The following is a 57,671-nucleotide window of genomic DNA, read 5'->3' on the forward strand; positions in this document are numbered from 1 at the left end:
GGGTCGGCGGTGACGGTGCGGGCGGGGGTGGCCCCGGCGTGGGAGGCGGCCCGGGCGTGGGGGGTGGACCCGGGGTCGGAGGCGGTCCCGGGGTCGGGGACGGCCCGGGCGTGGGAGGTGGGCCCGGGGTCGGAGGCGGCTCGGGGGCCGGCGGTGGCTCCGGGGGCGGGACCGGGTGTGGCTTCGGGGGCTGCGGCTCCGGGCCCGGGGTCGGGTCCGGGTGGACGGGGTCCGGGAACGGGTTCGTCATGGCGTCCTCCAGCCAATCGGTACGCGTCGGCTCTGGACTACTCCCCCGCGTACCCGACGGCCGCGCCACCAGTCACTCACCCGCGTCACTGCGGGCGCCCAGGTGGGCCTACCGCGGGTGCAGAGCCTGAGCTCCCGCCGCCAGGCCCGGGCGGGGGCTGGACAGTACGGGCACCGGTGTCGTGGTCAGCTGCTGGGCCCGTGCGATGGAGACCTGGGCGAGGACGATCACGTCGGCATCCGTGACCTCGTCCGCCGCGGACGCCACCAGACGTGCGCACCCGTCGAGGTCCCCCGCGTCGAAGTGCTCCCACGCGCCCTCGACGAGGTGGGTCCGCACGTCGACGGGGCGCCCCGCACGGTGGCCCTCCTCCTCGATCAAGGACACCGTCGGACCGAACGTGCTCTCCACCGTGGCCAGGACGACGACACGGGGCCCCTCGGCCACCGCGGCCGCCGCCATCGGACGGTCCACGCGCAGCACCGGCACCCCGGCCTCGGCGGCGGCCGCCTCCGCGATACCGCCGATGGTCGAGCAGGTGCACAGCACGGCCCGCGCACCGTCGGCGACGGCCTTGCGCAGCGCGTCCCGGACGTCGCCCACGACGGCTTCGGGGCCCTCGCGGCGGGCCCGGGCCAGCAGTTCCTCGTCGACGAAGTGCCGTAGTTCAAGGCCCTGATGGTCCTCGTCGCGCAGCGCGTCGAAGACGGGGATGTGCAAGGGCGAGGTGTGCAGGAGGGCGAGCATCAGAACCTCCCCGGGTGCGCCCGCAGCCAGTCCTTCGCCGCCTCCAGCAGCTCGGGGTCGGCCGCCGGGGCCTCGTCGGGGTGGCGCTCGGCCCACTTCACGACGTACGGGCACAGCGGCGCGACGACGACTTGCTCGCGCGCCGCCATGACGTACAGCTCGCGTGCCAGGGAGCCCGCGATGCCCTTCCCCTCGTGGGCAGGTTCCACGATGGTGTGGACGGGGACGAGGGCGCGCGCCGGGGACTCGAGGACGAAGTACTCGATGCGGCCCGTGACTTCGTCACCCTGAAGGGCCTCCAAGCGACCCGCCGCCCGGTCGTCGCGGATCTCTGTGCCGCTCATGCCACGCACGCTCCTGGTCCCGTCGTCAGGCTGCAGATGAGTGAGGTCAGGCCACCGGCACGGCCTGCGGGCTGCGCTCCTGGTCGGAGCCCGGCACCGGCTCGGACGGGTCGGCGCCCAGGGCCACGATCCGGTTGGCGCCGTCCACGTGCACGACCCGCGGCTCGAACTCCCTCGCCTCGGCGTCGGCCAGCTGAGCGTAACTGATGATGATCACCAGGTCGCCGGGGTGGACGAGATGAGCGGCGGCACCGTTGATCCCGACGACCCCCGAGCCGCGCTCGCCCTCGATGACGTAGGTCTCCAGACGGGCGCCGTTGGTGATGTCCACGATGTGGACGAGCTCGCCGGGGAGCAGGTCGGCGGCATCGAGGAGGTCCGCGTCGATGGTCACCGATCCCACGTAGTGCAGGTCGGCCTGGGTGACGGTGGCGCGGTGGATCTTGGACTTGAACATGGTGCGCAACATCGGTGTACTCCTGCAAGTAGGCTCCCTGCCTGCGTTTATGCAGGTCAAGGGCTGTTTCCACACCTTACAGCCAGTCGCATGTCCGGGCAGCTTTCCCTGGGTTTTTGAGGACTCATGCTGACCGAATGCCGACTTTCCTGACGGTGCATCAGGCCACGGCCGTGGGCGCTCAGACGCATTCCCAGCAGCTGTGCTGCCCCACCGCGAATGACCTACGCCAGCCTACGCAACGGGGGTCGAAGCGGGTCGTGACCATCGCCACAACGTGCCGCTCCGCTTGTCTCGGCAACGAGCCCCTTCGGGCGGTCGGGGGTGCTCTGGAAGAGCGGCACTGGTGCCGGCGTGGTGGCGGCGGGCTCCCGCCGCACGCGCAAGCCGTCGTTCGGGAGCCGGTACGCGTCGTCCGGCGAGAGGCAGGCCGTGGTGTCGCCGTTGCGGAGGGGGACGGTCCAACTTCCTTTGACGAACCTTCCGCCCTCGTTCAGCCCCGAGTGACCAGCGCCCACCGGGCGGACTCGGGCAGCGCCGCCACCTCGATCACCAGGTAGTGTCCTGCGGCGCCGACCGGCGGGGGGTGCAGTCCTTGGTGATCCACGACAGGAAGACCATGACGGGCTTCTGCCCTTGGGCGAAGGCCTTCCCACCGTCGCTGTTGCGGCGGCTCGCCCTCCGGCACGGGTTCCGGCCGCAGGGCGCCGCCGCCCGGCGTCTGGGGGGGTGCCACGGGCCGGCTCCCCTGTAGGCGCGGGCGGCGAGGATGCGAACGCCCTGGCGTTCACAGATCCGGATGATCCGGTGGGTGCGGGCTGCAGGGAGATCGTGCGCGCGGCCGGGCAGCGTCGGCGAGATCCGCAGCAGCCGCCCGACCGGGTCGGTGGCGGGCCAGTGCTCCACCCGCCGTATCGGCACCATCGTCGAGGCTGTCCACACCCTCCTGACCTGCGCGTCTTCAGGATGGAAGAGATTCAGTGCTCGCAGAGGGAGAATTCTCGTTCGTAGAGCTGCTCGTTGTGTTCGTTGACGAAGAACTTGCGTTCCTGCATGAGTTGTTCGCGGTAGTTCATGGCCTGCTCAAGCGTCATGGTCGAGGTGTCGGACCATGGTTGTTGCGGTGGCACATCGGATGTCGAGACGATCCTTTCCGACGGGTCGACCAGGAAGAACGCGAGAATTTTGCGATATCCCGGGCGGGTGTGGTCCTCGAGGCGGAATGAGCCGACGCGATGTTGGAGGATGTTCGGGAACGCCAGGCAGCGGCCCGCCGGGGTAGACGCCGATCCCAGCATCTGGTTCAGCGCGTCTTCGTCCTCCAGGCCATAAACCTCACGCAGACCGTTGTCGTCGTTCTGCTCGTAGTGCGGGTCGTCGAGTGCCGCCCGGAAACTCAGCCGGCTTTCGGTGATGTTCTCGCTGTCCCAGTAATAGATGGCGGTCGAGACGATCCGCTCGTTCAACATCCCCTCGACATGCCAGGAACCGCCAGAGTACTCGGGCTTGTCCGGGGTGAGATGAATGGTGGCGAGCTTGACGATGACCTGGAGACGGCGACCGCGCAGGTCGACTCGGGCGGATTCATCGGGCAACTCGGGCGGGGTGAAGGCCGGGGCGTCCGGGATGACCGGGCGACGGTTTTCCCACCAGTCGTCCTGGGCCACTTCCCATGCACGGACGGCTTCCGCGTAGGCCTCATCATCACCGTAGGATGATTTGTCCGGATACTCCGGCTCCGAGTCGTACCACCCGTAAGGATCGGTCTCGATCCGCAGGGGCCGCGGATGGCGCAGATCGGTGAGTACGTTCTCCAGCAGCGGGCGCACGCGCGCGAACAAGTCCGGCAGGACGGCGGCTAGTTCGCGATGAGTATCGGGGTGGACGTTGTTAATGTACGAACGGAAGGCGACATCGCCGTCGTCACTGACGTCGACGTCAGTGGGCAGCCACTGGAATCTCTCCGAGAATTCATACCGCGAATAGCGGTCCGTCGGGTTCTGCCAAGCCCACTCCGGCGCGCCGCTCACCTCGCGCACGAGGCAGAACAGTGAGGGATGAACCAGATCCAGTACCTGACCATCGGATCCAGGATGCCAGTCCTGTTCCGCTTCGGGGATTTGTTCCAGAACCCGAACCGCGTCGCGCAGCCGGGATCTGAGCTCGTTGTCGACCAGAGTGTCCGACTGCCACACCCCGTCGACGGCGGAGACCTCGACGCCGGTTACTCCGTCCCGCAGTGCGGCGTAATGCGCGAGTTCGGCAAGCACGTAGCCAACCTGCGCTTCGGTCAGGCCCTGGGCGACCGCTTCTTGCGTCCACCTGGCGACGATGTCGGCGTCGTTCATCTTGCCGAACCATCCCGGCTTCGCCCGAATGTGGGCGCTGCACTGCATCATCTGAAGTTCCCGCAGCGTGCGGGGTGTTGCGAACGATATGGAACGGGAAGCATGAAAGGGCATCGGGAAAGCAGACAGGCCAGTCAATTCTCTTGGTCCTCCCAGTCGGTGTGCGGCGGCGGGAAGGATACTTCAGCAGACTGACACCGCAGCGAGTCTTGGAGCTTGAGGGGGTCTGGCCCGCCCTGCCGCCCCGGGCCGGGACCGGTCCCGGGCACGACCCGCCAGGATGAGGCCGGCAAGGAGCCGTCAGTTCTCGCCCAGGAGTGGAGACATGCGCCGGACGCCTTTCACGCGACGCTCAGGCCTTCCCGTCGTGGCCGCCCCCATCGTGGCGCTGCTGCTCGCGGGATGTGGGAACGACGGTCCGGGCAAGGTCGCCCCGGACGAACCGAGCGGGGGCGGGACGTCAGCGAGTGTGGCCGAGACCTCGGCCGCTCCGGACACCGCTTCGCCCCAGCCCCCCGCCGACAGCCTCCCGGCAGACCCCGCGCCGGACACGGGCTCCATGGTTGATGAGGCCTTCGAAGCAGCGCGTATCGCCGCGCTCCAGAGCGCCTTGCGCTATGTCGACCCTGCGCTCGGCGCACCCGAGGACATCGCCAAAGCCGATGCACAATGCGTCGACCTCCGGCGCAACGTCCCCCATGCTGATCAGGTCGCCGCTCGGCGGTTCAGCACAGCGAACCACCGGGTGACCGAAGCCGACGGCAAGCGGATCAACACAATCCTGAGCAACACTTACTGCCGCTCAACCGGCTCCGGCCCTTGACAGGGCACGCGAGCGCGGTCAGACCGCTTTCAGGAAGCGCCACCAACCCGCCGACCGCTGGGCGTCGGCCGAGAGCAGGGGGCCGTCCGGCACCGGTTGCCCGGTTCCGGACGGCCCTTCGGCGATACGCTCGCCCTGCCTGACCTGCGGAGATGACCGGCTCCCTGTCTGCTCGCTGCAGCTCAAGGGCGTTCGGCACTGTGGTCTCAGGACGGGCGGGCCGCGAAGAAGTCGCGGTTCGCCGCGATGGAGTCCTGTGACGCCTCCGGGACGTCCTCTTCGGGGTAGATCGCCTCCACCGGACAGACCGGTTCACAGGCGCTGCAGTCGATGCACGCGGTCGGGTCGATGTAGAGCTGGGCGTGCTCCCCGAAGGACGCGTCCCGCGGTCCGGGGTGGATCGCATCGGCGGGACACGCCTCCCAGCAGGCGGCGTCCTTGCTGTCCGCACAGGCTTCAGTGATCACGTAGGTCATGGGAACCTCCGCTGCGAAGATGGTCGGTCGGTCGGTCCGGCCGACTCAGCCGGCCTCGGCGAGTTCCGGCCCGTCGTGGACGTCCGTTTCGGTGAGCCCCATGAGGGCGGACAGGTTCTTGGGGGTGAAGAACTCCGCCCAGGGGACGGTGTTCTGGATGACTCCGAAGAACCGGTCTATGGCGTCCTGGTTGCCCCGCATCGCGGCGAGCACGTCCTGGAAAGCCGGGTCGAACGGCTCCATCGCCGCGTGGTCGACGATGAAGTCGTAGAGGGGCTTCAGCGCCTCGTTGCGCTTGTACTCGTAGGTGCTCAGCGCCGTTTCCAGGGGCGTCCTCCCGGAGAATCCGGCGTCGAGGGCCTGGGCCAGGAGTTCGGCGTCCCGGAACGCGTCGGTGATGCCCTGTGCGGTGATGGGGTCCTTGTGGACACCGGCGTCACCGACCAGGGCCCAACCGGGTCCGAAGGGCTTGCGGAAGAAGTTGGGGCGGTTCCCCGCGCCCATGAACCGATGTGCGAGGCGCCCGGTTTCGAGGCGTGCTCCCAGCCCGGGCGCGATGTCGTTCACCGTCTTGAGGTAGTGGGCGCGCACGTCGGTCTTGAAGTCGGCGAAGTCACGCTCGGGCCGTTCGACGAAGACGGCGGCCTGGTCGTCGTGGGTCGGGAAGGCGATGACGGTGCTGCCGGGGCGGGTGTAGAACTCCAGGCCCATGAGTTCCACGTCGTCCCAGTAGGTGTAGTAGCCGAAGGCCTTGGGCGGTACGACGTGGTACTCGGGGGCCTCGACGGTCCGGGCGACGATCGACCGCATGCCGTCCGCGCCGATGACCATCCGGGCCCGCTCGGTGATGGAGATGCCGCTGGCTCCTCGTCCGCGCACCCCTACGACCTTGCCGTCGTCGGTGAGCACCTCCTGCACGGTGAAACCCTCGCGGACCACGGCGCCGGCCGCCGCGGCGGCGTCCACCAGGATCTTGTCGAGGATGGTGCGCTTGGGGGCGTAGATGGCGGCGAATCCGTCGTCGTCCGGGTAGGGGAAGCCCTCCAGGGTGAAGTGGCCGTACCTGTCGAAGCAGAGATCGAGGACGATGTTCGTCACGGCCGGGCACCGCGAGGCCTCTATCTGGCCGAGCAGCCCCCAGCGCCGGAGCTGGGCGCTGCCCTCGACAGTGATCATGTGGGTGGAGACGGTGTCACTGGGGAAGGTGGCCCGGTCCAGCAGGAGTACGCGGTACCCCTTCCTGGCGAGCAGCATGGCAGTGGGTGCGCCGGACACACGGGCACCGATCACGATGGCGTCGTACACGGCCGATTCCCTTCGTCGTACCTCTTCGTCGTACCTCTGCTTCGCATCTCTTCTTCGCATCTCTTCTTCGTACGCTCAGGCAGCGAGCCGGTCTTCGGTGCGCCTGCGCCAGATCTCGTAGCGGGGTTCCACGCTGATCACGGGCAGGTCGCGGGCCGCTTCCTCGACGACGTCGGCCGCGTCATCGCTGCCGCGTTCGCAGAAGATCCGGCAGGCGAGGTCGGTGTGCGCGGCCGGGTTGCCCGCGGTGCGGCGTCCCCACGCGGCGGTCGCCGCACCCCGGGCCAGTTGTGGCCGGTAGGCGGAGGCTTGGGCGAGGACCGCGCGCAGGGCGGCCTCGTCCACGCCACCGCCGTAGGCGGACGCGAGACCTACACCGCTCCACAGGTCCGCGTGCCTGTCGGGCTGGAATCCGGCGACGAGCCGGGTGACACGGTCGACCACCCCGCCGTTGGAGAACCACAGCGCGCGGCCCACTCCTTGGTCGAAGTACTGCCGGCCGTGCCGGGACAGCCGCGTCGGTACGGCGTGCTGCTCGACGTAGCGCCGGCGCTTGAAGAAGGCCTCGTGGAATCCGTAGCCGTCGGCCGTCACCCAGCCCAGCAGCGGGTCGAGCCCGGCCAGTTGGCTTTCCGGGGTTCGCCTCAGCCTGGCGTAGGCGAGGCCCACCCCGACGTAGACCGGGTAGACATGGCGAGCGCCGGGCCCGGCGGCGAAGGCCTCGAGCCGCCGCTTCCAGGGCGCGGTGGCGTCCAGTGCCGCCAGCCCCATGCCCGCGCCTTCGTAGGCGAACCCCTTCAGCGCGGGTTCGACCGCCTCCAGACGCGAGGCGAGAACGGGCATCCTGGGGTCCTCGAGTGCCGCGTGGTAGCCCTCCATGAGAGAGGTCGCCACCGGTGCGAACCGCTCCCATGCCTCCGGGGCGAATCCCGGCCGGGAGAACACCGCTTTGGCGGACGGGATTCCGAACAGCCGCCTGCGGACCGCTCCGACAGTGGTCATGCGCCGAGCTCCTTCACTCCCGGGACCGGGACCGAGGTGCTGAGCCAGGCGGCCCGGATCTCCTGGCGCCACCGCGCGTAGGCGGGTTCCGGGTCCGATCGGTCGTCGGTGCCCGCTCGGCCCAGGCGCAGGCCGGCCTCGTGGGCGAGGGCGGCGACCTCCGCCCCTCCCCTCCCCCACACGGCCTCGCACGCCAGGTCGGTGTGCGGGGCCGGCTGCCCGGACTGCTCACGGAAGATCGATGCGACCGCGGTGCCCGTGGCGAGGTCGGCTCCGTGCTCGCCGGCCGCCTTCAGGAGGGTGACGACGGCGTTGCGGTCCATGACGCCCGCGGCGTACGCGCAGGCCAGGCCGATGCCGCTCCAGATGTCACCCTGACGCCGGGAAGGGAAGGAGTTCACCGTGTCGATGATCCGTTCGACATTGGCGCCGGTGGAGAACCACAGACTGCGCCCCAGGCCCTGGTCGAAGGCGCGGGCCGCGTATCCGTGGATCCGGCGCGGGGGCCGGTGCCGCTCGACCGTGTCACGCCAGGAGAAGAACCCCTCGTAGAAGCCGTAACCGTCCATCACCAGCCAGCGCAGGAAGGGGTCCTGACGGGCGAGGAAACGCTGCGGGGCGACGGGGACACGTGGCAGGACGAGTCCCGCACCGATGTAGATCAGGCACCGGTAGGGCGCGCCGGGGCCGTGGATGAAAGCGGGCAGCCGCTTCTTGTACGGGGCGAGGCTGTCGAGCAGCATCAGCCCCATGCCGGCGCCCTCGTAGGCGATGCCCCGCAGTTCGGGCGGCGTCGCGTTCAGCCGTGGGACCAGGTCCTCGTGGCGTGGGTGGTTCAGCGTCATGTAGAAGCTGTCCACCAGGGTGCGGGCGACCGGCTCGAACATGAGCCAGGTCTTGTCCATGTCTTCCTGGGCGCCGAAGCGTTCAGCCGCCATTTTGGGAAAGGACTCGGCGGACAGCGGGAAGATCGGCTTGAGCAGCGTGCCGAGCGGCAGGCTCATCGCGAACCTCCTCCCGCCTCGGCAAGGCTCGTGGCAGCCCCTTCGGCGGCTTCGGGGACGGGAGCGGGCTGGGGGCGGAACCGGCCGTAGACGAGCTCGAACAGCGGGGTGGCCATGAGCGTGGTCGCGATGGCCATGAAGACCAGGATGGTGAAGAGGGTCGGGGTGATCAGGCCGGCCTGGAGTCCGATGTTGAGCAGGATGAGCTCCATGAGGCCCCGCGCGTTCATCAGGCTTCCCAGCGCCAGGGCCTCACGCTGTGGCTCCTTGTTGAGCCGGGCCGCGAACCAGCAGGCGACGCCCTTGCCCAGTACGGAGACCAGCAGGATGAGCAGCGCCACTCCCCACAGCGTGACGCTGTTGACGAGGCCGATCTCGGTGTTCAGGCCGGAGAACACGAAGAAGAGCGGCAGCAGCAGATGGGTGGTGAGCGGCTCGAAGGCGCGGCGTATGCGCTCGGCGAAGACACCGCGGGGCATCGCCGCGCCGAGGATGAAGGCGCCGAACACCGCGTAGATACCGACGTAGTCGGTGAACCAGGCCGCCAGCATGAGCAGCATCAGCACCAGCGCCATGAGAGGCGAGCTCACCCCGCCCTCCCGCTCGGCCTTGGTGCCCAGTCGGCTCAGCAGCCGCTTGCCCACGGTCAGCACGAAAACCGCGTAGAGGACGCCACCGCCGATGGCCAGGAAGGCGATCTGTGTGTCGTTCTTGAACACGGCGAGGACGACCGCGAGCAGGCACCAGGAGATCGCGTCGTCCGTGGCTCCGGCCGCCAGTGCGAGGGTGCCCAGCGAAGTCCCCGTCAGCCGACGCTCGAAGATGATGCGGGCGAGCATCGGGAAGGCGGTGATGGCGATGGCCGATCCCATGAACAGCATGGCCTGCCAGGTCTCGACGCCCTCGGTGAAGAACTTGCCGTCCTGTCGCACGAGCAGCGCCGCGGTCAGGGCGCCCAGCACGAGCGGCGCGAAGACCCCGGACAGGGAGATCGAAACGGCGCTGGGGATTCGGTGACGGATCAGCCCGGTGTCGAACTCCAGGCCGACCAGGAACATGTACAGCACCAGTCCGACCTGGGCGACCACGTAGATCATGGTCATGGACGGGCCGGTGGGGAACAGTTTCTCCTGCCAGTGCGGAGCCAGCAGCCCCAGCAGGGACGGCCCCAGCAGGACGCCGGCGATCATCTCGCCCACGACCTGCGGCTGCCCCATCCTCCGGACGAGCAGGCCGACGAGGCGGCAGGCCGCGAGGATGGCGGTCAGTTGCAGGAAGAAGAGAATGGCGATTTCCGAGTTGGACACGTTGCCCCCGAGGTCTCGGATTGGTGGATGTGACTCAGGCGAACTGCCGCCGAATGCGTCGGCGCCAGATCTCATAGGCCGGTTCGACGCCGTCGGTGGGGAGGTCGACCAGGGCCTCGGCGGCGATGTCCGCGGCCTTGCCGCTGTCGATTTCGCAGATCACCCGACAGGCGATCTCGTTGTGCTCGGCCGGATTGCCCACCTGGTGCCGGGCTCTGGCCGCCACGATCACGCCTTCGGCGAGCCGGCTCCGGCAGCCGTCCGCACGATTCCGCAGCGCCTCGACCGTCGGTTCGTCGACCCCGCCTGTGTATCCGCAGGCCAGACCGACACCGGCCCACAGATCGCCCCGGCGTGACTCGGGGAACGCCTCGATGGTCGCCGCGACCCGCTCGACGTCCGCGCCCGTGGCGAACCAGATGCTGCGTCCGAGTCCGTGGTCGAAGGCGCTCAGTCCGTAGCCACTGAGATGTCTCGGCGTGGCACGCTCCTGCACATGGCGGCGGTAGGCGAAGAAGCCCTCGTGGAAGCCGTATCCGTCGAGGACGGCCCAGTTGAACACGTCGTCCCGCAGGCGTCGGCGGAACGGTTCCGGGTTGCGGCGCATCCGGGCGAGGCCCATGCCCGCGCCGAGGTAGACCGCGAAGATGTACTCGCTCGCCGCCCGGTCGACGAAGCGGCGGGTGCGTTGCTTCCACGGCAGCAGCTGGTCCAGCGCCGCGAGCCCGACCCCCGCTCCCTCGTAGGCGAACCCCCGCAACTCCTCGGGGTACGCGTCCAGCTTGGGCACCAGGGCCGCCTCTCGGCGGGTCAGGAGCGTGAGCTCGCAGCACTCCGTGACGGTGAACACGACCCTGCTGAGCCGCTCCGCGCCCGCGCCCGTGCCCACCGAGGCGGGGAGATCCGACGGGGCGACCTCGAACAGCGGCCTCATCACAGCACCCAGCACGCTCATGCCGTGTCCCCCTTCGTCGAGGGAGCGACGGCGAGGCTGGTCTCCAGACGCCGCTGAAGCGTGTCGTACGCGGGCGCGGACCGGGTGTCGGGCAGGTCCTCGAAGGCCCGGTCGACGAGTCGGGCGGCATCCTGGGCGCAGACGCCGCAGAGCACTTCACAGGCCAGCTCGGTGTCGGGTATCAGGTTGCCGGCCCGCAGGCGGCCCTTGGCGACGAACGCCGTTCCCACGGCCATGCGCGACGTGTGCCGCCCGGCGGCCAGGCGCAGCGCCTCGACGGTGGGCCTGCCGACCCCGCCGACATATCCGCAGGCCACGCCGATGCCCAGCCACAGATCGGCGTGCCGGTGCGCCGGGAACGCGGCGATGGTCGAAGCGATCCGGTCGACGTCGGCGCCGGAGGTGAACCAGATGCTCCGCCCCACTCCCTGGTCGAAGACGCGCCGGGCGAAGGGCGACAGATGTACGGGGACCTGTTGCCGTTCCACGAACCGGCGCTGCTTGAAGAAGCCTTCGTGGAAGCCGTAACCGTCCATCACCAGCCAGCGCAGCGCGGGATCGGTCAGGCGGCGCATGAAGGGTTCCGGTTTGCGGCGCAACCTGGCCAGCGCCTCCCCCGCCCCGATGTGGACCATGTAGATGTGCGGGTTGCCGGGACCGTCCATGTAGGCCTGGAGCCGGGATGTGCCCGGCAGGAAGCAGTCGAGGCCGGTCAGTCCCATGGCGGCGCCTTCGTAGGCGTATCCGCGGAACTCCAGGGGGATCCGGTCCAGGCGGGGGACGAGGTCGTCGAGGCGGCTGCCGTCGAGGACCGCGTGATAGCCGCCGACGGCGGTGCGTACGACGGTCTCGAGGTGTTTCCAGGTCGGGGTGTCGCCGCGGCTGAAGGCGGTCGCCTCCGCGTCCGAGACGCCCATCACGGCGCGACGCAGTCTGCTAAGCGACAGTGCCATTGTTCATCGCTCCCGTCGGGTTCTCGGTGGGGCTCTCGGAGGGGTCCTGCTCCAGTTCGTCGAGGAGTTGTTCGAGTTCGTCGGGGGGGATCTGCGCGAGCAGGGCGGCGAGTTCCTCCTCCCGCGGTCCCTCGCCCGGTGGGTCGGGGTGGGGCGCGGCCGTCCCGGCGAGGTCCTGTTCGCCGGGCTTCTCCAGGGCGAGGAGCGGCAGGATCCGGTGGGCGAGGCCGAGGACGGTCACGCCCTGGAGGAGGTCCAGGACCGAGACGTCGGCGCGCAGGGTGGCGTCGATACGGTGCTTGATCTCGACGGCCATCAGGGAGTCGACGCCGAGGTTGCTGAGGTTCTCCTCGTGGCCGAACTCCGCCGGATCCAGCTTGAGCACCAGCGCGACGATGTCGTGCAGGTGCTCCGCAAGCGCGTCCAGGCGGTGCGCCTCGGGTGTGCGGCACAGGGCGTCGAGAACGGCGCCGGCGTCGGCCAGGTCGTCCTCGCCGGGCAGGTCGGCCTGTTCCGTGCCGAGCTCGGCGAACAGCGGCGGGAGCTGTCCTCCCATCGAGGTCGCCCGGGCGGTCGCCCAGTCGGCGGTGATCGCCACCACGTGTGCCGGGCGCTGGCCGATGAGACGGCCGAGGATGCGCGCCCCGGCTTCGGGGGTGATCAGCTCGATGCCCCGTCGCGCGTACATCTGCTCCAGGTTGAGCTGCTCCACCATGCCGATCGACCAGGGCCCCCAGCCGATGCTCAGGGCGGGCAGACCGAGGGACCGGCGGTGGTGGGCCAGCGCGTCGAGGAAGGCGTTCGCGGACGCGTAGTTGGCCTGGCCTGCGGATGCGATGACCGATCCGACCGAGCCGAACAGGACGAAGAAGTCCAGTGGGGTGTCGGCGAACAGACGGTGCAGCAGCCAGCCGCCGCCGACCTTGGGGCGCATGACCCGCTGGAAGGTGTCCCGGTTCATCCGGAGCATCAGCTCGTCCTCGACGACCCCGGCGGCGTGGACGACACCCCCGACCGGGGGCCGCCGAAGGCGCTGGTGTTCGGCGAACCAGGCGTGCAGCTGAGCCTCGTCGGCGGAGTCGACCGCGGCGTAGTGGACATGCACGCCGCGGCGTTCCAGGCGGAGCAGCTCCTCGACCAGTTCGCGCCGCGGGTGCTGGGCGGGCAGGTCGTGCCAGGCGTCGCGCGGGGGCAGGGAGGTCCGTCCCATCAGGACGAGGTGGCGGGCTCCGCGGTCGCCCAGGAACCGGGCGACCAGGCGACCGAGCGCTCCCGCGCCGCCCGTGACCAGGTAGGTCGCGTCATCGCGCAGGGTCGTCGGGAAGGCCGGGGTGAGGTGCTCGCCGGCCCGCGCCAGGCGTGCGACGTACCGCTGCACGCCTCGGAACGCGACCTGATCCTCGCCGCCGGGTGCGCTGACCTCCTCGACGAGACGGCGCGCCTGCTCCGCTTCCGGCCCGGCATCGAGGTCGACGATGCCGCCCCACATCCCGGCGAACTCCTGGTGGCCGATGACACGGCCGACGCCCCACATCGGGGACTGCGGCAGGGCGAGGGGCCGAGGGCTGTCTTCGACCGCCTGTGCCGTGCGGGTGACCAGCCATACGCGTGGCAGCCGCTGGGTGACCTCGGCGGAGAGCGCCTGCATCAGGTGCAGGACCGAGAGCACGCCGCGGTCCTGGGCGTCGCGCAGCGCCGTGACCGGCATGTCCTCGCTGAAGGGCAGGTCGAGGCTCCACAGGTGCAGGACCCTGCCGATCTCGGTCTGTTGAGCGATTTTCCGCAGCAGCCGCTTGTAGTGCTCGACGTCGGCGGGGTCGATCACATAGCCACCGGCCGAGGTCTCGGCGGGCTCGGGCACCTCGCCGGGGGCCACGGTGACGACGCGGCGTCCGGCCCGAGTGAGGCACCGGGCCACCTCGGCGCCCACCCCGGTCGCGTCCGTGAAGAGCACCCAGGTGCTCGCCTCGTCGTCGTCCCGCGCGCTCGCGCCGTCGGCTTCCGGCTCCGCGGCGTCCTCGCGCGGCGACTCACGCCACTGGACTTCGTAGAGGCCCTGGTCGATACGTTCGGGGGTGAGACTGGCCACGGCGTCGAGGGACTGTGCTCGAAAGCCGCGGATGTCGACGAGAACCCTTCCCTGGTCGTCGCAGAGGGCGATGTCGCTGACGATGACGCGTGCGTCGGCGCTGGTGACCTCGGCCACCACGTACATCTCGTCGGCGGGGCGCCCGAGAACGGTGACGCTGTCGACGCCCACGGGCAGGTAGGGGCCGGCCGGGAGCGTCCCGTCCGTCACTCCTGGTGCGGCGGAGGTGAGCAGGACCTGGAACGCGGCGTCGATCAGGCTGGGATGGAACCGGTACGTCCCCAGCTCGTCGCGGACGCAGGCGGGGACGGTCACCCGTCCGACGGCCCCCCGCGGGCCGGTGACGATCTCCTCCACCGCCTGGAACGCCGGCCCGTACTCGAAGCCCATCTGCTGGACGAGGCCGTCGAAGTCCGCACGCGACACGTGCTTCTCACAGGCGTCGCGTGCGCCGGCGAGGTCTCGCTCGGTGCGGACGGGCGGGCGCCGGCTGAGCCGGGCTGTCGCGTGCAGTGTCCAGGTGCGGTCGCCGCCGGGTGTGGCCGCGAAGCCGGCGACCTCGACCCGGCCCGACTCGGGGTAGAGGGTGGTGCGTACCCGCGGGTCGGCCGTGTCGGGGAGCACGAGGGCCTTGCGCAGCTCCAGCTTCTCGAGGGCGTGATCCCCCTCGCCGTACACCTCGACCGCCGCCGCCAGGGCCAGTTCGATGAACGCGGCGCCGGGAAGCACGGTGTTGCCCTGGACACGGTGGTCGGCCAGGTAGCGCAGGAGCCGTGGGTTGAGCTCCCGCTCCCAGGTGGGGTGGACGGCGTTCATCCGCTGTCCCAGCAGGGGGTGGACCTCCGTGTAGTGGCGGTCTTCCCGGGCCTCCAGCGATTCGTTCCAGTACCTCTTCAACTGCCATGGGTAGGGCGGAAGTTGAAGCAGGCGGGCGTCGTCGCCGTAGAACGTCTCCCACTGGATCTCGTGGCCGTGGCTGTAGAGGGCGCCCAGGGAACCGAGGAGCACCACGTCGTCGGATTCGTCGCGGCGCAGGGACGCAACGACCAGCCCGTCCTGCTGCTGCTCCGCCAGCAGTTCCCTCATGGAGCCGGCCAGTACGGGGTGGGGGCCGAGTTCGACGAAGTGGGTGTATCCGTCGGCCACCATCTGGCGGAAGGCGGCCGCGAACAGGACTGTCGCGCGAACGTTCTGCCACCAGTAGTGAGCGTCCGCGCCCCGGCCGTCGATGCGCGTGCCGGTCACGGTCGAGTACAGGGGAAGGGCGGCGGAGGCCGGGCGGAGGTCGGCGAGCCCCTTCTCCAGGTCCGCGCGCAACGGGTCCATGTAGTGGCTGTGGTACGGCACCTTGACGGTCAGGAACCGGTGGAAGACCCCGAAGGTCTCCAGCTGCGCCGCCATGTCCTCGAGGATCGCCGCGTCCCCGGCCAGCGTGACCGCGGTCGGGCTGTTGACCGCCGCGACCGAGACCAGGGGCCCCGCGTCCGCGACGGCCTGGTTCAGGGTCTCGGGGGTCATACCGACCGCGAGCATCCGGCCGTTTCCGGTGGCCCGCTGCTGGAGGCTGCTGCGGTAGTAGTTCACCTTGATGGCGTCCTCGAAGCCGAGAACGCCCGCCAGGTACTGCGCGGCGACCTCCCCGGTGCTGTGCCCGACGACCCCGTCGGGTTCGATGCCCCAGGAACGCCACAGCTCGGCCAGGCCCAGCTGGACGGCGAGGTTGGCCGGTTGCGCGACCTCGGTCTCGGCCATGCGGGACTGCTCCTCGGGCGCGAGGAGTTCGTCGAGCAGTGACCAGCCGGTGTACTTGCCCAGCTCTCTGTCGCATCGTTCGACGACGGCCCGGAAGACGGGCTCGCTGTCCAACAGCTGCCGGGCCATGGCCCACCACTGCGGGCCCATCCCGGAACAGACGAAGGCCAGCTTCGGCGGTTTCCCGGCCTGGACGCGACCGGATGCCACACCCTTGGCTTCGCGGCCCGCGCTGAAGGCGCCGAGCTTCTCGGCGGCCTCGGCCGCGCTCGCCGCGACGACCGCGAGCCGGTGGTCGTGGTGAGTGCGCCGCAGCGCGCGCGTATGGCCCACGTCCCGCAAGGCGTGCGGGCTGTCCGCCAGCGCCTCCCCCAGGGCCGCCGCCATGTCCGACAGCGCCTCGGGGCTGCGGGCCGACAGCGGGACGAGGTACGGGCGGTCGTCGTCCGCGTACGGCTCGACCGGCTGCTCGGCGGGAGGGCCCTGGAGGACCACATGGGCGTTCGTACCGCCGAAACCGAAGGAGTTGACCCCGGCGAGGCGCGGCCCTGGCGCCGGCGGCCAGTCGCCCAGCTCCGTCTGGACGTGGAGTTGAAGGGCGTCGAACGGGATGGCCGGGTTGGGTTGGCGGTGATGCAGCTGCCCCGGGATGCGGCCGTGCTTGAGGGACAGTGCCGTCTTGATCAGGCCCGCCACTCCGGCCGCCGCCTCGAGGTGCCCGATGTTCGTCTTGACCGACCCGATGACCACACGGTCACCGGTGGGGCGTCCTTCGGAGAACACCCGGCCGATGGCACCTGCCTCGACGGGATCCCCGACGGGCGTTCCGGTTCCGTGTGCCTCGACGTACTGGACCGTGTGCGGCGCGACGCCGGCCTGCCGGCAGGCCGCGCGCATGGCCGCCTCCTGGGCGTCACCGTTGGGGACGGTGATGCCGTTGCTGTGGCCGTCCTGGGACACGGCCGTCCCCCGGATCAGTGCGTAGACCGGGTCGCCGTCCGCCAGCGCTCGTGCCAGCGGCTTGAGGACCACGACGCCGGCGCCCTCGCCTCGCGCGTATCCGTCGGCGGACGCGTCGAACGCCTTGCAGCGGCCGTCGGGGGACAGGAATCCGCCCTTGGATTCGGCGATGGTCATGTTCGGCGCGATCATGACGTTCACGCCGCCCGCGAGGGCGAGGGAGCACTCGCCGTTCCACAGGCTCCGGGCCGCCAGGTGCACCGCCACCAGGGAGCCGGAGCACGCGGTGTCCACGGCGAGGCTCGGTCCCCGGAAGTCGAAGGAGTACGACAGCCGGTTGGCCAGCATCGTCATCATCATGCCGGTGGCCGAGTGCGTCTGGAGCTCGTAGCGGCTGTGCACGCCGTAGTTCTGGAGCAGCTGGTAGTCCAGGGTGAAGCCGCCCATGAAGACACCCGTGTCGCTGCCGGCGAGCCGGGCGGACACCTGGCCGCCGTCCTCCAGGGCCTCCCATGCGGCATGGAGCAGAAGACGCTGCTGGGGGTCCAGCCAGATAGCCTCGCGCGGGGAGATCCCGAAGAACTGGGCATCGAACTCGTCGATCCGGTCGAGGAATCCGCCTCGCAGGGTGGCCATCTTGCCGAGCTTGGCGCCGTCCGGGTCGTGGAACTTGCCGGTTTCCCAGCGGTCCGGGGGCACTTCACGGGTGGCGTCCACTCCGGTGCACAGGAGTTCCCAGAAAGCGGCGGGCGTCGTGGCTCCGCCCGGAAAGCGGCAACCGATCCCGATGATGGCGATGGGTTCCGGCGCCGGTTCGTCCGTAGGCCGGTCAGTCATGGCACCTTTCTCCTTCCTCGGTGCGAGCGGCCACCGCCCCGAGCTCCCGGGAGAGTTCGGCCAGCAGCAGGTCCTGTGAGCTGTGCAGGAAGAAGTGAGAGCCCGGGAGCATGACGAGCCGGAACGGCCCGCCGGCCTGCGACCGCCACATGTCGAGATCACTGCGGCTGACGCGCACGTCCTGGTCACCGCCGAAGACCGACACGGGCATCGTCAAGGGGAGCTCGTCGCGGTACCGATAGGTGTCGCACAGTTCGAAGTCGGCCCGGAGCATGGGCAGCAGAGCCCGCATCAGCTCCCCGTTGTCGAGCACCTCCGGGGGCGTGCCCTCCTTGCGCAGCACCGTTCTGAGCACTTCGTCGGGCATGTGATGGATCCTGATGTTGGGGTTGGGCAGCTGGGGCGCCCGGAACGCGGCGAGGAGCAGCCGGGACGGCTGTGGTGCCCCCGCACGACGCAGGCGCCGGGTGAGCTCGAACGCCACCAGCGCGCCCATGCTGTGGCCGAAGAACGCGTACGGCAGGTCCAGCCGCGGCAGGACGGCCTCGTACAGGGACTCGACCAGCGGATCCAGCTGCCGCAGGGCGGGTTCGGTCACCCGGGACTCGCGGCCCGGCAGCTGGGCCGCCCACAGATCGACGCCGGCGGGCAGCCCCTCGCTCCAGGTGCGGAACACCGAACCGCCGGCCCCGGCATAGGGGAAGCAGAACAGCCGGAGTACGGGTGCGTCGGCGGCGGAGTACCGCACGAACCAGCTGTCCTCGTCCTGGGGGGCGTACGGCCGGCCGCGAAGTTGGCGCAGCAGGCGGGCGCGCTTGTCGTCGGGCAGGCGTGCCACGCGTTCGCGCAGGGCGCCGCCGTCGCCCGGCGCGGCGGTCACCGGGACTCCCCCGTGCCGACGGCCTCGTCGGCCGGACGGAGCCTGATCCACTGGTCACCGAGCGGCGTCGACTCCTGTTCGCGCAGATGGACCTCGACGAGGGCCATCAGGGCCTCGTCGGCCCGCCAGCGCCGCGCCTGCTCCCGCTTGGCCGGGTTCCAGGGTTCGGCCTCGAACTCCTCCAGCACGGTCGCGACCAGTTGGCCCGACAGGCGCTCGATGAAACGGATGTTGGCCTCGAACTGCGTGGCCAGGTCCGCGTCCGCGAGGCCCGCTGTCATGCCGATGTGGAGGCGGCTCATGAAGTCGAAGTCGTAGAAGCGCACGAAGGGTGCCTGGTCGCGTGGTTCGTCGTCGACCGCGCTCCATTCCCGGAAGAAGCGCTGGACCTCCTGGCTGGCGGTGCTGAAGCGGGCCAGACCGACGACCATGTCGGGCCGGTCGCCCAGGTGCCGCAGCACGTCGTGGAAGTACAGCAGCCCGGGAACGGCCCAGTACACGGCGGTGTCCCAGATCACCTTGGTGAGCATCACCCGCGCATTGCCCATCAGCGCGTACTGCTTCTCGTAGATGCTGAGCCAGCCCTCGGCGATCAGCAGGAACACCTGGTTGTGGATCGCGGCGCGTTCCGCGGTGTCGTCGCCGTCGAGCGCGTGCGTGACCAGGTCGGTGATCAGGCTGTTGCTGATCGCGATCAGGTCAAGCCCCGGGGAGTACAGGGGGTCCAGGAAGACGCCGGCCTCCCCGGCGAGGCACCAGCGGTCCGCGGAGAAGACCTGCTCGCAGCTGTAGGCGTAGTCCTTCATGACGCGGAAGTCCTGCAGCTTGTCGCGGTGCCGGCGGACGATGCCGGCGCACTGCGGCTCGTGCCGGTCGAGCCATTCCAAAGCGCGCTCGAACCGGTTGAGCTGCTCGAATCCGTGGAGGTCCGGGTCGGTCACGATGCCCACGCTGGTGGATCCGGAGGCGAGCCTGATCAGCCAGACCCAGTAGCCCGGGCCCATCAGGTGGTTCGTGGACAGCTCCCGCCGTCCCTCCTCGATCCGCGCGTGCCAGTCGGGGTCGTCGGACCACTGATCGACGTCGATGGGGCAGCCGACGCGGAACCAGACGGCGTTGGCCCGGTGCCCGACCTTCTTGGCGAGGCCGAGCCGTCGCTTCAGCAGCGACGCCCGGCCGGTGGCGTCGACGACCCACTTCGCGTGGATCTGCCGGGTGGCGCCGTCGTCGGTGCGGACGTGCAGCCGGTGGTGCTCGGCATCGGGCCGCAGGTCCACGCTCTCGACCTTCGTCCCGGGCAGGAACCGCACTCCACGGGCGAGAAGTTCATGGCCCAGGGCGTTCTCCAGGCGGCCGCGGTCGAGCTGGTAGGTGCCCACCGCGCCCGGCGGGCGGACCGAGTGGCCGAGTTCCACACGGCGGGTGATGTCGTCGTTGCCGTCCTTGGAGAAGAACATCCGCAGTCCGTACTTGTTCAACTGCTGGGACTGCAGGTGGTGTCCGAGCCCGAGGACCTCCCGCAGGTAGTAGCCGGCGATCTCCACGGTGGACTCGCCGACCTTGTGCGTCGCCTCCGGCACCGGGTGTCCCTGGCGTTCCAGCACCACGATCCGGGTGCCGGGGCGCTGCCCGAGCAGTTGCAGGGCCAGAGTCAGCCCGGCGGCGCCGCCACCGACGACGGCGACATCGACGAGGTCGTCGGGCGCCGTCCGCGCGGCGCCGCGGTCGTTCATCGCGCTGGTGTCGGTCATGGCGTCACCGCCGCGGGCCGGCTGCCGAGGGTGATCCAGGCGCTGTCGATGGGGTCGACCGGGTCGCGCTCCTTGTACCGTTCGACGGCTTCCCGCAGCAGTTCGTCGCAGCGCCACTCCTCGATCCGGGCCTTGGCCGCGTCGTCGGCACCGCGCTGTTCCAGGCGCTCGACGACGGTGCTGACCAACTGGCCCGCGATGTGCTCCAGCAGGTCCACATTGCGTCCGAACTGCTCCTCGAGCTCGTCGTCGGCGAGGCCCGCCGCCATGCCGTTGTGCAGGTCGACGATGAAGTCGAGCAGGCTGTACGGATCCGCGAAGACGTCGGAGGCGGGCTCGTTGCTGACGAGGTGCCACTCCCTGAAGAACTGCTGGACCCGCGTGTGGAGCAGCCATGTGCGCTGGAGATTGGCGAACGCCGCGGGGCTGTCGCCGAGGCGGCGGAACTTGTCGTGGAAGAACAGCAGGCCGGGTACGGCCCAGTAGATGATCGTGTCCCAGATGACCTTCGCCACCATCACCTGCGGGTTGCCCATGACGGGGTACTGGCCCTCGTAGGCGACCAGCCAGATCTCGCTGAGCACCAGGTACACCTGGTTGTGGGCCACGGCCTTCTCCCGCACGTCCTCGCCGCGGCTGTCCCGTGTGACGAGATCGGTGATGAGGCCGTTGCTGATCGCCATCAGGTCGCCGCCGGAGGAGTAGAGCGGGTCGATCGAGACCCCCGCCTCCCCGGTCAGGCACCACCGGTCCTCGGAGTACACCTGCGTGCAGCCGTAGGCGTAGTCCTTCATCACCCGGAAGTCCTGGATCTTCTCCAGGTGCCGCCGCACCTCGGCCGCACACTGGGGCTCGTGCTCGGCGAGCCAGTCCAGGGTCCGCTGGAGGGTGTTGAACCCCTCGAAGGAGTGGGCCTCGTCCTCGGCGACGATGCCGACGCTCGTCGAGCCCGACGCGAGCGGGATGAGCCAGACCCAGTATCCGGGGCCCATCAGGTGGTTGGTGGACAGCCGACGCAGGCCGCCGTCGACCCGGGCCCGCCACTGCTCGTCGTCGGACCACTGGTGCACGTCGATCTCGTGCTCGATGCGGAACCAGGAGGCGTTCGCCCGGTGCCCGACCGGCCTGGCCAGACCCAGCTTGCGCTTGAGCAGCCCGGCGCGTCCCGTCGCGTCTACGACCCACCGGGCCCGCAGCGTGTGCTCTTGCTCGTGTTCGCCGTCGAGGACGCGTACGACGTGGTCGTCGTCGCCGTCGGCGAGCTCCACGTCGCGGACCTTGCAGCGCTGGCGGAAGTCGACGCCGAGGTCGGCGACCATGGTGCCGAGCGCGTTCTCCAGCCGGCCGCGGTCGAGCTGGTAGGAGGCCAGCGGAGCCTCGCTGATCTGGCCGTACTCGACACGCCGGGTGATGTCCTCGTTGCCCGCGTGGGTGAGGAACATCCGCAGGCCGAACTTGTGCAACTGGTCCCGCTCGAGGTGCTCTTCGAGGCCGAGGACGTCGCGCAGATAGTGTGCCTGGACCTCGACGCTGGACTCGCCGACCTTGTGGGCGGCCTCGGGCACCGGGTGCTGCCCCCGTTCGAGGACGGTGACCTGGAGGTCGGGGTCGGTGCGCTTGAGTTGGAGGGCCAGGGTCAGGCCGGTGATGCCGCCGCCGAGGATCGCCACGTCGAAGCGCTCGGAGATGTCAGGCATAGCTCACCTCACTGCTCTGCTGTTCCATGCTGTCCGCTCCGTTCGGTTCGTGACCTGCGCTGTTCTCCCCCGTGCGGGACGGGCGCAGGGCGATCCAGCCCTCACTGGTGGGGTTGTGCTGCCGCTCGCGCCGATGGGTGGCGATCAGGTCGGCGATCAGGGGATCCCGCTGCCAGGACTGGACCTGGGCGATGACGCGGTCGTCGTCGTACCGGTCGCCGTGGGCGTCGATGACCGCGGTGACCAGTTGCCCGGCCAGTTGGGCCAGGAGCCTGGCGTTGTCCGAGAAGCGCTCGGGGAAGCTGTTGCCGGGCAGGTCGTCGGCCATGCCGGCGTGCAGCTTCACCATGAAGTTCAGCGGGGAGTACAGGTCGACGAACCCGGCCTCGAGGGGGGAGTCGTCGATGGCCGCCCACTCGCGGAAGAACGCCTGGACCCGGTTGCTGATGTCGGTGAGGCGTTCCAGGTCGGCGGCCACGGAGGGACTGCCGGCCACGGTGCGGAACTTGTCCTGGAAGAAGAGCAGGCCGAAGACCCCCCAGTAGAAGGCGGTGTCCCAGATGACCTTGGAGGACATCACGCGGGCGTTGCCCATCAGCGCGTACTGGTTCTCGTAGACGGCGAGCCACATGTCGGTGACACGCCTGAAGAGCGCGTCGTGCACGGACGCCAGGGCCGATACGTCCTCGCCGTCCAGGGACCTGGTGACGAGGTCGGCCACCAGTGCGTTGCTGATGGCGATCAGATCCAGGCCCGGGGAGTAGAGCGGGTCGAGGAAGATCCCGGACTCGCCGGTGAGGCACCAGCGTGCGCTGCCGTCGTAGACCTGGTCGCAGCTGTAGGAGTAGTCCTTCATCACCCGGAAGTCCTGGATCTTGTCGCGGTGTTCCTCGACGGCCCGGGCGCACTGCGGTTCGTGCTCGGCGAGCCAGTCCAGGGCCCGTTCCAGGGTGTTGAAGTCCTCGAACCGGTGCGCGTCGGCGTCCGCGACGATGCCGATGCTGATGGATCCGGAGGCGAGCCGGATGAGCCAGACCCAGTAGCCCGGTCCCATCAGGTGGTTGGTGGACAGTTCCCGCCGGCCCTCGCGGATCCGGGCGTGCCATGCCTCGTCGTCGCTCCAGGTTCCGAGGTCGATGGGGTGCCCGACCCTGAACCAGGCGGCGTTGGCCTTGTGGCCCACGTCCTTGCGGAGTCCGAACCGGCGCGGCAGGAGCCGGCCGCGTCCGGTGGCGTCGATCACCCAGCGGGCCCGGACGCTGTGTTGCTCGCTGTCCGTGAGCAACTGGACCTCGTGGTGGGACCCGTCGGGTGAGAACGCGACGTCGACGACCTTGCTGCCCGGGAGGAACTCGACGCCCTCCCGGGAACAGGCCGCGCCGAGTTCGTTCTCCAGGCGTCCGCGGTCGAGTTGATAGGTGGCCAGCGGAGGGAAGACCGAACTGCCGAGTTCCACGCGCTCGGCGATGTCGGCGTTGTCCTCGCTGCTGAAGAACATGCGCAGACCGAACTTGCGGATCTGCTGTGTCTGAAGGTGTTCGCCGAGTCCGAGGATGTCCCGCAGGTAGTGGGCGGCGATCTCCACGGTCGATTCGCCGACCTTGTGTGTGGCCTCGGGCACGGGGTGCCGCTGCCTCTCGGCGACCAGCACCCGGATGCCCGGCCGCTCCCGGCGAAGGTGGAGCGCCAGGGTGAGGCCGGCGGCCCCGCCTCCCAGAATCACGGCGTCGTAGTGGTCGGGCCTGGTGGTGCCACCGGCGACACGCGTCCGGAGCTTCTGAGCGAGCAGGGCCCGCTTCTCCGCAGACAGGTCGGATATGCGATGTCGTGCTGGTTGGGTCATGCATCCCCCTTCATCCCAAATGACTATCGGTGGCGGGATTACGGAGGACTTACTTCATGTGCAAGCTGAGGGCATCGATTCCCTTCGCCCATGGGCGATTCGGCGGCCCCGGACGGCGGGGGGCGTGTCCCCGGCGGGCCTGACCCGGTTGAGCAGGGGGCAGCGGTCGGCTCTCGATCGAGCGCCGCGCGTTCACCTCGACACAACAGGAAGCTGCCATGATCGACGCACCCAGCCCAGCCCTGGAGACCGCTCTCGCCTACCACCGGGCCTGGACCGGTCACGACTTCGACCGGGCCATGACCTACATCGACGACGACATCGTGTGCGAGGCACCGGCCGGACGCCTCCAGGGCGCCGATGCGTTCAGGGGGTTCATGGAGCCCTTCACGCACATTCTCACCGACTCCAGCCTGCTGGCCGCTTTCGGTGACGAGACGACGGCGCTGCTGATGTACGACACCAGGACGCTGCCGGTCGAGAGTGCTCCCGGGGCAGAGTGCCTGACGGTTCAGGACGGCACCATCACGCATATGCGGATCATCTTCAACCAGGCACCGTTCATCGCCGCGGAGGCCCGGGCGGCCGGATCGTGACCGCGGCGTCGTGAGCGCGGGGTCGTGACCGCTGGGCCGTGAGCGCAGGGTCGTGGCGTCGGGCCGGGCGCCGCGCCCCGAAGCGCACGGACGTCATCGCGCCGTGGATCGGTCGGGGCAGGCGCCCGCCAGGGCCCTTGCCGCCCGCGCCGGAGCGGTACTCAGATCACTGCGGTGACGTCTACTCAGATCACCGCGGTGACGTCCCGCCGCGCCGGGGCGGGGGCCGGCCTCCCTGGAACGCGGCCGAGCTGCGGCGTATGCATGATCCGCTCCCGCAGCGCCAGCAGGTGGCTGCCCGGAGCGGCGCCGAGGTCGCGCTCGACGGACCGCAGGAACAGTGACAGCTGGTCCAGCGCATACGCGGCCCGGCCGAGCTTGAGGTGGGCCTCGACGATGGTGGTGACGGCCAGTTCGTTGTACGGGTCCAGCCGCAGCTTTTCGTAGGCGTACTCCAGCGCCTCGTCCAGCTCGCCTCGTTCACTGTGGATCTGGATCAGACGGAGCAACGCCTGTGCGGAGAGTCCCTCGTACTGCCTGCGGTAGGGGGCCAGCCACTGCTGCTGGGCCTCCTCACCCTCGAGGAACCGGCGGACGGTGTAGGCGGCGACCCTGCTGTAGTAGAAGCAGGCACGGCGTGTGTCCCCACGGGCGTCGCAGCCGCGCGCCTGCTCGAAGAGCCGCTCCACCTCGTGCACGTCGCTCCACCACCCTTCGTCGGCTTCGAAGCGGTAGAAGTTGGTGCCGCTGCGATGGATGAAGGACGACTCCTGACCCGGCCGCAGATCCGGCTCGAGCATCCGCCGCAGGCAGTGCATGCCGACATGGAAGCCGCTGGCCGCCTTGTCCGGGGCGGTGTCCTGCCAGCCGAGGTCGATGAGCTGGTCCATGGACACCGGCTTGCCGGGGTTCAGCAGGAACCACTTGAGCAACAACAGCGCCTTCTCCCGGCGTTGCCGACGCCGGCCGAGCACTTCTTCCCCCTTGAAGACCCGAAAGGGCCCGAACAGGTAGGCCCGGTAGGTGGCTTGGTGCTCCCGATCCCGTGGATGGCTCCACTCGGGCTCCGGAAGCAGGGCTGGTCCCGATGTCATACCTCGCACGTTCGCCCTCCCCGTTTTGTTGCGTAGCGATCGTGTATGGGTATTGGGTCAGTTACTAGCGTTAACGGTGAACGGTGTTCACGAGCGTTGTCAAGCGTTACCGTGGATCCGGCAGCTGGGCATACCTGCCTTTCTGCGCGCCTTGACGGTGAAGAACTTGGAGGTGCCGGATGAGTCAGGTCGATCCCGGGCGCGTGGAGCCGACGCGCCCGGCGTTGAGCCGCAGGGAGCGTCTGCGACAGTCCACCCTCGATGAGATCGTCCAGGCCGGCCGGTCGCTGCTGCGTGAGGGCCGCGAGGTGACGCTGCGTGCCGTGGCGTCCGAGATGGGCTTCACCGCGCCCGCGCTGTACCGGTACGTCGGCAACGTCGCCGCGCTCAACCAGCTCCTGTCGAACCACATCTTCGCCGAGATCGTCCGCGAGATGTCCACGACGGCCCAGCCCTACGGCGACGACGACCCCGCGGCGCAGATGGTCGCGGCCGCCACCGCCTTCCGCTGCTGGGCGCTGGAGCACATCGACGAGTTCCAGCTGGTGTTCCACACGAACTCCCTCTCGGGGGAGCACGTCACCCGGTCCGAAGCCGGCAAGCCGCTGCATCCGCTCGCGCCGTCCACCGCGACGGGCGCCGCCGACGGGGTGCAGAAGTTCGCCGAGTTCTTCGGGGGGATCTTCGTCAGACTGTCGCAGCAGCGCCCGTTTCCCGTACCCGCCCGCGAGGAGCTCGACGACGCGTTCGCGGCCGTCCACTCCCCCGGCGGGGACGGCAGACCCGACCTCGTCGGACTCCTCGGCAAGGACGGGCTGGGCCTGATCTGGCTGTTCGAACTGTCCTGGGCACAGCTGTACGGCATCGTGACGCTGGAGGTGTTCGGCCACATCCGTCCTCAGCTGATCAAGTCGGGGGCCCTGTTCACCGCCGTGATGCGGGAGATCGGCAGCCGCGCCGGGATGGCCGACGACTGGGACCGTCTGGCGGCGGTCAGCCAGGAGGTGGTAGCCCGCAGGGCGTAGCGGTGGAAGGTGACGGCAGGTCAGGGGCCGCCGCAGCTGGGCGCGATGCCCCGGCCTCGGCGTCATCGCGCCCGCCTCACCCGCTCCCACAATGCCCGCAGTTCAGGGCTGGGCGGCACCCCGAGATCCTCCTGCAGGAGGCCGACGAACTGCTCGAGCTGCGCAACGGCCCCCGTCAGACTGCCTTGCTGGAGATGGATCTCCACGACGGCTGTGGCCGCCTCCTCCGCGTAGGGGTCACGGTCCAGAATCCTCATCGCGCAGGTCAGCGCCTCATAGAGATGACCGGCCCGGCGGTGCAGACGTAACAGCTGAAGCAGGGCTTCCTCGTGGCCGCGCTCATGGGCCGCCCGGAAGGGGGCGAAGGCGTCGTGGTACACCTCCTCCGGCAGGAAGCCCTGGTCGTAGTAGGCCAGTAAGCGTTCGTACGACGCTATCGCCGCAGGTGTGTTGCCCGCCCTTCGTGCGGCACACGCGGACTTCGACAGCAGCACGACGTCCTCGGCATCCGTCCACCAGCAGCCGGACGGGTCGAACCAGTAGTGCCCGTTCGGGTCCGAGCGGATGAATCTCGACGGCTGCCTGGTGGCGAGCTCGGGCTCCAGGATCCGACGCAGGGAGTGCTGTGTCACATGGAGCCGGTTCGCCCGGTTCCCCGGACTGCCGGGCCAGAGCACGTCCGAGAGCTCACTGTCGCGGAACTCCTGTCCGGGGTTGAGCAGAAACCACTTGAGCAGCGTGCGCGCGCTCGCCCGCCCTCTGCGCGGGTCCCCCAACGGGGCGCCCGCACGATGCACCCGGAACGGGCCGAAGAGCCACGCCTCATACTCCCCGCGCGCACCGGCCGACCGGCCGGCTTCGTCCGGCGATCCCCCTGGTGATCCGTCCATTCCGCCCCCCGTACTCCCTGAACAGCACCACGGTCGACCCGTCGTTCCCCGGGCGGAACCATCCGAAACACCCGGTATGCAAGTGTTGGTCACCTAAGTACCCACATCCCGGCGGATCCCGGCCTGCCGCGCGGACCGCCCTCCGGCTTGACCAGGCATGCTGCCAGCAGCAAGCGAAAGCTATAGGGCCTCGATTCAGCCACCTTGCTCCCGGTGTAAGTCGTCTGTAACCGCGCCGCCGGAAAGTCCCCTTCTGCTGGATCGAGGGGGACTCATGACCCGACCACCAGGGCAACGGACGTCCAGCATGTCCACCGCGACGCGGGAGTTGCTCGTGCTGGGGCTGCGCAGGCGGCTCGGCCTCAGCCGGGTCGCGCCCGATCACGAAGACGTTCCGAACCCCGGCGCCGGTTCAGGGGCGTCGACGGTGGACATCGCCGCCCGCTATCTGTACGGCATCCTCCGGCTCGATGACCTGACCCCGCCTCACGAGGGCGGCGGCACCACTTTCCCGACCCGTAAGCGGTCGGTAAGTCGCCGGGACTAGCTTCACCGAGCAGCCGCAGAGGCTGCCTCCCGCACATCCCCTGTCCGACGCACATCCCCTGCCCGAGAAAGGGACCGCACAGTGCTCTCGCACCTGGACGCGGTGACCATCATCGCAAACGACGTGGAACGGACCAAGGCCTTCTACACCGACCTGCTCGGCTTCCGCGTCGTCCCGCAATTCACCGCCCCCGAGGGCGACTTCGTATGGCTGCGCTCGGAGAAGCGCTCCACCAGCATCATCATCCAGGACGTGGCGACCAGGGCCGGCAAGCCCACCCAGGCGGACATCCCGGAGGCCAGCGGAGGACTCATGCTCGGCTTCGCCGTGGACGACGCCGAGGTGGCCCACAAGACGGCAGCGGAGGGTGGCTACGAGATCCGGACCCCGGTCGTCGACATGGTGTCGGGCCGCACGTTCGGTGTGAAGGACCCGGAGGGCAACTACCTCCAGCTGTTCGATGTGTATCCGCAGGTCAAAGAGATCCAGAGCCAACTCGGCCTGGACTGACCACAAGGAGCCGACCGATGTCCATGACCGTCGGAGAGCTGTTCGAACACCTGTCGACACGCTTCAACACGGAGGCCGCCGCAGGCCTGAACCGGACCCTGCAATGGAAGATCACCGATGTGGACCCGGGCATCTGGGCCTTCGAGATCAAGGACGGGCAGGGCCGTCTCATCCCGGGTGGGGTCGACGAGCCCGACACGACCTTCGTGACCAGCAGCGAGACATGGGTCGCGATCGCCGAGGGCCGCCAGGACGCGATGCGTGCCTTCATGACCGGAAAGCTCAAGGTCAAGGGCGACATGATGCTCGCGATGAAGGTCCCCAAGCTCTTCGAAACCGGCGTCTGACACCTGACCGAGGAGTTGACGACGTGCACAAACCGGCCGAGCACGAAAGCGATCCCGAGAAGGTCCGCCTGGAGCAGGTCGCGGCCCTCACCGACCCCGCCACCATCCGCTACCTCGAACAGATCGGGGTCCGCGAGGGGTGGACCTGTGCCGAAGTCGGGGCGGGCGCGGGATCGATCGCACGATGGCTGTCCAACCGGGTCGGCCACTTCGGCAAGGTCCATGCCATCGACATCGAGACCGCGTACATGGAAGGGCTGTCCGCGCCCAACCTCGAGATCCGGCAGCAGGACATCACGACGACACCGCTGGACGAAGGCGCCTACGACCTCGTCCACTCCAAGATCCTCCTGATGCATCTGCCGGACCGGGAGCGCGTACTCGGTGAGTTCGCCAAAGCACTCAAGCCCGGTGGGCACCTTCTGGTCGAAGAGGCCGACATCCGCAGCATTCAGCGGGTCGATCCGCCCTCTCCGCTGCTCACCCGGGCCGCCACCGCCCTGGAGACCTTCTTCTATTTCGGTGGCGCCGACCCCGGATACGGAATGAAGCTCCTGCCGGCATTCCGCCGCACGGGACTCAAGTTCATGGGCACCGACTGCCAGCTCACCGCGGTGCAGGCGGGCACTCCCGAGATGCAGACCATCGTGCTGAGTCTGGCCAAGCTCGCCCCCATGATCACCAAGGTCGGCCTCATGGGACAGAAGGAGATCGAGGCTGCCTTCGACGAGCTCCAGCAGCCCTCGGACACGGTCCTGTACACCCCGATCACCGTTTCGGTCTGGGGCCGGCGGGACGAGGACTGACCGCCCGCCTCGGCGGCGCACGGAAAGGACAGCCGCATTGCTGTACGCAGTCATCGCCTACGACAGCACCGCCCCCGGGACCTTCGAGCGGCGGATGCTCGTCCGTCCGGCCCATATGGCCAACGGCGAGAAGATGATGGCCGACGGAAGCTTCCTGTTCGGCGGGGGAATTCTCGACGGCGCCGGAAAGATGGCCGGCGGAGTTCTGATCGTCGACTTCGAGACCCGCGACGAGATCGACGAATGGCTCAAGAACGAGCCCTACATCGTCAACAAGGTGTGGGACCGCGTGGAGGTGCACCCCTTCCTCGTGCCTCCCCAGTTCCTCAGCCTCTTCCCGAAGTACCAGGAGCAGCCGACCGCCGGCTGAGCCCCTCACCACGCACATTCTCAGGGAGCTCACGCACCATGGAGACAACATCACGCAGCAGCAGGGCCCTGACGCTCCTGGTCACCAGCCTGGGGTCGTTCATGGTCCTGCTCGACGGGTCCATCATCTTCGTCGCCCTCGGCGAGATCCAGAAGGATCTCGGCGCGGAGATCTCGCAACTCCAGTGGACCGTCGACGCCTACACGCTGCCATTCGCCGCGCTGATGCTGACGACCGGCACCTTAGGAGACCGGCTCGGCCGCAAACGGGTGTTCCTCACGGGGCTGGTCGTCTTCGTCATCGGCTCCGCCCTGTGCGGTTTCACGGACAGCTTCAGTGTGCTCGTCCTCGGCCGGGTGCTGCAGGGGATCGGCGCCGCCGCCATCGAAACCGGAAGCCTTTCCCTGTTGGTGTCGACCTTCAGTGACCCGCCGGGCCGGGCGAAGGCGATCGGTATCTGGACGGCCGTCTCCGGTGTGGCGCTGGCCCTGGGCCCGCTGTTCGGCGGCGTGCTGATCGAGTCGTTCAGCTGGCACGCGATCTTCCTGATCAACCTGCCGGTCGGCGTGCTGGCCCTGGTCCTCGGCGTCCGTTGGCTGATCGAGTCGCGGAACCCAGGCGCCGGCCATCTCGACGTCCCTGGCCAGATCCTCGTGACCGCTGGTCTGTTCTGCCTGATCATGGGGCTGATCCAGGGCGAGCGTGAGGGATGGGGATCCCCGCTGATCGTCGGCCTTCTGGTCGGATCCGTGCTGCTGCTCGGCGCGTTCCTGGCCGTGGAGATGCGCAGCCGGGAGCCGATGCTGCCGCTCGATCTGTTCCGCAACCGCACCTTCGCGGTGTCCAGTGTCATCGCGTCGCTGCTCGGATTCATCATCGTCGGTGCGATGTTCTTCATGGCCCAGTACTTCCAGACCGTGCAGGCGCATTCGGCGCTGGAGACGGGTCTGCGTCTGCTCCCGCTGACGCTGGGCATCTTCTTCTTCTCGCCGCCGGCGAGCACCATCGCCGGCAAGCTCGGGCCGCGCATTCCGATCATCGTGGGCGGGGTGCTGGTGAGTGCCGGCTTCCTGCTGTTGATGACGGTGGAGGCGGACTCCGGATTCGGCTCGGTGTGGTGGAAGCTCGGGCTCGTCGGTGGCGGCATCGGCTGCATGTTCGCCCCGCTGACGCTGGCCGTGATGGCGTCCACGCCTCCGGAACGGGCGGGTCTGGGTTCCTCGATGATCAACACCACGAGGATCGCGGGATTCACCGCCGGTGCGGCGGTTCTGGGCACGGTCGTCGTGACGGTTTTCAAGGACAAGGTCGTCGCGGCTCTCACCGATCTGGGCGTGGCCACAGGCGCGGGCCACCAGATCGCGGAACGCATCGGCGGATCGGGCGCGAGTGCCGGTCAGGGTGCGGGGGCGATCCCCGATCTGCCCGTCGACCGGGGCGAGTTCACCTCGGCGGTGCATCAGTCCTTCGTCGATGCCATCCATGTCGCGTTCCTGATCTGCGCCGGCTGCACGCTCCTCATCGCCGTGCTCGCCGCGGCGCTGATGACCCGCGGGCCGGTGTCCGACCCCGTCACCCTTGCCGGGACCGTGGGCGGTACGGACGGGCCGGACGTGAGGTCGGCCGGCGTTCGGGACGGCAAGGGCGTTGCCCGCCCCGACACCGCACGGCTGCCCTCGGCGCTCGTCGGGACCGAGTGGCTCGCCGAGCAGCTGGGACGGCCGGGGATCGTCGTCGTCGACTGCACGGTGAACCTGTCGCTGCTCCCCGAGGGCGGCGTCGATCTCGGCCCCGGTCACGAGGGCTACCTCGAGGGGCATGTCCCGGGCGCCGTCTTCGCCGATCTCCTCGTGGAACTGGCCGACCCCACCGCGCCCAAGCCGTTCGCCATTCCGTCGGCCGACGTCCTGGCCGCCGCCATCGAGCGGCTCGGTATCAGCAACGACGACACCGTGATCCTCTACGACCGCGCCCACACGGCGTTCGCGACCCGGCTCTGGTGGATGCTGCGATGGCTCGGCCACGACAACGCCGCCGTGCTCAACGGGGGCTGGAGGAAGTGGACCGCCGAGGGCCGCCCGGTGAGCAAGGACGTTCCCCAGGTGAGCCGCGGCAGCTTCACACCCCGGCCCCGTCCCGAGCTGTTCGTCACCCGTGACCAGGTGCAGGCCGCCATCGACGTCCCCGGCGTCCGCCTCGTCAACGCGTTGTCACCCGAACAGCACGCCGGCCACATCCCGGTCGCGCACGGCCGCATCGGCCACATCCCCTCCAGCGTCAACGTTCCGGCGGCGGCGCTCCTCGACCCGGACACCGGCTGCTTCCTCCCTGCCCGGCAACTCACCGCCAGGTTCGAGGCAGTCGGTGCCACGCAGGCCCAACAGGTCGTCGCGTACTGCGCCGCTGGGGTGGACGCCACCATTGACGCGTTCGCGCTGCAGATGCTGGGCGTGCGTGACGTCGCTCTCTACGATGACGGCCTCGTGGAATGGAGCGGCGATCCGGCGCTGCCCCTGGCCACCACGATCTAGGAGGGCAGTCGACGATGGCGTACGACCAGGAACTCGCAGACCGGATCAGAGAAGCCCTCTCCACCCAGCGGCAGGTGCGCGAGGTGAGGATGTTCGGTGCTCTCGCCTTCATGGTCAACGGAAGCATGGCGGTCACGGCCAACACGGACGGCCGCCTCATGGTCCGCTGCGACCCCGACCGGGCCGAGAAGCTGTTGGAGCGGGAGGGCGCCGACTGGGCGGAGATGCGCGGGAAGCCCATGGGCAAGGGCTGGATCGTCGTCGCCGACCACGGCATCGAATCGGACGAGGCCTTCGACGGCTGGATGACGGAGGCCCTGGACTACAACAGGAAGGTGAGCGGTAGTGACGACTGAGAAGGGTGCCCGGACCACCCCGCCCTTCGAGGGGTTCCCGCCCGAACTGTTCACCTTCCTGGAGGGCTTGGAGAAGGACAACTCCAAGACGTACTGGGAGGCTCACCGGGCCGTCTGGGAGGCGTCCGTGAAGGAGCCGGTGAACCGTCTCATGGCGGACCTGGAGGACGAGTTCGGGCCGCTGCGCACCTTCCGGCCCAACCGTGACGTCAGGTTCTCCCAGGACAAGTCCCCGTACAAGACCTGGGTCGGTGTCACCACCAGCGACCGGGCGGTCGGCGGCATCGGCGCCTTCCTCCGGCTGGACGCCGACGGCATGCGGCTGGCGGGTGGGGCCATGGCCCTGGCGCCGGACCAGATCAAGCGGTTCCGCACCGCCATCGACGGCGGCGAGTCCGCGGCGGAGTTCGACAGCATCCAGCGGCAGTTGGCCGATCAGGGACTGCCGGTGGAGCCGGGCATGCAGCCCGTGCTCAAGCGGGTCCCCACCGGCTTCTCTCCGGATCACCCCCGCGGCGAACTCCTGCGCTGGAAGGGCGCGGTGGTCATCAAGAAGCACCAACTGGCCGACTGGATGCATCAGCCGCGGGCCATCGAGGCCGTGCGCGAACTCTGGACGGCCACGCGGCCGCTGAAGGAGTGGATCGAGACGCACGTCGGGGAGAGCGAGACGCCGCGCCGCCGCTGATCCGGCGCGACGGCGGTACCGAGGGACTCGTGCGAGCGGGTGAGCGAGCGGACTTGCGGGATCTTTCTGCAGACCACAGGAGGACGGCAGATGTGTGGCATAACCGGCTGGATTTCGTTCGACCGTGACCTCACCCGCGAGCGGGAGACCCTGGACGCCATGACGCAGACCATGGCGTGCCGGGGCCCCGATGCCTCCGGCACATGGGTCGATCGGCACGCCGCCCTCGGTCACCGAAGGCTGGCCGTGATCGACCTGCCCGGCGGGAAGCAGCCGATGACGGTGCGGACCCCGACCGGCGAGGTGACCCTCGTCTACAGCGGCGAGACCTACAACTTCACCGAGCTGCGGCATGAGTTGGTCCGGCGAGGAGAGCGCTTCGAGACCGCCAGTGACACGGAGGTCGTCCTGCGCGGATACCTGTGCTGGGGCGAGGCCGTGGCCGAGCGGCTCAACGGCATGTACGCGTTCGCGATCTGGGATGCACGGGTCCAGAAACTGGTGATGATCCGCGACCGGCTCGGGATCAAGCCGTTCTACTACTACCGCACCTCCGACGGCCTGCTGTTCGGCTCGGAGCCGAAGGCGATTTTGGCCAACCCGCTCGCCGAGCGCGTGGTCGACGCGGACGGACTGCGTGAGACGTTCTCGTACTGCTTCACCCCCGGGCACGCGATCTGGTCGGGCATGCGGCAGGTCGAGCCCGGCACCGTGGTCACGATCGACGCCGGCGGACTTCGGGAGCGCACCTACTGGCGGCTGGAGACCCGTCCGCACACGGACGACGTGACCACCACGGTCGGACGTGTCCGCGAGCTGCTCGAGGACACGGTGCGCCGACAGCTCGTCGCGGACGTGCCGCGCTGCGTGCTGCTGTCCGGTGGCCTGGATTCCGGCACGCTCACCGCGCTGTCCGCGGCCCATCTGGGCGACGAGCGGGTGCGGACGTTCGCTGTCGACTTCATGGACCACGCGGCGAACTTCAAGTCGGACGACCTGCGGGACACTCCCGACGCGCCCTATGTGAAGGACGTCGCGGAGCATGTCGGTTCGGAGCACGCCGACATCGTGATCGGCCCGAAGACACTGGCCGACCCGGAGATCCGACAGGCCGTGATCGGCGCGCGCGACCTGCCGATGACGATGGGCGACATCGACTTCTCCCTGTATCTGCTCTTCAAGGAGATCCGGCAGAGGTCGACGGTGGCCCTGTCGGGCGAGGCGGCCGACGAGATATTCGGCGGCTACAAGCACATGCACGTCCCCCAGATCCAGCAGGCCCAGGCGTTTCCCTGGATCGCGCTCAACATCGGCGCGTTCGACAAGGACGGCACGGGCCTCAACCCGCAGCTGTGGTCCGGCCTCGGGCTGGAGGAGTACCGGAAGGACTCGTACGCGAGTGCTCTGGGAGAGGTCGAGCGGCTCGACTCCGGCGACGTCTACGCCTCCGAGGACGACTTCGAGCACCGCATGCGGATCATGATCCATCTGCACCTGACCCGGTTCATGCGCTACCTCCTCGACCGGAAGGACCGGCTGAGCATGGCGCTCGGGCTGGAGGTCCGGGTGCCGTTCTGCGATCACCGGATCGTCGAGTACGTCTACAACACGCCCTGGTCGTTGAAGACCTACGACGGTCGGGAGAAGAGCCTGCTTAGGGGTGCCGTCAAGGACATGCTGCCGGAGTCGGTCGTCTGGCGCCCGAAGAGCGCCTATCCCTCCACGCAGGACCCCTATTACGCCCAGGAGCTCCAACGGCAGGCCAAGGAGCTGCTGAGCGATCGCGGCCACGGAGTCTTCGAGTTGGTGAACCGGCAGTGGCTGCAGAGCGCGACCGGGAAGGACACAGCCGGGATGGACAGGCTGACCCGGCTGGGTCTCGAGCGAACGTTGGATCTCGCCACCTGGCTCGACGCCTACCGCCCCACGCTCAGGCTCCCCTGACAGAACCGCCGGGATCGGCCGGCGCCTCCCGGTCTACTCCACCGCCGTGGGCCTGCGCGAAGCCGCCATCGCCTCGGTGACGTCGGTCAGCGGGCGCAGTCGGTAGGTGTAGGAGTAGTCGCGGTTCGCGAACAGCTTGTACTCGTCGTGGGTGTGGGCGCCCCAGCTGTTGTCGCCGCCCAGGCCCATCTGCCGGTGGTTCACGCGGAGGACGACCTCGTCGCGCGGGGTGAGCTGGTAGTCGTGGCGCACCCCGGACGACAGGTCCTCGGGGGTGAAGTGCGAGGCGTTGACCTCCAGCAGGGGCTCGCCGGAGACGAGCAGGCCGGTGCCGGTGCCGTCGGTGAGCGCGATCCAGCGGACGTCGGTCTTGTTGCCGTTCTCCTGGGGGCGGATGTAGGGGGTCCACTGGCCGGAGACGGTTGAGGAGTACACGCCGACGTCGGTGCCGTCGTTGCGGTCGCAGTAGTTCTCCTCGGGCCCGCGGCCGTAGTAGCGCAGACGCTCGAAACGCCCGGGCAGGAGCAGCAGCGTGCCGACCTCCGGGATGTACGGCAGGGACGCCGCGCCCGGGCGCAGGGTGTTGTCGACCTTGATCTCGCCGTTGCCGAACACCGTGTAGGTGGTGGTGTACGTCGACTCGACCGTCGTGGGCAGTGTGCCGCTGACCTTGATCTCGACGGCCTTGTCGCCCAGGGTGCGCACGCTCACGTCCGTCACCTTGCGCCGCGCGCCCGCGTCGCGCCAGGTCTGATTGCGGGTGTGCTGGCCGTTGCCGCGGTCGTTCTCGGTGGGCGCCCGCCAGAAGTTCGGCACGGGCCCGGAGGTGATGAGCCGGGTACCCCGGGCCTCGTACGACGTGATGACGCCGCTGCTCTTGTCGAGGGTCACGGAGAAGCCCTGGCCCTTCACCGTGACGCCCTTGTCCGCGTCCTCGTACCGCAGTGCCGGCACGCTCGCCAGCGGTACGGGGGTCACGGCCGGGCTGTCGGCGGCGACGGGGAGTTGCTGCTTGGCCACCTCGAATCCGGCCTTCGCCCACGGGGTGGGCTCCTTGGTGGTGAAGGAGAGCTGGAGGAAGTACTCGGTGCCCGGCGCCGGGTCGTCCGGCAGCCGCACCGGCAGCGTGATGTCCTTGCTGCTGAGCGGAGGGACGTCCAGCTGGCTGCGGCTCAGCCTGCCGTGCCGTACGACATCGCCGTCGGCGACCAGGGCCCAACGGCCGTCGAACTCACGGAGGTTGGTGAACAGGTACTCGTTGGTGAGGGTGATCGCCGCCCCGGGAGCCAGTGAATCGCCGGCGGCCGGTGCCGCGCGCACGGCCTGGTAGACCTGCTTGACCTCGGCCGCCTTGCCGGTGAGCCGGCGGTCGGCGGTGACGATGCCGTCCGCGTTGGAGGTCCCGTCGTTGGGGTTGTCGCCCCAGTCACCGCCGTACGGGAAGAAGGTCTTCTCGCGCGGCCGCTTCTCGGCGAGTTCGACGGTGGCCGCGTCGAACCAGAACCGTACGCCCTCGTCACCGGGGCCACGGCTGTCGGAGCCGAGCTCGGCCGCGCTCAGCGCACGGGCGTACACGCGTGCCCGGCGGATCGTGCCGCTGAACTCCCGCGTGGGGTTGTCGACGTCGGTGGCGAGCGCGAGGGGCGCGGTGTTGCTGCTGGGCTTGCGCGTGGTGGTCCGGGTCGCCTTGACCGCGCCGTCGACGTAGAGGGTCAGCGTGCCCGCGTCCGCGTCGAAGACACCGGCGATGTGGTGCTCGCTGCCGGTCCAGTCGTCCGGGAGGGCCCAGTTCGCGGTGATCCACTGGCCGCCGCCGTAGATGAAGAACTCCAGGGTCCGGTCCGACTGCTTGAGGGCGTACTGGGTGTCGCCCTTGGCGAGGATCGGCTGGTGGTAGCCGGTGTAGTGGGGGGTGACCCAGGCCTCCAGGGTGAGCGAGCCCGTGAGGTCGAGCCGCTCGTCGCGGGCGAAGACGGTGGCGCCGGAGACACCTTTGGCACGATCGAAGGTGCCGCTCGCGGTGAGGACCTCACCGCGCACCCCGCCGGGCCCGGACTCGGTGAGGATCTTGCGCGCGGGCACGGGCCAGCTCAGGGACTGGTCGACGAAGTCCCAGATCCAGCCGCCCTGGAGGACGTCGTAGCGGCGGACGAGGTCCCAGTACTTGGTGAGGTTGCCGTTCGAGTTCCCCATCGCGTGGGCGTACTCGATCATGACGTACGGCCGGGTGTCGGCCGTGTCCTTCGCGCGCTGCTCGACGCGGGAGGGACTGTCGTACATCTCCGAGCGGATGTCGCTGATCGTCGGCCGGTCGTCGCCCTCGTACTGGATGACGCGCGTGCGGTCGTACGACTTGATCCAGTCGTGCATGGCGACGAAGGTGCTGCCGCCGCCGGCTTCGTTGCCGAGCGACCAGATGACCACCGAGGCGTGGTTCTTGTCGCGGTGGACCATGCTCTGGGCCCGGGCCACGCACGCCTTGGTCCAGTCCGCGTGGTTGCCCGGGTACTCGCCGCGGATGCCGTGGGTCTCGAGGTTGGTCTCGTCCACGAGGTACAGGCCGTACTCGTCGGCGAGTTCGTACCACAGCGGGTTGTTGGGGTAGTGCGAGGTGCGGACGCTGTTCATGTTCATCCGCTTGATGATCTCGATGTCCTTGACCATGTGCGCTCGGGTGAGCGCCATGCCGCTGTCGGGGTGCATCTCGTGCCGGTTCGTGCCCCGGAAGGAGACGGGCCGGCCATTGATCCGCATCAGGCCGTCCTTGAGCGCGAACTCGCGCAGGCCGACGCGGTGCGAGAGCGTCTCGATCACCTTGCCGGCCGGGTCACGGAGGCGGAGGACGGCGGTGTAGAGGTTCGGGTGCTCGGCGGACCACAGCTCGGGCGCGGGCACGGCTCTGCTCGCCCGGACGGTCACGTCCTCACCGATGGCGGCGGACGCGAGGTCCACGGCCTGCTGGAGCGGGCGGGACCAGACGGCGTGGCCGCGGGCGTCGTACAGCTGGGTCTCGACGGAGTAGCCGCCCTCGCCCCGATCCCCGTACGAGCGCACGCTCGCGGTGACGGACAGCTCGGCGGCCGTGTAGTCGTCGCTCAGCGGGGTGTCCAGCTTGAAGTCGCGCAGGTGGACTTCGGGCGTGGAGTAGAGGTAGACCGAGCGGAAGATCCCGCTCAGCCGGATCATGTCCTGGTCTTCGAGCCAGTCCCCGTCGGAGAAGCGGTACACCTCCACGGCGATCTGGTTGGTGCCCGGCTTGAGGTGCTCGGTGATGTCGTACTCGGCGGGCGTGAAGGAGTCCTCGGCGTACCCCACCAACTCCCCGTTGATCCACACGTAGTGCGCGGACTTGACCCCTTCGAAGTGCAGGAAGGTACGCCGTCCTGCCCAGCCGCGCGGCACGGTGAAGGTCCGCCGGTACTGCCCCACCGGGTTGAACCTGGTGGGCGCCGCCGGGGGCTGCGCCTCCTCGCCGAGCCCGTTGGGACCCCACCAGGGGTAGGTGATGTTGACGAAGATCGGGCGGTCGTAGCCGTGCATCTGCCAGACGGAGGGGACGGGGATGCTGTCCCAGTCGCTGTCGTCGACGTCGGTGCGGTAGAAGTCGGTGTCCCGGTCGTCGGGCCGGTCCGCGTAGGCGAACTTCCACTTCCCGTCGAGGCCGAGTCTGTACGGCGAGCGCGTCCGGTCCGCGTCCAGCGCCTGCCTGACGTCCGCGTACGGCATGAGGGTGGTGTGCGGCGGCTGGGTCCCGATCCGGAAGATGTCGATGTGCCCGTTCCACTCCGGGGTGCCGGCCGCCGCCCCGCCCCCGTCGGCCGCGTGCACCGTGGCGGCGGACGATCCGGGCAGGGCGAGCGCGCCGAGGACGGCGGCTCCGCCCTCCAGGAGGCGGCGCCGGCTGACGGGCACACCCTCGGGGTGGCTCCGGTGACCGGCGGGAGACTCGGGAGCGTGCGGCATGACCGTGGCCTTCCTCGGGACGACAGTGCGCTGCGCGGGGCTTGAGGGAGCGTCAGATCGTGTGCGGTGCTGTTGGTAAACCGAACGAACCCTAGGATGCGAACAGAACCGAATCAATGATCCTGTCGGACTTTGTGTGATCCTGCGGGGTTGACGCGCCCCTGTAGATCCGCTTACGCCGCCGTCTCGACCTCCGTGACGTCGCGCTGCCCCTGTGCGAACTGCGTCCGGTACAGCTCGGCGTACCGCCCGCCGGCCATGAGCAGTTCCTCGTGGGTGCCGCGTTCGACGATCCGGCCGGCCTCGACCACCAGGATCTGGTCCGCCGCCCGCACGGTGGACAGCCGGTGGGCGATCACGACCGCGGTCCTGCCCTGCAGCGCCTCGGTGAGCGCCTCCTGGACGGCGGCCTCGGAGGTGTTGTCCAGATGGGCGGTGGCCTCGTCGAGGATGACGACGCGCTGGCGGGCCAGCAGCAACCGGGCGATGGTCATCCGCTGGCGTTCGCCGCCGGAGAGCCGGTAGCCGCGCTCGCCGACCACGGTGTCGAGGCCGTCGGGCAGGGACCGTACGAGATCGTCGAGGCGGGAGCGGCGCAGGGCGTCCCAGAGTTCGTCGTCGGTGGCGGCGGGGCGGGCCAGCAGCAGGTTGGCGCGGACACTGTCGTGGAAGAGGTGACCGTCCTGGGTGACCATGCCGAGGGTGGCCCGCAGGGACTCGGCGCTCACGTCTCGGACGTCGACGCCACCCACGCGTACGGCGCCCTCGTCGACGTCGTACAGCCGCGGCAGCAGCTGGGCGACGGTCGACTTGCCCGCGCCGGACGAGCCGACCAGGGCGACCGTCTGCCCGGGTTCGGCGCGGAAGGAGATGCCGTGCAGCACCTCGGCGCCGCCGCGGGTGTCGAGGGTCGCCACCTCCTCCAGGGAGGCCAGGGAGACCTTGTCGGCGGAGGGGTAGCCGAAGCGGACGTTGTCGAACTCCACCGACACGGGGCCGTCGGGGACCTTCTGCGCGTCCGGCTTCTCTTCGATCAGCGGCTTGAGGTCGAGCACCTCGAAGACGCGCTCGAAGCTGACGAGGGCGCTCATGACCTCGACGCGGGCGCCCGCGAGCGCGGTGAGCGGGGCGTACATACGGGTCAGGAGCAGGGCCAGCGAGACGACGGCGCCCGGCTCCAGCGTGCCGCGCAGGGCGAACCAGCCGCCGAGGCCGTAGACGAGGGCGAGGGCCAGGGCGGACACCAGGGTGAGCGCGGTGATGAACATCGACTGGGCGGTGGCCGTCCGTACGCCGATGTCGGCCACCCGCCTGGCCCGGCTCGCGAACTCCTGCGACTCCTCCTCCGGGCGCCCGAACAGCTTGACCAGCGTGGCGCCGGGCGCCGAGAAGCGCTCGGTCATGCGGGTGCCCATCGCCGCGTTGAGCGCGGCCGCCTCCCGCTGCATGCCGGCCATGCGGTGGCCCATGCGCCGGGCCGGGATCACGAACACCGGGAGCAGGGCCAGGGCGAGCAGGGTGATCTGCCAGGACAGGGTGAGCATGACGGCGAGGGTGAGCAGCAGCGTGACGAGGTTGCTGACCACTCCGGACAGCGTGTTGCTGAAGGCGCGCTGGGCGCCGATCACGTCGTTGTTGAGACGGGAGACGAGCGCTCCCGTACGAGTACGTGTGAAGAACGCGACCGGCATGCGCTGCACATGATCGAACACAGCCGCCCGCAGATCGAGGATGAGACCCTCGCCGAGCCTCGCCGACAGGCGCCGCCCGAGGATCCCGAGCGCCGCCTCCGCCACCGCGATCAGGGCGATCAGCAGGGCCAGACGGACGACCCTGCCCTCGTCGCCACCCGTCACGATCGCGTCGACGACGCGGCCGGCCAGTACGGGGGTCGCGACGGCGAGCAGCGCGGTCGCCACCCCGAGCACGACGAAGAGCGCGATCCTGCGGCGGTGCGGGCGGGCGAAGGCGACGATGCGGCGCAGCGTGGCGCGGGCGAACGGCCGGCGCTCCTGCTGGGCGTTCATGACGCCGTACAGCTGTGTCCAGGCTGTGGTCTCCATACTCATGAGCAGGAACTTAGAACCTCAAGCGGTGTTGAGGTCAATATCGCCGACTCGTCGAAGATCGACAGCCACCCGCAGCCGGTCCGTGAGGCGCAGGTCCGCAAGACGCCGGTCTGTAAGGCGCCGTCTCCGCTGCCGCAACCCGGCGTTGTCGCAGCGCGGAGACCCTCTGCGAGTGTGACAGCCGTACGACTCCCCGCGGGACGCCTGCTCGGGCGTCTCCCGCTCCGCCAGATACTGTGCCTGCTCCCACTCGTCCTCGTCGTCGTGGTCGCGGTGCAGCACCGTTCCGTGCTCGCCGAGGGCATCGGCCAGCTGGCGACGGCCAAGTGGCCGTGGCTGCTCGCCGCGGCCTGCGCCACCTGCCTGACCTGGGTCGCGGCGGCGGTGACCCGGCAGGGCGCCGTGATCGACCGGCTGCCCAAGCTACGGCTGCTCGTCACGCAGTTCGCGGCCGGCTCGGCCAACCACCTGCTGCCCACCGGCCTTGGCGCGAGCGCGGTCAACCTGCGCTTCATGACGGTGTGCGGGCTGCCGCTGGCCCGCTCCTCGGCCGCGCTGGCGCTGTATCTGCTCGCGGAGAGTGTGGCCCGCGTCGGCCTGCTGGCCGCGCTGTTGATCGCCTTCCCCGACGCGCTGCGGCTCGGGCCGCTTCTGCCGGAGGGGGCGTGGGGCCCGCTGTTGCTCGTCGTCGGCGCGGCGGCTGTCGTGGTCGTGGCCGTCTTCGCACTCGTACGCCGACTGCGCACCGCCGTGCTGACGTTCCTGCGCAGCGCGCTCGGCGAAGCGCGCTCGGTGCACACCCGCCCGTCCCGGGCGCTGGCGCTGTGGGGCGGTTCGCTGGCCTTCCCCATCCTCCAGGCGGCCGGCCTGGTCCTGGTGGGCCTCGCCCTGGGGCTGGACGTGCCGCCCGCGCACATGGCGCTCGCGTATCTGGCGGCGACCGTCGCCGTCGCCCTGGTGCCCACGCCGGGTGGGCTCGGCTCGGTCGAGGCGGCGCTGGTCGTGGCGCTGGTGGCGGCGGGCGGCCCGGTGGCGGTGGCGACGGCGGTGGTGCTGGCGTACCGGATCATCACGGTGTGGCTGCCGCTGCTGCCGGGGGCGTTGACGCTGGGGGCGCTGGTGCGGTGGAAGGTCATCTGACAGCTCAGTAACGTGCGGGGTCCGACCCACGGAAAGGGGCCCCGCCATGCCGGTCCGCGTCGAGCGCGACGGACACGTCACCACCGTCGTCCTCTCCCGCCCCGAGGTCCGTAACGCCGTCGACGGCCCGACCGCCGCCGAACTCGCCGCTGCCTTCCGGGAGTTCGAGGCCGACGACGAAGCACGGGTGGCGGTGCTGTGGGGCGAGGGCGGCACGTTCTGCGCGGGCGCCGACCTCAAGGCGCTGGGCGGCGACCGGAGCAACCAGGTCACCGAGGAGGGGGACGGTCCGATGGGGCCGACCCGGCTGCGACTGTCCAAGCCGGTGATCGCCGCGGTCGCCGGGCACGCCGTGGCCGGGGGCCTCGAACTGGCGCTCTGGTGCGATCTGCGGGTCGCCGAGGAGGACGCCGTCTTCGGTGTGTTCTGCCGTCGCTGGGGCGTGCCCCTCATCGACGGCGGCACGGTACGGCTGCCCCGGCTGATCGGCACGAGCCGCGCGCTGGACATGATCCTGACGGGACGGCCGGTGCCGGCGAGCGAGGCCCACGAGATGGGGCTCGCCAACCGTGTCGTACCGACCGGACACGCCCGCGCCGAGGCGGAGGCGCTGGCCGCCGCGATCGCAGGGTTCCCGCAGGCGTGTCTGCGCGCCGACCGGGCGTCCGTCCTCGACCAGGAAGGGCTGGACGAGACGGCCGCACTGCAAAGTGAACTCCGGCACGGCATGGGCGTGTTGGCGCAGAGCCTTCAGGGTGCGGCACGCTTCGCCTCCGGCGCCGGAAGGCACGGCTCGTTCACGGACGTGTGAGGCTCACCCGGGTCCGCGTGACGAGGGCCGCGCGGGTCCGACCGACGGGGTGGCAGCGTCGACGACCTCCGGGAGCCGTTCGTCCGACAATACGTGGAGGTCGAGCGCGCGTTCCGGCCAGTTCGCCCGGTCGAGGTCGAGGAGCCGGGCACGACCTGTGGTGGCGGGCGTCCGCGACATACGCGCCGGTGAGCCGGTGGACGAGCCGGGCGTCGCCGGCGGTGGCGACTGCGTCGCGGGTCTGATGGCGTCGTATCCAGGCCATCTGTCCGGCGCCCGCCGATGACGTCGCGTTCGGGGCGGACGACGAGGGCCTTGGTGCCGGAGGGCCTGCCGCCGGGGGTGCGCGGGCGTCGAGCGGCGCTCTGCGTACCCAGGTCGGGGGCGGCGAGTGCCCCTCTGGCACCGGCCGTTCGGCGGAGAATGCCCGAAACCGGCCCAAGACGCCGTCCGGCCGCCGATCCTGGTACGAACGCGTGTGCCCGATACGGCAGGATGAGCCCTCGTGCCGGCCTCGGGGGACGGGTGGCCGACACGATGGCACATCGCGGAAATCGAGCAGGTGACAACGTGACGAGACTTCACATCCGGCCGTCGGCGAAGGGGTTCGCCGCAGCTCTTCACCACGGAGGTGACCGGTGAAGCGAGCGCTCACTGTGGACGACCTGGTCATCGCCGGGATCGCGCTGGCGGCGGGGCTGTTGGCGGCCTTCCTGCTGCGGATGCTGCTGCGCTGGCTGGGCAAGCACGCCGACCGGACCCGCTGGAGCGGCGACGACCTCATCGTCGACACACTGCGGACCGTGGTGCCGTGGGCGGCCTTCCTCGGCGGCGCGGCCTCCGCGGGCGCGGCGCTGCCGCTGACCCGGACGGTCCAGCACAACGTCAATCAGATCCTGACCGTGCTGCTCATCTTCGTGGTGACGCTGGCCACGGCTCGCGGGGTCGCCGGCCTGATGCGGACGGTCACCCAGTCCCGCCCCGGCGTCGCCGGCTCGGCCACGATCTTCGTCAACATCACCCGGATCCTGGTCCTGGCCATCGGCTTCCTGGTGGTGCTCCAGACCCTGGGCATCTCCATAGCGCCCCTGCTCACCGCCCTGGGCGTCGGCGGTCTGGCCGTCGCGCTCGCCCTGCAGGACACGCTCGCCAATCTCTTCGCGGGCATCCACATCCTCGCCTCCAAGACCGTCCAGCCCGGCGACTACATCAGGCTGGCAAGCGGTGAGGAGGGCTACGTCGAGGACATCAACTGGCGCCAGACGACCGTGCGCGCGCTCTCCAACAACCTGATCGTCATCCCCAACGGGGAACTCGCGAAGACGAACATGACCAACTTCATGCGTCCCGAGCAGGAGTTGACGATCCTCGTCCAGGTCGGTGTCGCCTACGACAGCGACCTGGACCACGTCGAGCGCGTCACCAACGAGGTCATCGGCGAGGTGATGACCGAGGTCGAGGGCGCCCTCCCCGACCATGAGCCGATCATCCGCTTCCACACCTTCGGCGACTCCCGGATCGGCTTCACGGTCATCCTGGGTGTCGGTGAGTTCAGTGACCAGTACCGGATCAAGCACGAGTTCATCAAGCGCCTGCACAAGCGCTACCGCCTGGAGGGCATCCGCATCCCGGCGCCCACGCGGACGGTGGCGATCCAGCAGGGGACGGTGGCCATACCGCAGCAGCGCATCCCCGGAGAGGCGGACGAGGTGACCCCCGTCCGCCTCGACTGACCTGCCCGGACGTCCCTACAGGGTGGCCGAGTTGTCGTGAGAGCGGCTGCGCTTACGGCTGTGCGGCGCGGCGAGCGCCGGGTTCACCGGCGTGACCGTCCAGTCCGGGTGCCCCGGCATCCGCGGCGTCTTCGTGCCGTACAGCCAGTCCCGAAGGAATCCGGACAGATCCTGACCGGAGACCTCCGAGGCGACGGCGATGTAGTCGGCCGTCGACGCCGAGGAGTTGCGGTACCGGTCGAGGAAGGCGCGCTCCAGCGCGTTGAAGGCGCTCTCGCCGACGAGGTTGCGCAGCGCGTACAGGACCAGCACGCCGCCCAGGTAGCGCTGGCCGTCGAACAGGTTGGCCTCGTTGGGCGCGGCGACCGGCCCGGAGTCGCGCCGCCACTGGTCGCCCTGCGCGTAGGTGTGCTTCATCCGGGCTTCCAGGGTGGTCATGCCCAGGGAGTCCGGCCAGCCGCGCTCGTAGCGGTAGAGCAGCCCGTAGAAGTCGGCGTGGCCCTCGTTGATCCACAGGTCGGCCCAGGAGGCGGGGCTGACGCTGTTGCCGAAGTAGGAGTGGACCAGCTCGTGCATCATGTGCGAGCCGATCTTCGGCTCCGCCTGGAGCAGATAGTTCGGCTTGTAGATGGTCAGGGTCTGGGTCTCCAGGCCGGTGAAGTCGAAGGCGTTCGGGGCGTCGGAGTTGCAGGGCAGTAGGCCGTACGTCTCGAAGGGGTAGGCCCCGAGCCGCGCCTCCAGCCACTGGACCAGGTTCGGCGTCAGCGCGAGCGCCGGTTCCAGTGCCTCGGCGCGCGCGACCGGGACGACGTCGCGCAGCGGGAGGCCGTGCGGGCCCTGCCGGTCCTTGATCACGTAGTCGCCGACCGTGATCTGCACCAGTTCGGTGGCCATGGGCTCGCGGGAGCGGTACGTGTAGGCGGTACGGCCGCCGGAGAGGCTCTCGGTGCGTTCGAGCAGGCCGGTGGCCACGCCGCGCAGGCCGCCGGGGACGGTTATGCGGAACGTGAAGTCGGCCTTGTCGGAGGGGTGGTCGTTGCACGGGAAGACGGTGTGGGCCAAGTTCGGCTGGCAGCAGACTGCGAACCCGTCCAGCGTGTCGACCCAGCCGGTGTGCGGCGGCGGGATACGGCGCGGGTCCGCCGAGTACTCGACGCAGACGGTGACCCCGGACTTGGCGGGCAGGGTCCGGGCCGGCGTGATGCGCAGCTTCTCGCCGACCTGCTCGAACGTCGCCGTGCGGCCGCCGACGCGGACGGCGCGTATGTCGAGGCCGAGGGCGTCGAGGGAGAAGCGGGTCAGGGCCTGGGTGGTGCGGATCCGCAGGGTCGCGGTGGCATCGACCAGGCGGGTCGTGGCGTCGTAGGCGAAGTCGAGGTGGTAGGCCGCGACGCGGTAGCCGTCATTGCCGAGGGCCGGGTAGACGGGGTCGCCGAGGGTCTCGGGGCCCGGGGTTCCGGAGGTCCTGGCGGCCGACGTCCCCGTGCGCGTCGGTGCCGCGTGGGCGGAGGGGGCGGCGGTCAGGGCCGCTGCCGTGCCGATCAGGGCGGCCGCTGGGGCCGTCACTCTGCTGCGATATCTCATGGTCCGCTTTCGCTCGGGCGGCCGGGTGGTCAGGACCGGCCGCCGGATCGGTGATCTCCCTACATGACTGTGGGATCAGGTGATCCGGTTGCACGGAGGCGGTGCATCCGTTTGCGCGGATCCGAGATCTCGGCAGACATCCCCGCACCGCTGTGCGGACCCCTGTCGAGCCGAGGTCGATCACGAGATATCTTGATGTCGAGCAATGTTGCAGACGTGGAGCGGAGCACCCGGTGACTGACTCGACCATCATCTATACGCACACTGACGAGGCCCCGGCCCTGGCGACGTATTCCTTCCTGCCGGTGGTCCAGGCGTACGCCTCGCAGGCGGGTGTCGCCGTGGAGACGCGTGACATCTCGCTGGCCGGCCGCATCATCGCGGTGTTCCCGGAGTACCTGACCGAGGACCAGCGCATCCCGGACGCCCTCGCCGAGCTCGGTGAGCTCGCGAAGACGCCCGAGGCCAACATCATCAAGCTGCCGAACATCTCGGCGTCGATCCCGCAGCTCAAGGCCGCCATCGCCGAGCTGCAGGGCCAGGGCTACGCGCTGCCGAACTACCCGGACGACCCGAAGACCGACGAGGAGCGGGAGATCCAGGCCCGCTACGACAAGATCAAGGGTTCCGCGGTGAACCCGGTCCTGCGTGAGGGCAACTCCGACCGCCGCGCCCCCGCGTCGGTCAAGAACTACGCCAAGACCCACCCGCACCGCATGGGCGCCTGGACCCCCGAGTCCAAGACCAACGTGGCGACCATGGGCCATAACGACTTCCGCTCCACCGAGAAGTCCGTCGTGATCTCCGAGGCCGGCGCGCTGAAGATCGAGCTCGTCGCCGAGGACGGCTCCACCACCGTCCTGCGCGAGTCCGTACCGGTCCTCGCCGGTGAGGTCGTCGACGCCTCCGTGATGCGCGTCGCCGCGCTGCGCGAGTTCCTGACCGCGCAGGTCGCCAAGGCCAAGGCCGAGGGCGTGCTGTTCTCCGTGCACCTCAAGGCGACGATGATGAAGGTCTCCGACCCGATCGTCTTCGGCCACGTCGTGCGCGCCTTCTTCCCGAAGACCTTCGAGAAGTACGGCCAGGCGCTCGCCGCCGCCGGTCTGTCCCCGAACGACGGTCTGGGCGGCATCCTCAAGGGCCTGGACGCGCTGCCGAACGGCGCCGAGATCAAGGCGTCCTTCGACGCGGAGATCGCCGAGGGCCCGGAGCTGGCCATGGTCGACTCCGACAAGGGCATCACCAACCTGCACGTGCCGTCCGATGTGATCGTCGACGCCTCGATGCCGGCCATGATCCGCACCTCCGGCCACATGTGGGGCCCGGACGGCCAGGAGGCCGACACCCTGGCCGTCCTGCCGGACTCCTCCTACGCCGGCGTCTACCAGGCCGTGCTCGACGACTGCCGTGCCAACGGCGCCTACGACCCGTCGACCATGGGCTCGGTCCCGAACGTCGGCCTCATGGCGCAGAAGGCCGAGGAGTACGGCTCGCACGACAAGACCTTCGAGATCAAGGCCGCCGGTACGGTCCGCCTGGTCGACCAGGCCGGCAACGTGCTCATCGAGCAGCCGGTCGCCGAGGGCGACATCTTCCGTGCCTGCCAGACCAAGGACGCGCCGATCAAGGACTGGGTGAAGCTGGCCGTCACCCGCGCCCGCGCCACCGGCGACCCGGCCGTGTTCTGGCTGGACGAGACCCGTGCGCACGACGCCAACCTGATCGCCAAGGTCAACGCGTACCTGCCGGAGCACGACACCGAGGGCCTGGACATCCGCATCCTCGCCCCGGTCGACGCCACCAAGCTGTCGGTGGAGCGCATCCGCCGCGGCGAGAACACGATCTCGGTCACCGGTAACGTCCTGCGCGACTACCTGACCGACCTCTTCCCCATCCTGGAGCTGGGCACCAGCGCCAAGATGCTGTCGGTCGTCCCGCTGATGGCGGGCGGCGGCCTGTTCGAGACGGGCGCCGGCGGCTCGGCGCCGAAGCACGTCCAGCAGCTGGTCAAGGAGGACTACCTGCGCTGGGACTCCCTCGGTGAGTTCTTCGCGCTGGTGCCGTCCCTGGAGCAGTACGCGACGGCCACCGGCAACACCCGCGCGAAGGTCCTCGCCGACACCCTCGACCGCGCCACGGCGACCTTCCTCAACGAGGACAAGTCCCCGACCCGTCGCGTCGGCGGCATCGACAACCGCGGCAGCCACTTCTACCTGTCCCTGTACTGGGCGCAGGAGCTGGCCAAGCAGACCGACGACGCGGACCTGGCCAAGGCCTTCGCCCCGCACGCCGAGACGCTCACCGCCAACGAGCAGAAGATCGTCGACGAGCTGAACGCCGTCCAGGGCAAGCCGGCCGAGATCGGCGGCTACTACCAGCCCGACCCGGCCAAGGCCGCCGCGGTCATGCGCCCGTCGGCCACCTGGAACGAGGCGCTGGCGTCCCTGAGCTGACGTGACCTGTTCCTGACTGCGCCCCGGCAGGCAGCCCGCCTGCCGGGGCGCAGTCGTATCTCAGCCCGCCGGGGCCTCGGTCGGACGGAGGCCGACGGACCGCGGCCGGACACGACCGGTCGCCCTCATGCCCCGACCTCCTGCGCCCCTGTCCGCGCCGCCCGCAGACCCCGCGAGACAGCACAGGCCGCGGCGCGGACCTGGTGGGCGACCCGTGTCGGCCGGACCAGCTCGGGGGAGCCCACGACAGCGACGGCCGCGATCACGAGGCCGCGCTCGTCGCGCACGGGAAAGGCCAGCCCGGAGCGCCCTTCGATCAGGGTGCCGTGGACGACGGCCTACCCGTCGCACCTGACCTTCGACAGGTAACGCCTCGGTGCGGTGCCGTCCACCATGGTGTGTCGGGTGTAGGCGTGCAGCGGGGCGGCGCAGACCTCGCTCTGCAGCAGCTCGCCCGCGTGGGCCAGCAGCACCAACCCCACGGAGGTGGCGTGCAGCGGGACGCGGCGGCCCTGATCGCCGTAGAAGGGGACGACTTCGTCACCCTGGACCCGCCCGGCCCGGTGGATGCCGCTTCGGCCATCGCGGAGTTCCTACACCCACCCGGTCATCGACATGGCGCTGCGCGAGCGGCAGTCGGCGGGCGCGGAGGCGGCTGCCCAGCTTCTGCACGAACGGCGCTGACCCGCCGAGGGGCTCAGTGCTCCCCGTGCCGCCTTGCCGACTCGTTCTCCTGGGCCATGCGCCGCAGCGCCAGCAGCGCGGGCTCCAGGAGGACGGTCAGCAGCAGCGCGCGCTCCGCCAGTTCCAGCGGATCCTCGATGCCGTCGAGTTGGTCGAGATCGACGGACGCGGTCTGTTCGGCCAGGTGGGCGTAGGGCAGCAGGGTGCGCCAGTGCAGGGGGGCGCCGAGGGTGCGCAGCGAGGTCAGGGTCTCGGCGAGGGCGGCCCTGGCCGGGGCCGCCTCGTGCACGTTCCAGCCCAACTCCTTGACCAGGTCGTCGACTTCGGCTGTCTCGGGCGAGTCGGCCGCGGGCTCCTCGGCCAGCCGGATCGCACCGAGGGCGAGACCCAGGACGACGTGGGTGTCGCCGGTCTGCTCGGCCAGGGCGTTCAGTACGTCCCGGGCGGCACTCACGGACAGACCCCGCACGCCGACGAGAGCGCGGATCAGGCGCAGCCGGCGCAGATGCTGCTCGTCGTACTCGGCCTGCGTCGCGGCGGTCTGCCGTCCGGGCGGGAGCAGGCCCTCGCGGATGTAGTACTTGATCGTCGTCACGGAGGTGCCGCTGCGGCGGCTCAGTTCGGACATGCGCATTCGGGATCGACTCCGCTCTGGAAATTGGATACCTTGACTGTCTAATCTGGATAGTAGAGATATCCAATTCTATCCCTACGAGCAGCCGGAGAAGGCCACAGCCATGCCCACTCTGCCCTGGACCACCGTCACCACCCCCGCCCCGGACGCCCAGGCGTTCGTCATGGCATCCCGCTTCGAGGTGCGCTCGCTCAAGGACGTGCCGCGCTTCTTCCTGAAGTCCCTGGCCGCGTGGAAGCAGGTCTCCGGCGCGCCCGGCGCGTACGGCGCCTCGCTGATCGCCGAGCCGTTCAAGCGCACCTTCTGGACCCTGTCGGCCTGGCAGGACAAGGAGGCGCTGTACGCGTACGCGAAGACCGAACCGCACCGCTCGATCATGACCGGCCTGCGGCCCACGATGAAGGACTCGACCTTCACGTTCTGGCAGGTCCCGGCCGCCGACCTGCCCATCGACTGGGCGGACGCCCGGCGCCGGCTCGCCGAGCAGCAGACCACCGGCTTCTGAGCCCTCACCGGCCCAGCCCCTCCCCGAGGAGAGACCCCCGCCATGACGCTGTCCGAACAGAACCCGGCCCTCGCCGACCCCGTCACCACACCGGACTCCCCCGCCGGCCGGCACATCCCCCTGTGGCTGGCGATCGTGGCGTGCAGCGTGCCCATGTTCATGGTCGCGCTCGACAACCTCGTCGTCTCGACCGCCCTGCACACCCTGGCCGTCGATCTGGACGCCACCACCCAGCAGTTGCAGTGGTTCGTCAACGCCTACGTGCTCAGCTTCGCCTGTCTGCTGATGACCGGCGCGGCGCTCGGCGACCGCTTCGGCCGCCGCCGCGTCTTCCTGCTCGGCATCGCCGTGTTCACGATGGCCTCCATCGGCTGCGGACTGTCCGACACGAGCGCCCAGCTGATCACCTTCCGCGCGATCCAGGGCTTCGGCGCGGCGGCCGTGATGCCGCTGTCGCTGACTCTGCTCTCCCACGCGGTGCCGGAGCGGCTGCGCGCCATGGCACTTGGCGTGTGGTCCGGCGTGAGCGGCCTGGCCGTGGCGATGGGTCCGGTGGCGGGCGGCGCGGTGGTCGACGGCCTGGACTGGCGGTGGATCTTCTGGATCAACGTGCCGGTGTGCGTGATCGCCGTCCCGTTGGTCCTCTTCGCCCTGCGCGAGAGCTCCCTGCCCGAAGTCCGCCTCGACCTGGTGGGCATGCTGCTGGCCGCGGCCGGCCTGTGCGCCGTGGTGTGGGCCATCGTGCATGGCGAGCAGGACGGCTGGACCTCGGCGAAGGTGCTGGGGGCGTTCGCGGCCGGCGCCGTGCTGCTGGCCCTCTTCGTCGCCTGGGAGGCCCGCGTCCCCCATCCCATGTTGCCGCTGTCCTTCTACCGGGTACGCGCCTTCACCCTCACCAACATCGTCTCCGCGACCATGTATTTCGGCGTCTTCGGCTCCCTGTTCCTGCTCGCCCAGTACCTGCAGATCGTGCCCCCGCGCACCCCGCTGGAGGCAGGTGTCCGCACCCTCGCGTGGACCCTCATGCCGATGTTCGTCGCCCCGGTCGCCGGGCTGCTCACCGACAAGGTCGGCGGCGGCCGGCTCATGGCCCTGGGTCTGTTCCTGCAGGGCGTCGGCCTGGGCTGGATCAACCTGGTCGCCGACACCGACACGGCGTACTCCTCCCTGGTCGGCCCCATGATCGTGGCCGGCATCGGCATGGGCTTCGTGTTCGCGCCGACGGCGGCCGTCGTGCTCGGCTCGGTCGCCAAGGAACACGCGGGCAAGGCGTCGGGCGCCAACACGACGGTGCGGGAGATCGGCGGCGCGCTCGGCATCGCCGTACTCAGCACGGTGTTCGTGACGTACGGCGGCCCGCAGGGCCCGCAGCAGTTCGTCGACGGACTGCGTCCCGCGGTGTGGGTCGGCGTGGCGGTCGTCTTCGCCGGCGCACTGTGCGCCCTCGGCATCCCGCGCCGGCCCCGCCCGGCGGACACGGAGGGGTGAACCCGTCCGCATGGTGAGGACGAGCGCGGCAGCTCGGCGGGAGGCCGTGGTGCTCGTGGCGCCGGCGGAGTTCGCGCGGCAGGGCTACCACGCCACCTCGACCGGGGCGATCGCCCGGCGCGTGGGCGTCTCGCAGCCGTACCTGTTCCGGCTTTTCCCCGACAAGAGGGCCATATTCGTCGCCGCCGCGCTCAGGTCCTTGGAGGACACCCGCCTGGTCATGGAGGAGGCGGCCAGGGCACTGGAGGGCGCGCAGGCGCGCCACGCCGTGGCGCAGGCGTGCACCCGGCTCGTCATGGAGCAGCCCGACCGACTGGCCATGCAGCTCCAGTCCTGCCCGGCCGTGGCCGCCGCCGAGGCGGCGGGCGACCACGCGTTCGGCGAGGCGATACGGGGCGGCTGGACCCGGCTCTGGGAGACGGTACACATGGCCCTGGGAGCCGACGCCGATGAGACGTCGGCCTTCCTGGCCCGCGGGGTGCTGCTCAACGTCTGACGGCGATGGGGTTTCCGCCCCGGCACCGCGTGTGGCAGTGGGCCGGGCCGACCCTCAGCCGGGCAGCGCGAGCTCCAGCTCCAGCCAGCGGGCCAGGTCCTCGATCTCCCGGCCGATCTCCGCGCTCATGGCCTTGGTGAACGGCACGTCCTCGTGGATCGCGTTCACGCGCAGCACTCCGGCCTTGCGCTCGGCGGCGGCGTCGAGCTTTCCGACCAGCCGATCGCCGTAGAGGACGGGAAGCGCGAAGTACCCCCAGCGGCGCTTGGCGGCGGGCTTGTACATCTCCAGCTGGTACTCGTACTCGAACAGCTCGGTGGTGCGTCTACGGTCGTGGACGAGCCGGTCGAACGGGGAGAGCAGGGCGGCCCGTCCCTCGAAGGTCAGCCCCAACTGGGCTGGATCCACACGCCACTTGCCCCGCACGCCTTCGACGACGGCCGGCTCACCGGCCTCCCCCACGTCCGCCGGCTCGACCTGGCACTCCGGGCCTCGCGCGCGGGCGATGCCCAACGCCCGCAGCCGTCGCTCGTCCCGGATACGCAGCGCCTCCTGCACGGGGACCGCGGGCGTGTCCGGGTAGACCCGCTCGGCCAGGTCCCACAGGCGGTCACCGCCGCGGCGTCCCGCCACGGCGACCTCGCCGCGCTGCACCATGAGCTCCAGGAGCTTGGTGACATTGCGGTTATTGGTCCACCCGCTCGACTTCCACGGCAGTGCGCAGGTGTCGGGCAGTTCGCGGGAAGGCAGCGGCCCTGCGGCGCCGAGCCGGTCGAGTATGTCCCGGCGGCAGGCGTCGTTGGCGCCCACCCACGTGCGGTGGTACTCACGCCAGGAGGAAGGTGTCCCCCGCTCGGGCCACTCGGCCATCTCGGCGCGGTACAGCGCGAGATCCTCACCGGGCCGGATCATGGCCTGCAACTCCAGCACCGTCCGGTCGGCGAGGGCGGCGGTCAGGTCGGCCGGTGAGTAACCGGCGGACCCGAGCCGGCTCCACGCCACGAGATCGGCGTTGGGCGCTATGGCGGCGGTCGGGTCGATCTGCAGCAAAGTCAGCCGTCTCATGACATCGAGCAGCCCGGTCGGCCGGGAGCCGTCCAACAGCTGGGCGCGCACGGCAATACGGCGGGCTTCGGCACGGGAGAGCTCATGCACGGTCACCTGCGTCACCTGCCCCGGATCAGGACGTACGGCGCAGCCAGGTCGGCGGGCCGCTGGTTGCTGATGTTCATGCTGTGATGGTGCACCACGCCACTGACAACGCCCCGGGAGCAGCTGTGATGACCCCTGCCGTGCCGTCGTTCGAGTTGCTCCCCGGAGCCGAGGGGTCGCCGGTGATCCTGCATGTGCCGCACTCGGCGCGGGAGATACCGCCCGAGGTGCGCGCGGGGATCGTGCTGGACGACTCCGCGCTGGAGCGGGAGCTGGACCACATCGTCGACGCGCACACCGCGGAGCTCGCTCAGGAGGCGGTCGGGGCGGCGGAGATCACCCCGTGGCGGTTCGTCAACCGGCTCTCGCGGCTGGTCGTCGATCCGGAGCGGTTCCCGGACGAGCGGGAGGAGATGCTGGCCGTGGGCATGGGTGCCGTCTACACGCGGACCACGCACAAGGCACCGCTGAGGCCTGCGGACGCCGACCCCGAGCCGCTCGTCGAGCGGTACTTCCGGCCGTACGCGAAGGCCATGACGGACGCCGTGGCCGATCGGCTCACCGTCACCGGCCGGGCCGTGATCATCGACGTCCACTCCTACCCGACCGCGCCGCTCCCCTACGAACTGCACGGAGTGGGCCCACGGCCGCCGGTCTGCCTGGGCACCGACTCCTTCCACACGCCGCCCGAACTGCTCGCCGCGGCCCGGGAGGCGTTCGCGCCGTGCGGGGAGACGGGGCTGGACAGCCCGTTCAGCGGCACGTACGTCCCGCTGGAGTTCTACGGCACCGATCCCCGGGTGGCCGCCCTGATGATCGAGATCCGTCGGGACACGTACATGGCGGAGCCGGGCGGTCCGGCCGGTCCCGGACTCACCCGGCTCGCGCGGGCGCTGGCGGCGCTGGTGGACGCCGCCTCCCGCTGACGCGGTGGGTCAGGCCCGCAGCCACTCCGTGACCACGACCTCCCCGCCGGTCCGCAGCCGCAGGGCGAAGGGGCCGCTCGGCGGTGCGTCACTGGTGAAGCGGCCCATGTCGTCGGCCACGACCGGCATGACCGTCTGCGGGCCGCCGAGCACCTCGATCCGCGCCTGCTGCGGCGGCAGCACCTGCCCCATTAGCCCGTGCGTGCTCACCTCCACGTCGACGGTCACCTCGCCGGCGCGGAAGGTCAGCATCCGCGGCACGTCCGTCGCTCCCCTGACCGGAATGGCGTCCACCACCGAGTCGAAGGTCAACTCGGCGATCCGAGCGTCGAGGTCGTGCAGTGCGAACGCCTCGACGGCGATCTGCCGCAGTTGGGCGGGGACCGGGTCCAGGATGGTGGCGGCCTGGCGGAGTTCCTCCTCCAGCAACTCGACGGCGAACCCGTCGTCGCCCAGGGACTGTTCGCCGAGGGGCTCTTCGCCCGTCACTTCGTCGTTCATGTCGTCGTTCACAGCGCTCCCCGTGCGTCGATGCGGGCCCGAAGTCGGCGCAGACAGCGCTGGCGCAGCGGCCCGATGCTGCCCACGGCGATGCCCAGTGCGGCGGACACCTCCTGGTAGCTGGGCGGCGGCGAGGCCATCAGCACGCGCAGCAACTGGCGGCAGCGGTCGCCGAGTTCCTCGAACTCCTGCCACATCCAGCGGATGCGCTCACTCTCGGCGGCCGCCTCCTCCGAGTCCAGGACCGACTGTTCGGGCGTACGTTCCTCGCTGACCCGGTCGAGCAGCTGCGGATCGCTCGTCACCGTCAGCCGCCTTGAGCTCTTGAGCACCTTCAGACACTCGTGCCGTGCGGTGCTCGCGAGCCAGGATCCGGCCTTCTCGGGTTCACGGATGCGCCCGAGGTGCTGGGCAAAGCGGAACCAGACGGTCTGGTAGACCTCATGGGCGTCGGCGTCGCCCAGCCGGTGCGCGCGCACGACGGACCACACCAGTGGGCTCAGCCCTTCCACGAGCGCCTTCCAGGCCGCCGCGTCACCGTCGACGGCGGACTGGACCAAGGCACCGACATCTGCACGGTCCACAGCCCCACCCCTCGTGTACGGCAAGTCATCGTACGCCGCGGAGGGGACGGTTCCGACCCTCATGAGCGAGGAGCCGGGGGCGTGACGGGGGCAGGGCGCCAGGTCGGAGGGCGAAGGGCCGGCACATGCGCCCCCCGCACCTCCGCGAACCCGGAGTTCGCCGCGAGCATCTTGTACCGGGCGACACGCGGGTCGCGTTCCTGCTGCGCGGTCATGTGGGCGGCGACCATGCCGGCGACGATCGGAGTGGCGAACGAGGTGCCGCTCCAGTACGCGAGCCCCTCGAACATCACCTGGTCGGGCTTGGTGGTGCCGCCCTGCTCGCTCAACACGCCGGTGTGGCGCGGGGACTGGCAGGTGCAGGAGTAGCCGAAGCCGTACCGGCAGTCGTCGTAGGTGGAGTGCTGGTACACGTACGGCACGGGCGCGTCGAAGCCGGTGAGGGCGCTGGTGAGGCGCTCGCCGGGCGCGTACACCTTCACCCAGCCGCCGTGGTTGCTGAAACAGGCGCCGAACTCGCCGTCGCCGCGCAGCGCTCCGACCGACAGCACGACGTCCTGGTAGTCGGGCAGGTCGGCGTAGGCGGCGGGCCAGAAGGGCATGGCGCTGCCGTTGTTGCCGGCCGCCGCGACGAGCAGGGTGCGCTGGTCGCGCAGCTCCTGCATGAAGGCCTCGACGCCGAGCAGGGCGTCGGTGCGGCCGTTGGAGGTGCCGGCGGAGAGGCTGAGGATGTCGGGCCAGCCGCCCACGTCGACGGCCTCGAAGAGCTTCTCGCCGAACTCGGACTCCAGGATGGCGCCCGCGTCGTTGAGGGAGTTGCGGACCGTGATGTCCGTGTTGGGCGCGACGGCGCCGACGAGCCCGGCGATGAAGGTCCCGTGGCCGACGTACTGCTGGAGGATGCCGTCGTCGTCGCACTCCTTGACCTGGGCATCGCCCTCGGTGTGGGCCAGCAGCGGGAAGGAGCGGAAGTCGTGCACGAGGCCGGTGTCGATGACGAGGACGCCGACCGCGGTGTCCGGGTCGTGGACGCCCTCGGCCGCCGCGGGGTTGATCCCGCCGACGAGCGGGGCCGGCACGGGTTCGTCGCCGGGACAGGAGTTGACCCGCCCCGTGATCCCCACCAGGTGGTTGCGGCTGACGATGCGCCGTCCGGCCCGTCCCTCCGTCTCGCGCAGGGCGCGCAGGGCGTGCGCGACCGTCGGGTCGCCGCTCCGGTCGCCCTCGCCGGGGTCACCGACCTGGATGCGGGTGATGCCTGAGCGGTTGGTCTGCGGGCTCGCGCGGCGCACGTTGTCCTGGACCAGGTCGGGGTGGGCGGTGAAGTGCGCCCGCACGGTGTCCTCGACGACACGGGCGTCCTCGCCGTCGCGGACCAGTACGTAGCCCTTCTCGTAGATGAACTCGGCGGAGTCGTCCGGTCCCATCGCGAGGGGGACGTCGGGCATGGAGCGCTGGATCTGC

The 57,671-nt window shown here is 69.9% G+C and carries 46 protein-coding genes and 3 pseudogenes (1 of these 49 running past the window's edge); 21 read left to right on the forward strand and 28 right to left on the reverse strand.

Annotated features, from left to right (window positions below; all coding sequences use genetic code 11):
• Positions 1–358: 358 nt before the first annotated feature.
• The 5 genes and pseudogenes from EHO50_RS41015 to EHO50_RS41035 form a co-directional block, all read right to left on the reverse strand.
• Positions 359–997 carry an aspartate/glutamate racemase family protein gene (locus tag EHO50_RS41015; protein ID WP_128436959.1) on the reverse strand — a complete coding sequence of 213 codons (639 nt, stop codon included), beginning with the start codon at positions 995–997 and terminating at the stop codon, positions 359–361.
• The gene (locus tag EHO50_RS41020; protein WP_128436960.1) at positions 997–1,341 is read right to left on the reverse strand and encodes a GNAT family N-acetyltransferase; all 345 of its coding nucleotides are present in this window, start codon (positions 1,339–1,341) and stop codon (positions 997–999) included. Before EHO50_RS41020 ends, EHO50_RS41015 begins: the two co-directional genes overlap by 1 nt.
• Before the next feature lie 46 nt (positions 1,342–1,387).
• Positions 1,388–1,810 carry an aspartate 1-decarboxylase gene (gene panD, locus EHO50_RS41025; protein ID WP_128436961.1) on the reverse strand — a complete coding sequence of 141 codons (423 nt, stop codon included), beginning with the start codon at positions 1,808–1,810 and terminating at the stop codon, positions 1,388–1,390.
• A 720-nt stretch (positions 1,811–2,530) separates the two neighbouring features.
• Positions 2,531–2,686 (reverse strand): annotated as a pseudogene (locus EHO50_RS41030) (IS5/IS1182 family transposase); the annotation flags it as partial.
• Between the two features lie 89 nt (positions 2,687–2,775).
• Complete coding sequence (locus EHO50_RS41035; protein WP_128436962.1) at positions 2,776–4,284, reverse strand: DUF4246 domain-containing protein; 1,509 nt, start codon at positions 4,282–4,284, stop codon at positions 2,776–2,778.
• 229 nt (positions 4,285–4,513) lie between these two features.
• Between EHO50_RS41035 and EHO50_RS41040 the strand changes: the two genes are divergently transcribed.
• Positions 4,514–4,969: a hypothetical protein gene (locus EHO50_RS41040; protein ID WP_128436963.1), complete on the forward strand. Its 456-nt coding sequence runs from the start codon at positions 4,514–4,516 to the stop codon at positions 4,967–4,969.
• A gap of 224 nt (positions 4,970–5,193) precedes the next feature.
• Here the strand turns inward: EHO50_RS41040 and EHO50_RS41045 are convergent.
• The 12 genes and pseudogenes from EHO50_RS41045 to EHO50_RS41100 all read right to left on the reverse strand — a co-directional run.
• Positions 5,194–5,445 (reverse strand): annotated as a pseudogene (locus tag EHO50_RS41045) (4Fe-4S dicluster domain-containing protein); the annotation flags it as partial.
• A 45-nt stretch (positions 5,446–5,490) separates the two neighbouring features.
• Positions 5,491–6,750, reverse strand: a complete 1,260-nt coding sequence (locus EHO50_RS41050; RefSeq protein ID WP_128436965.1) for an NAD(P)/FAD-dependent oxidoreductase — start codon at positions 6,748–6,750, stop codon at positions 5,491–5,493.
• A 75-nt stretch (positions 6,751–6,825) separates the two neighbouring features.
• Positions 6,826–7,752, reverse strand: a complete 927-nt coding sequence (locus EHO50_RS41055; RefSeq protein ID WP_128436966.1) for a DUF1702 family protein — start codon at positions 7,750–7,752, stop codon at positions 6,826–6,828.
• Positions 7,749–8,756, reverse strand: coding sequence for a DUF1702 family protein (locus EHO50_RS41060; protein ID WP_128436967.1), 1,008 nt, complete (start codon positions 8,754–8,756; stop codon positions 7,749–7,751). Before EHO50_RS41060 ends, EHO50_RS41055 begins: the two co-directional genes overlap by 4 nt.
• Positions 8,753–10,063, reverse strand: coding sequence for a cation:proton antiporter (locus EHO50_RS41065; RefSeq protein ID WP_220096495.1), 1,311 nt, complete (start codon positions 10,061–10,063; stop codon positions 8,753–8,755). Before EHO50_RS41065 ends, EHO50_RS41060 begins: the two co-directional genes overlap by 4 nt.
• Positions 10,064–10,097: 34 nt before the next feature.
• Positions 10,098–11,018 (reverse strand): DUF1702 family protein, encoded by a 921-nt coding sequence (locus tag EHO50_RS41070; protein ID WP_128436969.1) that lies wholly within the window; start codon positions 11,016–11,018, stop codon positions 10,098–10,100.
• Positions 11,015–11,971, reverse strand: coding sequence for a DUF1702 family protein (locus EHO50_RS41075; protein ID WP_128436970.1), 957 nt, complete (start codon positions 11,969–11,971; stop codon positions 11,015–11,017). Before EHO50_RS41075 ends, EHO50_RS41070 begins: the two co-directional genes overlap by 4 nt.
• Complete coding sequence (locus EHO50_RS41080; protein ID WP_128436971.1) at positions 11,955–17,609, reverse strand: type I polyketide synthase; 5,655 nt, start codon at positions 17,607–17,609, stop codon at positions 11,955–11,957. The genes EHO50_RS41075 and EHO50_RS41080 overlap by 17 nt, the downstream gene beginning before the upstream one ends.
• A complete protein-coding gene (locus EHO50_RS41085; protein ID WP_128436972.1) occupies positions 17,602–18,489 on the reverse strand; it encodes a thioesterase II family protein in 888 nt (295 codons plus the stop codon). Before EHO50_RS41085 ends, EHO50_RS41080 begins: the two co-directional genes overlap by 8 nt.
• Positions 18,486–20,240: an NAD(P)/FAD-dependent oxidoreductase gene (locus tag EHO50_RS41090; protein ID WP_220096496.1), complete on the reverse strand. Its 1,755-nt coding sequence runs from the start codon at positions 20,238–20,240 to the stop codon at positions 18,486–18,488. The genes EHO50_RS41085 and EHO50_RS41090 overlap by 4 nt, the downstream gene beginning before the upstream one ends.
• Complete coding sequence (locus tag EHO50_RS41095) at positions 20,237–21,937, reverse strand: NAD(P)/FAD-dependent oxidoreductase (protein ID WP_220096497.1); 1,701 nt, start codon at positions 21,935–21,937, stop codon at positions 20,237–20,239. Before EHO50_RS41095 ends, EHO50_RS41090 begins: the two co-directional genes overlap by 4 nt.
• Complete coding sequence (locus EHO50_RS41100; protein WP_128436973.1) at positions 21,930–23,780, reverse strand: NAD(P)/FAD-dependent oxidoreductase; 1,851 nt, start codon at positions 23,778–23,780, stop codon at positions 21,930–21,932. The genes EHO50_RS41095 and EHO50_RS41100 overlap by 8 nt, the downstream gene beginning before the upstream one ends.
• 218 nt (positions 23,781–23,998) lie before the next feature.
• Here EHO50_RS41100 and EHO50_RS41105 point away from each other — a divergent pair, with 218 nt between their 5' ends.
• Positions 23,999–24,376: a nuclear transport factor 2 family protein gene (locus tag EHO50_RS41105; RefSeq protein WP_086558591.1), complete on the forward strand. Its 378-nt coding sequence runs from the start codon at positions 23,999–24,001 to the stop codon at positions 24,374–24,376.
• 185 nt (positions 24,377–24,561) lie between these two features.
• Here the strand turns inward: EHO50_RS41105 and EHO50_RS41110 are convergent, their stop codons facing one another.
• Entirely contained in the window at positions 24,562–25,470 is a 909-nt protein-coding gene (locus tag EHO50_RS41110; protein ID WP_128436974.1) for an AfsR/SARP family transcriptional regulator, read from the reverse strand.
• A 179-nt stretch (positions 25,471–25,649) separates the two neighbouring features.
• Between EHO50_RS41110 and EHO50_RS41115 the strand changes: the two genes are divergently transcribed.
• A complete protein-coding gene (locus EHO50_RS41115; protein WP_128436975.1) occupies positions 25,650–26,495 on the forward strand; it encodes a TetR/AcrR family transcriptional regulator in 846 nt (281 codons plus the stop codon).
• A 62-nt stretch (positions 26,496–26,557) separates the two neighbouring features.
• Here EHO50_RS41115 and EHO50_RS41120 read toward each other — a convergent pair whose 3' ends face one another.
• Positions 26,558–27,385 carry an AfsR/SARP family transcriptional regulator gene (locus EHO50_RS41120; RefSeq protein WP_128436976.1) on the reverse strand — a complete coding sequence of 276 codons (828 nt, stop codon included), beginning with the start codon at positions 27,383–27,385 and terminating at the stop codon, positions 26,558–26,560.
• Positions 27,386–27,692: 307 nt separating this feature from the next.
• On the opposite strand from EHO50_RS41120, the gene EHO50_RS41125 reads away from it, so the two are divergent.
• From EHO50_RS41125 to asnB, 9 genes are all read left to right on the forward strand, one after another.
• Positions 27,693–27,932, forward strand: a complete 240-nt coding sequence (locus tag EHO50_RS41125) for a hypothetical protein (RefSeq protein WP_128436977.1) — start codon at positions 27,693–27,695, stop codon at positions 27,930–27,932.
• Positions 27,933–28,034: 102 nt separating this feature from the next.
• A complete protein-coding gene (locus tag EHO50_RS41130) occupies positions 28,035–28,442 on the forward strand; it encodes a VOC family protein (protein ID WP_220096498.1) in 408 nt (135 codons plus the stop codon).
• A gap of 17 nt (positions 28,443–28,459) precedes the next feature.
• On the forward strand, positions 28,460–28,789 hold the full coding sequence (locus EHO50_RS44745) for an SCP2 sterol-binding domain-containing protein (protein WP_128436979.1): 330 nt from the start codon (positions 28,460–28,462) through the stop codon (positions 28,787–28,789).
• A gap of 23 nt (positions 28,790–28,812) precedes the next feature.
• A complete protein-coding gene (locus EHO50_RS41140) occupies positions 28,813–29,595 on the forward strand; it encodes a class I SAM-dependent methyltransferase (RefSeq protein ID WP_220096499.1) in 783 nt (260 codons plus the stop codon).
• Positions 29,596–29,632: 37 nt separating this feature from the next.
• Positions 29,633–29,965, forward strand: a complete 333-nt coding sequence (locus EHO50_RS41145) for a YciI family protein (RefSeq protein ID WP_164905095.1) — start codon at positions 29,633–29,635, stop codon at positions 29,963–29,965.
• Between the two features lie 38 nt (positions 29,966–30,003).
• On the forward strand, positions 30,004–32,496 hold the full coding sequence (locus tag EHO50_RS41150) for a DHA2 family efflux MFS transporter permease subunit (RefSeq protein WP_164905096.1): 2,493 nt from the start codon (positions 30,004–30,006) through the stop codon (positions 32,494–32,496).
• A 14-nt stretch (positions 32,497–32,510) separates the two neighbouring features.
• Positions 32,511–32,852 (forward strand): TfoX/Sxy family protein, encoded by a 342-nt coding sequence (locus tag EHO50_RS41155; RefSeq protein WP_128436983.1) that lies wholly within the window; start codon positions 32,511–32,513, stop codon positions 32,850–32,852.
• Positions 32,842–33,540, forward strand: a complete 699-nt coding sequence (locus EHO50_RS41160; RefSeq protein ID WP_128436984.1) for a DUF2461 domain-containing protein — start codon at positions 32,842–32,844, stop codon at positions 33,538–33,540. Before EHO50_RS41155 ends, EHO50_RS41160 begins: the two co-directional genes overlap by 11 nt.
• Before the next feature lie 90 nt (positions 33,541–33,630).
• The gene (asnB, locus tag EHO50_RS41165; RefSeq protein WP_128436985.1) at positions 33,631–35,484 is read left to right on the forward strand and encodes an asparagine synthase (glutamine-hydrolyzing); all 1,854 of its coding nucleotides are present in this window, start codon (positions 33,631–33,633) and stop codon (positions 35,482–35,484) included.
• Positions 35,485–35,517: 33 nt separating this feature from the next.
• Here the strand turns inward: asnB and EHO50_RS41170 are convergent, their stop codons facing one another.
• Together EHO50_RS41170 and EHO50_RS41175 are read right to left on the reverse strand one after the other, a co-directional pair.
• Positions 35,518–39,447 (reverse strand): glycoside hydrolase family 2 TIM barrel-domain containing protein, encoded by a 3,930-nt coding sequence (locus tag EHO50_RS41170; protein WP_128436986.1) that lies wholly within the window; start codon positions 39,445–39,447, stop codon positions 35,518–35,520.
• Positions 39,448–39,620: 173 nt separating this feature from the next.
• Positions 39,621–41,510: an ABC transporter ATP-binding protein gene (locus tag EHO50_RS41175; protein ID WP_128437049.1), complete on the reverse strand. Its 1,890-nt coding sequence runs from the start codon at positions 41,508–41,510 to the stop codon at positions 39,621–39,623.
• 180 nt (positions 41,511–41,690) lie between these two features.
• Between EHO50_RS41175 and EHO50_RS41180 the strand changes: the two genes are divergently transcribed.
• From EHO50_RS41180 to EHO50_RS41190, 4 genes are all read left to right on the forward strand, one after another.
• Positions 41,691–42,656, forward strand: a complete 966-nt coding sequence (locus EHO50_RS41180) for a lysylphosphatidylglycerol synthase transmembrane domain-containing protein (RefSeq protein ID WP_181449793.1) — start codon at positions 41,691–41,693, stop codon at positions 42,654–42,656.
• A 46-nt stretch (positions 42,657–42,702) separates the two neighbouring features.
• Positions 42,703–43,467: a crotonase/enoyl-CoA hydratase family protein gene (locus tag EHO50_RS41185; protein ID WP_128436987.1), complete on the forward strand. Its 765-nt coding sequence runs from the start codon at positions 42,703–42,705 to the stop codon at positions 43,465–43,467.
• Positions 43,468–43,624: 157 nt separating this feature from the next.
• Positions 43,625–43,753 carry a hypothetical protein gene (locus tag EHO50_RS46215; RefSeq protein WP_425472365.1) on the forward strand — a complete coding sequence of 43 codons (129 nt, stop codon included), beginning with the start codon at positions 43,625–43,627 and terminating at the stop codon, positions 43,751–43,753.
• 352 nt (positions 43,754–44,105) lie between these two features.
• Entirely contained in the window at positions 44,106–45,200 is a 1,095-nt protein-coding gene (locus EHO50_RS41190; protein WP_128436988.1) for a mechanosensitive ion channel family protein, read from the forward strand.
• Between the two features lie 15 nt (positions 45,201–45,215).
• Here the strand turns inward: EHO50_RS41190 and EHO50_RS41195 are convergent, their stop codons facing one another.
• Positions 45,216–46,784 (reverse strand): M1 family metallopeptidase, encoded by a 1,569-nt coding sequence (locus EHO50_RS41195; protein WP_128436989.1) that lies wholly within the window; start codon positions 46,782–46,784, stop codon positions 45,216–45,218.
• 233 nt (positions 46,785–47,017) lie between these two features.
• Between EHO50_RS41195 and EHO50_RS41200 the strand changes: the two genes are divergently transcribed.
• Positions 47,018–49,237: an NADP-dependent isocitrate dehydrogenase gene (locus EHO50_RS41200; RefSeq protein ID WP_128436990.1), complete on the forward strand. Its 2,220-nt coding sequence runs from the start codon at positions 47,018–47,020 to the stop codon at positions 49,235–49,237.
• A gap of 338 nt (positions 49,238–49,575) precedes the next feature.
• On the opposite strand, the gene EHO50_RS45745 is transcribed toward EHO50_RS41200, so the two are convergent.
• Together EHO50_RS45745 and EHO50_RS41215 are read right to left on the reverse strand one after the other, a co-directional pair.
• Positions 49,576–49,806 carry an IclR family transcriptional regulator domain-containing protein gene (locus EHO50_RS45745; protein WP_128436991.1) on the reverse strand — a complete coding sequence of 77 codons (231 nt, stop codon included), beginning with the start codon at positions 49,804–49,806 and terminating at the stop codon, positions 49,576–49,578.
• 128 nt (positions 49,807–49,934) lie between these two features.
• Complete coding sequence (locus EHO50_RS41215) at positions 49,935–50,555, reverse strand: MerR family transcriptional regulator (protein WP_128436992.1); 621 nt, start codon at positions 50,553–50,555, stop codon at positions 49,935–49,937.
• Between the two features lie 103 nt (positions 50,556–50,658).
• Here EHO50_RS41215 and EHO50_RS41220 point away from each other — a divergent pair, with 103 nt between their 5' ends.
• The 3 genes and pseudogenes from EHO50_RS41220 (at position 50,659) to EHO50_RS41230 (ending at position 53,184) form a co-directional block, all read left to right on the forward strand.
• Complete coding sequence (locus EHO50_RS41220) at positions 50,659–51,060, forward strand: DUF3291 domain-containing protein (protein ID WP_128436993.1); 402 nt, start codon at positions 50,659–50,661, stop codon at positions 51,058–51,060.
• 42 nt (positions 51,061–51,102) lie between these two features.
• Complete coding sequence (locus tag EHO50_RS41225) at positions 51,103–52,548, forward strand: MFS transporter (RefSeq protein WP_128436994.1); 1,446 nt, start codon at positions 51,103–51,105, stop codon at positions 52,546–52,548.
• Positions 52,549–52,558: 10 nt separating this feature from the next.
• Positions 52,559–53,184, forward strand: a pseudogene (locus tag EHO50_RS41230) (TetR/AcrR family transcriptional regulator).
• Here the strand turns inward: EHO50_RS41230 and EHO50_RS41235 are convergent.
• Positions 53,099–54,205: a DNA glycosylase AlkZ-like family protein gene (locus EHO50_RS41235; protein ID WP_164905100.1), complete on the reverse strand. Its 1,107-nt coding sequence runs from the start codon at positions 54,203–54,205 to the stop codon at positions 53,099–53,101. The pseudogene EHO50_RS41230 and the gene EHO50_RS41235 overlap by 86 nt on opposite strands.
• A 119-nt stretch (positions 54,206–54,324) precedes the next feature.
• On the opposite strand from EHO50_RS41235, the gene EHO50_RS41240 reads away from it, so the two are divergent.
• Entirely contained in the window at positions 54,325–55,122 is a 798-nt protein-coding gene (locus tag EHO50_RS41240; protein ID WP_128436996.1) for an N-formylglutamate amidohydrolase, read from the forward strand.
• A gap of 9 nt (positions 55,123–55,131) precedes the next feature.
• On the opposite strand, the gene EHO50_RS41245 is transcribed toward EHO50_RS41240, so the two are convergent.
• The 3 genes in view from EHO50_RS41245 to EHO50_RS41255 are tightly spaced (at most 59 nt apart) and all read right to left on the reverse strand, a layout consistent with a single transcriptional unit that may run on beyond the window.
• On the reverse strand, positions 55,132–55,623 hold the full coding sequence (locus tag EHO50_RS41245) for a hypothetical protein (protein ID WP_181449795.1): 492 nt from the start codon (positions 55,621–55,623) through the stop codon (positions 55,132–55,134).
• 8 nt (positions 55,624–55,631) lie between these two features.
• Positions 55,632–56,207, reverse strand: a complete 576-nt coding sequence (locus EHO50_RS41250; protein ID WP_128436997.1) for an RNA polymerase sigma factor — start codon at positions 56,205–56,207, stop codon at positions 55,632–55,634.
• Between the two features lie 59 nt (positions 56,208–56,266).
• Positions 56,267–57,671, reverse strand: partial view of a S8/S53 family peptidase gene (locus EHO50_RS41255; RefSeq protein WP_128436998.1) — the 3' portion only. Its footprint extends 32 nt past the window's final position; the window shows 1,405 of its 1,437 coding nt (coding positions 33–1,437); its start codon lies beyond the right edge, outside the window — the gene reads right to left on this strand; the stop codon is at positions 56,267–56,269.

The organism is Streptomyces cyaneus (genome assembly GCF_004028635.1).
Lineage (GTDB): Bacteria > Actinomycetota > Actinomycetes > Streptomycetales > Streptomycetaceae > Streptomyces > Streptomyces cyaneus.

Coding starts and splice junctions, on each gene's coding strand:
- EHO50_RS41015 (WP_128436959.1), bottom strand. CDS start 997: ATGCTCGCCCTCCTGCACACCTCGCCCTTGCACATCCCCGTCTTCGAC.
- EHO50_RS41020 (WP_128436960.1), bottom strand. CDS start 1,341: ATGAGCGGCACAGAGATCCGCGACGACCGGGCGGCGGGTCGCTTGGAG.
- panD (WP_128436961.1), bottom strand. CDS start 1,810: ATGTTGCGCACCATGTTCAAGTCCAAGATCCACCGCGCCACCGTCACC.
- EHO50_RS41055 (WP_128436966.1), bottom strand. CDS start 7,752: ATGACCACTGTCGGAGCGGTCCGCAGGCGGCTGTTCGGAATCCCGTCC.
- EHO50_RS41060 (WP_128436967.1), bottom strand. CDS start 8,756: ATGAGCCTGCCGCTCGGCACGCTGCTCAAGCCGATCTTCCCGCTGTCC.
- EHO50_RS41070 (WP_128436969.1), bottom strand. CDS start 11,018: ATGAGCGTGCTGGGTGCTGTGATGAGGCCGCTGTTCGAGGTCGCCCCG.
- EHO50_RS41075 (WP_128436970.1), bottom strand. CDS start 11,971: ATGGCACTGTCGCTTAGCAGACTGCGTCGCGCCGTGATGGGCGTCTCG.
- EHO50_RS41080 (WP_128436971.1), bottom strand. CDS start 17,609: ATGACTGACCGGCCTACGGACGAACCGGCGCCGGAACCCATCGCCATC.
- EHO50_RS41090 (WP_220096496.1), bottom strand. CDS start 20,240: ATGACCGACACCAGCGCGATGAACGACCGCGGCGCCGCGCGGACGGCG.
- EHO50_RS41095 (WP_220096497.1), bottom strand. CDS start 21,937: ATGCCTGACATCTCCGAGCGCTTCGACGTGGCGATCCTCGGCGGCGGC.
- EHO50_RS41100 (WP_128436973.1), bottom strand. CDS start 23,780: ATGACCCAACCAGCACGACATCGCATATCCGACCTGTCTGCGGAGAAG.
- EHO50_RS41105 (WP_086558591.1), top strand. CDS start 23,999: ATGATCGACGCACCCAGCCCAGCCCTGGAGACCGCTCTCGCCTACCAC.
- EHO50_RS41110 (WP_128436974.1), bottom strand. CDS start 25,470: ATGACATCGGGACCAGCCCTGCTTCCGGAGCCCGAGTGGAGCCATCCA.
- EHO50_RS41115 (WP_128436975.1), top strand. CDS start 25,650: ATGAGTCAGGTCGATCCCGGGCGCGTGGAGCCGACGCGCCCGGCGTTG.
- EHO50_RS41120 (WP_128436976.1), bottom strand. CDS start 27,385: ATGGACGGATCACCAGGGGGATCGCCGGACGAAGCCGGCCGGTCGGCC.
- EHO50_RS41125 (WP_128436977.1), top strand. CDS start 27,693: ATGTCCACCGCGACGCGGGAGTTGCTCGTGCTGGGGCTGCGCAGGCGG.
- EHO50_RS44745 (WP_128436979.1), top strand. CDS start 28,460: ATGTCCATGACCGTCGGAGAGCTGTTCGAACACCTGTCGACACGCTTC.
- EHO50_RS41150 (WP_164905096.1), top strand. CDS start 30,004: ATGGAGACAACATCACGCAGCAGCAGGGCCCTGACGCTCCTGGTCACC.
- EHO50_RS41155 (WP_128436983.1), top strand. CDS start 32,511: ATGGCGTACGACCAGGAACTCGCAGACCGGATCAGAGAAGCCCTCTCC.
- asnB (WP_128436985.1), top strand. CDS start 33,631: ATGTGTGGCATAACCGGCTGGATTTCGTTCGACCGTGACCTCACCCGC.
- EHO50_RS41170 (WP_128436986.1), bottom strand. CDS start 39,447: ATGCCGCACGCTCCCGAGTCTCCCGCCGGTCACCGGAGCCACCCCGAG.
- EHO50_RS41175 (WP_128437049.1), bottom strand. CDS start 41,510: ATGGAGACCACAGCCTGGACACAGCTGTACGGCGTCATGAACGCCCAG.
- EHO50_RS41185 (WP_128436987.1), top strand. CDS start 42,703: ATGCCGGTCCGCGTCGAGCGCGACGGACACGTCACCACCGTCGTCCTC.
- EHO50_RS41195 (WP_128436989.1), bottom strand. CDS start 46,784: ATGAGATATCGCAGCAGAGTGACGGCCCCAGCGGCCGCCCTGATCGGC.
- EHO50_RS41215 (WP_128436992.1), bottom strand. CDS start 50,555: ATGCGCATGTCCGAACTGAGCCGCCGCAGCGGCACCTCCGTGACGACG.
- EHO50_RS41220 (WP_128436993.1), top strand. CDS start 50,659: ATGCCCACTCTGCCCTGGACCACCGTCACCACCCCCGCCCCGGACGCC.
- EHO50_RS41225 (WP_128436994.1), top strand. CDS start 51,103: ATGACGCTGTCCGAACAGAACCCGGCCCTCGCCGACCCCGTCACCACA.
- EHO50_RS41240 (WP_128436996.1), top strand. CDS start 54,325: ATGACCCCTGCCGTGCCGTCGTTCGAGTTGCTCCCCGGAGCCGAGGGG.
- EHO50_RS41245 (WP_181449795.1), bottom strand. CDS start 55,623: ATGAACGACGAAGTGACGGGCGAAGAGCCCCTCGGCGAACAGTCCCTG.